Source organism: Gluconobacter sp. NFX36, assembly GCF_049887835.1.
Classification (GTDB): Bacteria; Pseudomonadota; Alphaproteobacteria; order Acetobacterales; family Acetobacteraceae; genus Gluconobacter; species Gluconobacter japonicus_A.
The window spans coordinates 170798-226267 of the sequence record NZ_JAGEKJ010000002.1; the positions used below are offsets into that span (position 1 = coordinate 170798).

General features: G+C 58.0%; 55 protein-coding genes and 2 tRNA genes (1 of these 57 running past the window's edge). 34 read left to right on the top strand and 23 right to left on the bottom strand.

Annotated features, from left to right (window positions below):
- A protein-coding gene (locus tag J4P41_RS02615; protein ID WP_426066011.1) for a hypothetical protein crosses the window boundary here: on the top strand, positions 1 to 785 show its 3' portion. The gene continues 475 nt to the left of window position 1, outside the view; only the last 785 of its 1260 coding nucleotides appear in the window; its start codon lies off the left edge, out of view; it ends in the stop codon at positions 783 to 785.
- A gap of 3 nt (positions 786 to 788) precedes the next feature.
- On the opposite strand, the gene purN is transcribed toward J4P41_RS02615, so the two are convergent.
- Together purN and purM are read right to left on the bottom strand one after the other, a co-directional pair.
- Complete coding sequence (gene purN, locus J4P41_RS02620; protein ID WP_426066012.1) at positions 789 to 1379, bottom strand: phosphoribosylglycinamide formyltransferase; 591 nt, start codon at positions 1377 to 1379, stop codon at positions 789 to 791.
- A complete protein-coding gene (gene purM / locus J4P41_RS02625) occupies positions 1376 to 2437 on the bottom strand; it encodes a phosphoribosylformylglycinamidine cyclo-ligase (RefSeq protein ID WP_426066013.1) in 1062 nt (353 codons plus the stop codon). Before purM ends, purN begins: the two co-directional genes overlap by 4 nt.
- A gap of 100 nt (positions 2438 to 2537) precedes the next feature.
- On the opposite strand from purM, the gene J4P41_RS02630 reads away from it, so the two are divergent.
- The 6 genes from J4P41_RS02630 to J4P41_RS02655 all read left to right on the top strand — a co-directional run bounded on the left by J4P41_RS02630 (position 2538) and on the right by J4P41_RS02655 (position 9805).
- Positions 2538 to 3263 carry an HdaA/DnaA family protein gene (locus J4P41_RS02630; protein WP_426066014.1) on the top strand — a complete coding sequence of 242 codons (726 nt, stop codon included), beginning with the start codon at positions 2538 to 2540 and terminating at the stop codon, positions 3261 to 3263.
- Positions 3264 to 3411: 148 nt separating this feature from the next.
- Positions 3412 to 5640 carry an RNA degradosome polyphosphate kinase gene (locus J4P41_RS02635; protein ID WP_426066127.1) on the top strand — a complete coding sequence of 743 codons (2229 nt, stop codon included), beginning with the start codon at positions 3412 to 3414 and terminating at the stop codon, positions 5638 to 5640.
- A 5-nt stretch (positions 5641 to 5645) separates the two neighbouring features.
- Entirely contained in the window at positions 5646 to 7124 is a 1479-nt protein-coding gene (locus J4P41_RS02640; RefSeq protein ID WP_023945328.1) for a Ppx/GppA family phosphatase, read from the top strand.
- An 8-nt stretch (positions 7125 to 7132) separates the two neighbouring features.
- A complete protein-coding gene (locus J4P41_RS02645; protein WP_426066015.1) occupies positions 7133 to 7900 on the top strand; it encodes a CDP-diacylglycerol diphosphatase in 768 nt (255 codons plus the stop codon).
- A 79-nt stretch (positions 7901 to 7979) separates the two neighbouring features.
- Entirely contained in the window at positions 7980 to 9122 is a 1143-nt protein-coding gene (locus J4P41_RS02650; protein WP_426066016.1) for an MFS transporter, read from the top strand.
- Positions 9119 to 9805 (top strand): HAD family acid phosphatase, encoded by a 687-nt coding sequence (locus J4P41_RS02655; RefSeq protein WP_426066017.1) that lies wholly within the window; start codon positions 9119 to 9121, stop codon positions 9803 to 9805. The genes J4P41_RS02650 and J4P41_RS02655 overlap by 4 nt, the downstream gene beginning before the upstream one ends.
- A 65-nt stretch (positions 9806 to 9870) precedes the next feature.
- Here J4P41_RS02655 and J4P41_RS02660 read toward each other — a convergent pair whose 3' ends face one another.
- Both J4P41_RS02660 and lysA read right to left on the bottom strand, forming a co-directional pair.
- Positions 9871 to 12552, bottom strand: coding sequence for a DUF4175 domain-containing protein (locus tag J4P41_RS02660; RefSeq protein ID WP_426066018.1), 2682 nt, complete (start codon positions 12550 to 12552; stop codon positions 9871 to 9873).
- The gene (gene lysA / locus J4P41_RS02665) at positions 12545 to 13876 is read right to left on the bottom strand and encodes a diaminopimelate decarboxylase (protein ID WP_426066128.1); all 1332 of its coding nucleotides are present in this window, start codon (positions 13874 to 13876) and stop codon (positions 12545 to 12547) included. The genes J4P41_RS02660 and lysA overlap by 8 nt, the downstream gene beginning before the upstream one ends.
- Positions 13877 to 13944: 68 nt before the next feature.
- Between lysA and J4P41_RS02670 the strand changes: the two genes are divergently transcribed.
- From J4P41_RS02670 to J4P41_RS02680, 3 genes are all read left to right on the top strand, one after another.
- A complete protein-coding gene (locus J4P41_RS02670; protein WP_426066129.1) occupies positions 13945 to 14337 on the top strand; it encodes a cytidine deaminase in 393 nt (130 codons plus the stop codon).
- A complete protein-coding gene (locus J4P41_RS02675; RefSeq protein ID WP_426066019.1) occupies positions 14334 to 15047 on the top strand; it encodes a trypsin-like serine peptidase in 714 nt (237 codons plus the stop codon). Before J4P41_RS02670 ends, J4P41_RS02675 begins: the two co-directional genes overlap by 4 nt.
- 168 nt (positions 15048 to 15215) lie before the next feature.
- Positions 15216 to 15599, top strand: a complete 384-nt coding sequence (locus J4P41_RS02680) for a response regulator (RefSeq protein ID WP_023945337.1) — start codon at positions 15216 to 15218, stop codon at positions 15597 to 15599.
- A 15-nt stretch (positions 15600 to 15614) separates the two neighbouring features.
- Here the strand turns inward: J4P41_RS02680 and J4P41_RS02685 are convergent.
- From J4P41_RS02685 to J4P41_RS02695, 3 genes are all read right to left on the bottom strand, one after another.
- A tRNA-Arg gene (locus tag J4P41_RS02685) sits at positions 15615 to 15691 on the bottom strand.
- Positions 15692 to 15729: 38 nt separating this feature from the next.
- A tRNA-Arg gene (locus J4P41_RS02690) sits at positions 15730 to 15806 on the bottom strand.
- A gap of 62 nt (positions 15807 to 15868) precedes the next feature.
- A complete protein-coding gene (locus J4P41_RS02695; RefSeq protein WP_010502357.1) occupies positions 15869 to 16243 on the bottom strand; it encodes a hypothetical protein in 375 nt (124 codons plus the stop codon).
- A 75-nt stretch (positions 16244 to 16318) separates the two neighbouring features.
- Between J4P41_RS02695 and guaA the strand changes: the two genes are divergently transcribed.
- Positions 16319 to 17941, top strand: coding sequence for a glutamine-hydrolyzing GMP synthase (gene guaA, locus J4P41_RS02700; protein WP_426066020.1), 1623 nt, complete (start codon positions 16319 to 16321; stop codon positions 17939 to 17941).
- Between the two features lie 59 nt (positions 17942 to 18000).
- Here guaA and J4P41_RS02705 read toward each other — a convergent pair whose 3' ends face one another.
- Both J4P41_RS02705 and J4P41_RS02710 read right to left on the bottom strand, forming a co-directional pair.
- Positions 18001 to 18450, bottom strand: coding sequence for a CHRD domain-containing protein (locus J4P41_RS02705; protein WP_061931686.1), 450 nt, complete (start codon positions 18448 to 18450; stop codon positions 18001 to 18003).
- Positions 18451 to 18491: 41 nt separating this feature from the next.
- Complete coding sequence (locus tag J4P41_RS02710; protein WP_010502360.1) at positions 18492 to 19064, bottom strand: HNH endonuclease; 573 nt, start codon at positions 19062 to 19064, stop codon at positions 18492 to 18494.
- Between the two features lie 144 nt (positions 19065 to 19208).
- Between J4P41_RS02710 and gluQRS the strand changes: the two genes are divergently transcribed.
- Positions 19209 to 20042 carry a tRNA glutamyl-Q(34) synthetase GluQRS gene (gluQRS, locus tag J4P41_RS02715; protein WP_426066021.1) on the top strand — a complete coding sequence of 278 codons (834 nt, stop codon included), beginning with the start codon at positions 19209 to 19211 and terminating at the stop codon, positions 20040 to 20042.
- A gap of 330 nt (positions 20043 to 20372) precedes the next feature.
- On the opposite strand, the gene J4P41_RS02720 is transcribed toward gluQRS, so the two are convergent.
- Entirely contained in the window at positions 20373 to 20510 is a 138-nt protein-coding gene (locus J4P41_RS02720; RefSeq protein WP_023945348.1) for a hypothetical protein, read from the bottom strand.
- Positions 20507 to 21952: an argininosuccinate lyase gene (argH, locus tag J4P41_RS02725; RefSeq protein WP_426066022.1), complete on the bottom strand. Its 1446-nt coding sequence runs from the start codon at positions 21950 to 21952 to the stop codon at positions 20507 to 20509. The genes J4P41_RS02720 and argH overlap by 4 nt, the downstream gene beginning before the upstream one ends.
- 425 nt (positions 21953 to 22377) lie before the next feature.
- Between argH and J4P41_RS02730 the strand changes: the two genes are divergently transcribed.
- Genes J4P41_RS02730 through J4P41_RS02780 form a run of 11 tightly spaced genes read left to right on the top strand, consistent with a single transcriptional unit; the run spans position 22378 to position 32081 of the window.
- Complete coding sequence (locus tag J4P41_RS02730; RefSeq protein WP_426066023.1) at positions 22378 to 22947, top strand: TlpA disulfide reductase family protein; 570 nt, start codon at positions 22378 to 22380, stop codon at positions 22945 to 22947.
- 35 nt (positions 22948 to 22982) lie between these two features.
- On the top strand, positions 22983 to 23618 hold the full coding sequence (locus tag J4P41_RS02735) for a TlpA disulfide reductase family protein (RefSeq protein ID WP_426066024.1): 636 nt from the start codon (positions 22983 to 22985) through the stop codon (positions 23616 to 23618).
- Positions 23619 to 23635: 17 nt separating this feature from the next.
- Positions 23636 to 24400, top strand: coding sequence for an N-formylglutamate amidohydrolase (locus J4P41_RS02740; RefSeq protein WP_426066025.1), 765 nt, complete (start codon positions 23636 to 23638; stop codon positions 24398 to 24400).
- Positions 24397 to 25227 (top strand): shikimate dehydrogenase, encoded by an 831-nt coding sequence (locus J4P41_RS02745; RefSeq protein WP_426066026.1) that lies wholly within the window; start codon positions 24397 to 24399, stop codon positions 25225 to 25227. The genes J4P41_RS02740 and J4P41_RS02745 overlap by 4 nt, the downstream gene beginning before the upstream one ends.
- A 3-nt stretch (positions 25228 to 25230) precedes the next feature.
- Complete coding sequence (gene coaE / locus J4P41_RS02750) at positions 25231 to 25836, top strand: dephospho-CoA kinase (RefSeq protein ID WP_426066027.1); 606 nt, start codon at positions 25231 to 25233, stop codon at positions 25834 to 25836.
- Positions 25833 to 26519 (top strand): DNA polymerase III subunit epsilon, encoded by a 687-nt coding sequence (gene dnaQ, locus J4P41_RS02755; protein ID WP_023945361.1) that lies wholly within the window; start codon positions 25833 to 25835, stop codon positions 26517 to 26519. Before coaE ends, dnaQ begins: the two co-directional genes overlap by 4 nt.
- Positions 26519 to 27427, top strand: a complete 909-nt coding sequence (locus J4P41_RS02760; RefSeq protein WP_415564559.1) for a glycosyltransferase family 9 protein — start codon at positions 26519 to 26521, stop codon at positions 27425 to 27427. The genes dnaQ and J4P41_RS02760 overlap by 1 nt, the downstream gene beginning before the upstream one ends.
- A gap of 37 nt (positions 27428 to 27464) precedes the next feature.
- Positions 27465 to 28541, top strand: a complete 1077-nt coding sequence (locus tag J4P41_RS02765) for a glycosyltransferase (RefSeq protein WP_415564552.1) — start codon at positions 27465 to 27467, stop codon at positions 28539 to 28541.
- Entirely contained in the window at positions 28541 to 30301 is a 1761-nt protein-coding gene (gene asnB, locus J4P41_RS02770; RefSeq protein WP_426066028.1) for an asparagine synthase (glutamine-hydrolyzing), read from the top strand. Before J4P41_RS02765 ends, asnB begins: the two co-directional genes overlap by 1 nt.
- A 34-nt stretch (positions 30302 to 30335) precedes the next feature.
- Positions 30336 to 31655, top strand: a complete 1320-nt coding sequence (locus J4P41_RS02775; protein ID WP_426066029.1) for a dihydroorotase — start codon at positions 30336 to 30338, stop codon at positions 31653 to 31655.
- 45 nt (positions 31656 to 31700) lie between these two features.
- Positions 31701 to 32081: a hypothetical protein gene (locus J4P41_RS02780; protein WP_062016490.1), complete on the top strand. Its 381-nt coding sequence runs from the start codon at positions 31701 to 31703 to the stop codon at positions 32079 to 32081.
- A gap of 6 nt (positions 32082 to 32087) precedes the next feature.
- Here the strand turns inward: J4P41_RS02780 and J4P41_RS02785 are convergent, their stop codons facing one another.
- The gene (locus J4P41_RS02785) at positions 32088 to 32390 is read right to left on the bottom strand and encodes a hypothetical protein (protein WP_010502387.1); all 303 of its coding nucleotides are present in this window, start codon (positions 32388 to 32390) and stop codon (positions 32088 to 32090) included.
- A 154-nt stretch (positions 32391 to 32544) separates the two neighbouring features.
- Here J4P41_RS02785 and J4P41_RS02790 point away from each other — a divergent pair, with 154 nt between their 5' ends.
- The 5 genes from J4P41_RS02790 (at position 32545) to J4P41_RS02810 (ending at position 39003) form a co-directional block, all read left to right on the top strand.
- Positions 32545 to 33225 carry a tetratricopeptide repeat protein gene (locus tag J4P41_RS02790; RefSeq protein ID WP_282857813.1) on the top strand — a complete coding sequence of 227 codons (681 nt, stop codon included), beginning with the start codon at positions 32545 to 32547 and terminating at the stop codon, positions 33223 to 33225.
- Positions 33225 to 34619 (top strand): PQQ-binding-like beta-propeller repeat protein, encoded by a 1395-nt coding sequence (locus J4P41_RS02795; protein WP_426066030.1) that lies wholly within the window; start codon positions 33225 to 33227, stop codon positions 34617 to 34619. Before J4P41_RS02790 ends, J4P41_RS02795 begins: the two co-directional genes overlap by 1 nt.
- Before the next feature lie 4 nt (positions 34620 to 34623).
- Complete coding sequence (der, locus tag J4P41_RS02800; RefSeq protein ID WP_034881641.1) at positions 34624 to 36015, top strand: ribosome biogenesis GTPase Der; 1392 nt, start codon at positions 34624 to 34626, stop codon at positions 36013 to 36015.
- Between the two features lie 181 nt (positions 36016 to 36196).
- Positions 36197 to 37609, top strand: coding sequence for a sugar porter family MFS transporter (locus tag J4P41_RS02805; protein ID WP_426066031.1), 1413 nt, complete (start codon positions 36197 to 36199; stop codon positions 37607 to 37609).
- A gap of 5 nt (positions 37610 to 37614) precedes the next feature.
- The gene (locus tag J4P41_RS02810) at positions 37615 to 39003 is read left to right on the top strand and encodes an MFS transporter (protein WP_426066130.1); all 1389 of its coding nucleotides are present in this window, start codon (positions 37615 to 37617) and stop codon (positions 39001 to 39003) included.
- Here J4P41_RS02810 and J4P41_RS02815 read toward each other — a convergent pair.
- Both J4P41_RS02815 and ubiA read right to left on the bottom strand, forming a co-directional pair.
- Positions 38972 to 39640, bottom strand: coding sequence for a class I SAM-dependent methyltransferase (locus J4P41_RS02815; RefSeq protein ID WP_426066032.1), 669 nt, complete (start codon positions 39638 to 39640; stop codon positions 38972 to 38974). The two genes, J4P41_RS02810 and J4P41_RS02815, sit on opposite strands and share 32 nt — an antisense overlap.
- A gap of 5 nt (positions 39641 to 39645) precedes the next feature.
- Entirely contained in the window at positions 39646 to 40557 is a 912-nt protein-coding gene (gene ubiA, locus J4P41_RS02820) for a 4-hydroxybenzoate octaprenyltransferase (RefSeq protein ID WP_426066033.1), read from the bottom strand.
- A gap of 36 nt (positions 40558 to 40593) precedes the next feature.
- Here ubiA and J4P41_RS02825 point away from each other — a divergent pair, with 36 nt between their 5' ends.
- From J4P41_RS02825 to J4P41_RS02835, 3 genes are all read left to right on the top strand, one after another.
- Complete coding sequence (locus tag J4P41_RS02825) at positions 40594 to 41334, top strand: 16S rRNA (uracil(1498)-N(3))-methyltransferase (protein WP_426066034.1); 741 nt, start codon at positions 40594 to 40596, stop codon at positions 41332 to 41334.
- A gap of 75 nt (positions 41335 to 41409) precedes the next feature.
- The gene (locus J4P41_RS02830) at positions 41410 to 42786 is read left to right on the top strand and encodes a glutamate--cysteine ligase (RefSeq protein WP_426066035.1); all 1377 of its coding nucleotides are present in this window, start codon (positions 41410 to 41412) and stop codon (positions 42784 to 42786) included.
- 93 nt (positions 42787 to 42879) lie between these two features.
- On the top strand, positions 42880 to 43512 hold the full coding sequence (locus J4P41_RS02835) for a LolA family protein (RefSeq protein ID WP_426066036.1): 633 nt from the start codon (positions 42880 to 42882) through the stop codon (positions 43510 to 43512).
- Positions 43513 to 43516: 4 nt separating this feature from the next.
- Here the strand turns inward: J4P41_RS02835 and rsmI are convergent, their stop codons facing one another.
- Positions 43517 to 44350, bottom strand: a complete 834-nt coding sequence (rsmI, locus tag J4P41_RS02840; RefSeq protein ID WP_426066131.1) for a 16S rRNA (cytidine(1402)-2'-O)-methyltransferase — start codon at positions 44348 to 44350, stop codon at positions 43517 to 43519.
- A 149-nt stretch (positions 44351 to 44499) separates the two neighbouring features.
- Here rsmI and J4P41_RS02845 point away from each other — a divergent pair, with 149 nt between their 5' ends.
- A complete protein-coding gene (locus tag J4P41_RS02845) occupies positions 44500 to 45792 on the top strand; it encodes a penicillin-binding protein activator (RefSeq protein WP_426066037.1) in 1293 nt (430 codons plus the stop codon).
- A 127-nt stretch (positions 45793 to 45919) separates the two neighbouring features.
- Here J4P41_RS02845 and J4P41_RS02850 read toward each other — a convergent pair whose 3' ends face one another.
- The 7 genes from J4P41_RS02850 to pdxH all read right to left on the bottom strand — a co-directional run bounded on the left by J4P41_RS02850 (position 45920) and on the right by pdxH (position 52604).
- Positions 45920 to 46303: a hypothetical protein gene (locus tag J4P41_RS02850; protein ID WP_010502410.1), complete on the bottom strand. Its 384-nt coding sequence runs from the start codon at positions 46301 to 46303 to the stop codon at positions 45920 to 45922.
- A 164-nt stretch (positions 46304 to 46467) separates the two neighbouring features.
- Complete coding sequence (locus tag J4P41_RS02855) at positions 46468 to 47382, bottom strand: lysophospholipid acyltransferase family protein (RefSeq protein ID WP_426066038.1); 915 nt, start codon at positions 47380 to 47382, stop codon at positions 46468 to 46470.
- Positions 47379 to 48362: a tetraacyldisaccharide 4'-kinase gene (gene lpxK / locus J4P41_RS02860; RefSeq protein ID WP_061931736.1), complete on the bottom strand. Its 984-nt coding sequence runs from the start codon at positions 48360 to 48362 to the stop codon at positions 47379 to 47381. Before lpxK ends, J4P41_RS02855 begins: the two co-directional genes overlap by 4 nt.
- On the bottom strand, positions 48359 to 50209 hold the full coding sequence (locus tag J4P41_RS02865; RefSeq protein ID WP_426066039.1) for a glycosyltransferase N-terminal domain-containing protein: 1851 nt from the start codon (positions 50207 to 50209) through the stop codon (positions 48359 to 48361). Before J4P41_RS02865 ends, lpxK begins: the two co-directional genes overlap by 4 nt.
- Before the next feature lie 71 nt (positions 50210 to 50280).
- Positions 50281 to 50991: a polysaccharide lyase family 7 protein gene (locus J4P41_RS02870; RefSeq protein ID WP_426066040.1), complete on the bottom strand. Its 711-nt coding sequence runs from the start codon at positions 50989 to 50991 to the stop codon at positions 50281 to 50283.
- A gap of 83 nt (positions 50992 to 51074) precedes the next feature.
- A complete protein-coding gene (locus tag J4P41_RS02875; protein ID WP_062016458.1) occupies positions 51075 to 51959 on the bottom strand; it encodes a universal stress protein in 885 nt (294 codons plus the stop codon).
- Positions 51960 to 52001: 42 nt separating this feature from the next.
- Positions 52002 to 52604, bottom strand: coding sequence for a pyridoxamine 5'-phosphate oxidase (pdxH, locus tag J4P41_RS02880; RefSeq protein ID WP_426066041.1), 603 nt, complete (start codon positions 52602 to 52604; stop codon positions 52002 to 52004).
- A gap of 291 nt (positions 52605 to 52895) precedes the next feature.
- Between pdxH and fabI the strand changes: the two genes are divergently transcribed.
- A complete protein-coding gene (gene fabI / locus J4P41_RS02885; RefSeq protein ID WP_015074825.1) occupies positions 52896 to 53747 on the top strand; it encodes an enoyl-ACP reductase FabI in 852 nt (283 codons plus the stop codon).
- A 1-nt stretch (position 53748) separates the two neighbouring features.
- On the top strand, positions 53749 to 54831 hold the full coding sequence (gene aroC, locus J4P41_RS02890) for a chorismate synthase (RefSeq protein ID WP_426066042.1): 1083 nt from the start codon (positions 53749 to 53751) through the stop codon (positions 54829 to 54831).
- Between the two features lie 16 nt (positions 54832 to 54847).
- Here aroC and J4P41_RS02895 read toward each other — a convergent pair whose 3' ends face one another.
- Positions 54848 to 55279 (bottom strand): OsmC family protein, encoded by a 432-nt coding sequence (locus tag J4P41_RS02895; protein ID WP_061931748.1) that lies wholly within the window; start codon positions 55277 to 55279, stop codon positions 54848 to 54850.
- Positions 55280 to 55470 lie beyond the last annotated feature (191 nt).

The following is a 55470-nucleotide window of genomic DNA, read 5'->3' on the forward strand; positions in this document are numbered from 1 at the left end:
TGTCTATGGATACAACTTCTGGAGTGATGGGCGGGTTAAGGCTATTTGTTCTGTTTCTTGCTCCGTTGTCAGGGCCGGGTTCAATTGTTTTTGTTGCTCCTTTTTGTCTTCGTCTTCTAACAGATCGCAATCGGGCGCGGCTTTTCCAGTTTATAGCAATAACTTCTGGTGCGGCGCTTCAACTGGCTTTTTTCTACCATACGGATGGTGGTCGCGGCGGAGAACATTGGTTTCAACCTGCTCTGGCTGCCGTATTTTGTCGCGAGCCATTGCTGGTCTTTGGGGGGTTAACTGCCGAGACGGCAAAAATTATTCTTCATGTACAGCAGTCATTTTCTAAAAACTCATTTGGTCTGATCTGGCCACAGCTCGCAACTATCTTTTTCTTTGGATGCCTACTCTGCATATCACTCCTATTCAAAAAGAGTAGGGTATGCTTTTGGCTTCTGCTGGCCAACGCGACTTTTACTGGGGCTGCCCTATTCGGATCTATCGGCGGCGCTGTTTCCCAGATCGATATGTATGGGGGCGAAAGATATGTTTTTGTAGGCCAATCTCTTCTGGCTCTTACTGTGCTTGCAATGTTTGTTACCTCGAGCGCGGTGATACGCCGTTTTACACCTCTTGTGGTTCTGTGGATGTTGGCAGTGGGTATGCATTCATACTGGCATCCGATGTTCAACAGAACAGGAGATGCATGGCGGCCTGAAGTGCATAAATGGGAAGCCAACCATAGTTATCCCATGAAGACATGGCCTGGTAACTGGGTTGTCAATTTGCCTTAATGATTAACCATAAGGCCGGTGAGTAATCATATGGGCCAGCGTTTCTGGATAAAGCTCATGCTCACGTTCCAGAACGCGGGCTGCTAAAGTGTCGGGAGTGTCCCCGGGAAAAACAGAAACTCGGGCCTGTCCAAGAATAGGCCCTTCATCGACGCCAGATGTTACAAGATGAACGGTGCATCCATGTTCCTTGGCTCCTGCGGTCAAGGCAGCTTCATGGGTATGTAGGCCAGGAAAGGCGGGGAGGAGGCTTGGATGAATGTTCAGCATCCGACCCTCCCACGCATTCACCAAAAATGGCGTCAGAACACGCATATACCCTGCGAGACACACAATCTCGGCACCTGAGGCATGGATGGCGGCATCAACCTTCCGTTCATGAGCCTCCCGATCTTTGCCGAATAACTTATGGTCAATCGCAATCGTCTGAAGGCCCGCTGCTCGCGCGACTTCAAGGCCCGCCGCATCTGGCCGGTTGCTGAGAACCAGCACGATGCGGGCGGGATAATCGGGCCTTTCGCAAGCTTCGATCAGGGCACGCATGTTGCTGCCACGGCCGCTGATCAGAATGGCAATCGGCGTTTTCTGCATCATGAAAAGGAAACCGGCGCTGTCAGCGCATAGTTTTCATCCGACCGAACAACTTCGCCAATCAGGAAGGCACTCTCTCCACGGGATTCCAGTTCTGTCAGAACCCGTTCTGGCTCGGGCGTGACAAGAACCATGCCAATGCCACAGTTGAAGACGCGTAGCATTTCATCGGCCGCGACGTTGCCTACCTTGGCCATCCAGCGGAACACGGATGGGACAGTCCAGGACGCGCCATCAATGCGAACACCCAGCCCTTCTGGCAGGACGCGCGGCAGGTTCCCCGGGAGGCCGCCACCCGTAATATGGGCGCAGCCATGCAGCAGACCCTTGGCGTGAAGATCCAGAACAGTACGAACATAGAGGCGTGTCGGTGTTAGCAGGCCTTCTGCGAGTGTATGTCCTTCTGCAAAAGGTGCTGGGGCATTCCAGCCCAGGCCAGAACGTCGAACGATTTCCCGAACCAGTGAGAAGCCGTTGGAATGAACACCGGAAGAAGGGAGGCCAATCAGTGCATCACCTTCGCGGATACCTGCGGGAAGGAGGCTATCGCGTTCTGCGGCTCCCACACTGAAGCCCGCCAGATCGTAATGTCCTGGAGCGTACATGCCTGGCATTTCTGCGGTTTCACCGCCGACCAGAGCACAGCCGGACTCTGCACATCCGTGTGCGATACCTTTCACGACGGTAGCAGCGTCTTCAACGGACAGTTTGCCGGTCGCGAGATAATCGAGAAAGAAGAGGGGCGTTGCACCCTGCACGACCAAATCGTTTACGCACATCGCGACAAGATCCACACCGACCTCATCATGCTTCCCGGCCTCGATCGCCACCATCAGTTTGGTGCCGACCCCATCTGTACAACTGACAAGAACCGGGTCCGTGAAACCAGCAGCTTTCAGATCAAATAAGGCCCCGAAACCACCGAGACCACCCATCGTTCCAGGACGGTTCGTTGCCTTGGCGGCTGGCTTGATGGCATCGACCAAAGCGTCGCCTGCGGCAATGTCCACGCCAGCCTGTGCATAGCTGGCGCCCTGAGGGGTATCGGGCTGATCGGTCATCGTGAAAGCTTCCCGCTGGTTGACGTGACGCCGTTCTAGAGCATCCTGCGCACGGGCGGAACGCTATTTGAGAGCGGAACGACATGGAAAAAGGGTTTTCATGACAAAACAGGACGGACAGACCGGGCCTTTGGGAGGGGATGGAGGTCTTCAGATGGCCTTTCCTCTGCGCAGACCTATGGCGTTCACAGCTGATCGTTTCATTACGAGTCCGTCCAATGCCGCTGCAAGAGCGTGGCTGTCTCGCAAAGCCTGGCCGGATGGGCGGTTATGGCTATGGGGGCCTGCCGGGACGGGGAAGACGCATCTTCTGTCCGTCTGGGCTCAGGAATATGACGCTACCGTTCTGGATGCGCGTCTGTTTTCGCATTCTTCTTCTGGTGGACGTATCCGTGTGCAGGGCAATCTTGCGATTGATAATGCCGATTCGCCGGGGGACGAGGCTACGCTGCTTCATCTTCTCAACGATGCCTTTGCGCAGGGAGATCGCGTTCTGATGGTAGGACGCTTACCCCCGTCACGCAGCCATTTCGCTCTTGCGGATCTGGCCAGTCGTCTCCGTGCCACTGCGACGACGGCGACTGGTGAGCCGGAGGATGACCTGCGAGCCACACTGCTGCTCTCGCTTCTGGCGCATCGGCAGCTTGTGGTGTCGCAATCTGTGACGGATTGGCTGTGGCGACATCTTCCGCGCACGGGAAGTGCTCTTGTCTCTGCTGTTGAACGTCTTGATGACGCGGCGCTGGCGCGGGGGACGGCTATCACACGGGCACTGGCGCGGGAAATGCTTCCCGATCTTCTGATGTCAGAGCATTCTGACGAGTGACACAAAACCGACGTTTGACACGCTTCTTCCGAGTCCCGATCCTGATGGGGATTTTGGTTCAAGCTTCCCGGAAGAGACCATCGTGACGACTGAAGACAAGAAACCAGCTCCTCGCCGCCGCACATCCCGCCAGCCGCGTGAGGGCAGCATGACTGCGGCCGTAAGTCGCGCCAGGCGGAGGCGGATGGTCGTCCCGACAGCCAAGGACTATGCGGATATGCCAACGTCTCCTGAGCGGTTTATCAATCGTGAACTGTCCTGGCTCGATTTCAACCAGCGTGTCATTGAAGAAGCGGAAAGCCCGCGAAATCCGTTGCTGGAACGGGTTCGCTTCCTGTCCATCAGTGCCAGTAACCTTGATGAATTCTATTCCGTCCGCGTAGCAGGTCTGGTCGGGCAGGTTCGGGAAGGGATGGTCGTGCGCAGCCCCGATGGGGCTACACCCGCGCAACAACTTACCGCGGTGCGGCAAAAAGCGCGCTTTCTTCTGGAAGAGCAGCAGCGGGTCTGGCGCCAGCTTGAAGCTGAACTGAAGGATGCAGGCATCTCGATCCTTCCTACGGAAGGTCTTGATGATGCCGACCTCGCGCAGCTTGCCACGATGTTTCAGGAGCGCGTCTTCCCCGTTTTGACGCCGTTGGCTGTTGATCCGTCCCACCCGTTGCCGTTCATTCCCAACATGGGTCTGGCACTGGTCATGCGGCTGAAGGACCCGACGACGGCAAAGCATGTCATGGATGGCCTGATCCTGTTGCCGGCACAGGTTCCGCGTTTCCTGCGCCTGCCGTCCAAAGTCGGATCAGAAGGAGATGCGTCTGGCGACATCCGTTTTGTGTTGCTGGAAGATCTGGTTCAGCTTTTTGCGGATCGCCTATTCCCAGGTCTCTCCATCGGGGCCGCGGGTGTTCTAAGAATCATCCGCGATACGGATGTGGAATTTGAAGACGAAGCGGAAGATCTGGTTCGTTCCTACGAGACGGCGTTGAAGCAGCGTCGTCGTGGCGTGGGAATTCATCTTGCGCTCGACCAGAAGCTGCCAGAAACGCTTGGTCGCGAGATGGGTGAAGAACTGGGCGTCGGCGATGAAGACGTCGTTGTTCTTCCCAGCTTCGTAGGCGTTGTCGATCTCAAGCAACTGATTGTCGATGATCGTCCGGATCTGGTGTTCCCGCCTTACACACCACGGTTCCCGGAACGCATTCTGGATTATGACGGGGACTGCTTCGCAGCGATCCGTGCCAAGGACATCGTGGTCCATCATCCGTTTGAGAGTTTCGACGTCGTGGTGCAGTTCCTGCGTCAGGCTGCGTTGGACCCGAATGTTCTGGCCATCAAGCAGACCCTGTATCGCACCTCCCGCGACAGCCCCATCGTTCAGGCCCTGATTGAGGCGGCTGAAGCCGGTAAGTCTGTTACGGCCATGGTCGAACTGCGCGCACGGTTTGACGAAGAAGCCAATATTCGTCTGTCCCGCGCTCTGGAAGCGGCAGGCGTGCAAGTCGTGTTCGGTTTCGCGCATTTGAAAACGCATGCGAAACTCAGCCTTGTGGTCCGCCGCGAAGGCGGAACGCTGAGGTCCTATGCTCACTTCGGAACGGGCAACTACCATCCGATCACGGCGCGGATTTACACGGATCTGTCCTTCTTCACCTGTGATCCAAAGCTGGCGTCCGACTCAGCCAAGCTGTTCAATTATATGACCGGTTACGCCACACCGGAGAAAATGGATGCCCTCGCATTCTCTCCGATCACGATCCGGCCGACGATTGAGCAACTGATCCGGGATGAAATCGCGCATGCCAAGGCGGGTCGTCCGGCTCGCATCTGGCTGAAGATGAACAGCCTCGTCGATGCGGAACTCATTGATCTGCTTTACGAGGCTTCTCAGGCTGGCGTGAAGATCGTCGGGATCATCCGTGGGATCTGCTGTCTCCGTCCGGGTGTTCCGGGGCTTTCGGAAAACATCGACATCAAATCCATCGTCGGGCGTTTTCTGGAACATGCCCGCGTGTTTGCCTTCGGAAATGGCCATCGCATGCCGTCTCATAAGGCAAAAGTTTTCATTTCTTCGGCGGACTGGATGGTGCGGAACATGGATTGGAGGGTAGAAGCAATGGTGCCCATTACCAATCCAACCGTTCATGCCCAGATTCTCGGCCAGATCATGACGATGAACATCAAGGACACCCTCCAAAGCTGGACGCTGTTGAAAGACGGCCGCTGGCATCGGGTGTCTCCGGGTGCGCATCCATTCTCTGCCCATGAATACTTCATGAACAATCCATCCCTGTCCGGCCGGGGTTCGGCCGCGCGGGAGAAAGCTCTTCCGGAGGCCCATCGTCCACGCGAGCGGCCTGACCGGATTCTGGAAGACTGAACCACATGTCATTATCTGCACAGCGTTCCGCTATCGTTGATCTCGGGTCCAATTCAGTCAGGCTCGTGGTTTTTGAAGGCGTTGCGCGCAACCCGCTCCCTATCTTCAATGAGAAAGTTACGCTCAAGCTGGGGCGCGGTCTGGATGCAACGGGACGCCTGAATGACGAAGGCGTTACGCTGGCGATGGACGTGCTGGGACGTTTTCATACGGTAGCCCGTGCCATGGGAGCAGAGCCTTTTGAGGTTCTGGCCACCGCGGCGGTGCGGGATGCGTCCAATGGTCCGGATTTCGTGTCGGCCATCCGTGCACGGATGCCGGGTGTGCCCATTCGTGTTCTGGAAGGGACTGAAGAGGCGGATTATGCCGCCCGGGGCGTATTGTGCGGACTGCCCGAAGCGAACGGTCTCGTAGCGGATATTGGTGGTGGTTCGCTCGAACTGATCCATGTCGCCGATGGTCAGTATTACGAAGCCCTGACGACTAAATTAGGTGTGATCCGTCTTCAGGATCGGGCCAAAGGTAGCATTGAAAGCGCAGCGGAGATTGCATCTGAATTGCTTCGGGAGGTTAACTGGCTCCCGGGTATGACGGGTCGTCCGCTGTATCTGGTGGGTGGGGCTTTCCGTGCCCTGGCTCGGTTGCAGATTGCCCGTACGCAGTATCCGCTCAATCTGGTTCATCTTTTCACGCTGTCCGAAGGGGAAGCGCGGGAGATGTCGGATTGGGTGATCGGTGCTTCCAAGCGTACTCTTGAAAAACTTCCGAATGCGCCTCGTAAACGTCTTGGAGATGCGCCTTTCGCCGCCGTTGTTCTGAAATGCCTGATGGAGCGCGTGCGTCCGTCCAAGGTTGTGTTCAGTGTCGATGGCCTGCGGGAAGGCTGGTACATGAAGCATGTGGCCTCGTCCGTCGCTGGCGATGACCCGATGACGGCTTTGGCTGAGGAAATGGCCGGGCGTCTTGCGCGCAGCGTTACACTGTCCAATGCCTTGACTGGATGGACAGCACCGCTGTTCCGCGACGAAACACCATGGCAGCGCCGTCTGCGCCAGCTTGCGTGTACGTTGTCGGATATCGGGTCTTACGATCATCCTGAGTATCGTGCCGAACAGACTTATCAGCGCGTGATGCATTGCCATGGGGTTGGATTTGAACATGCAGCCCGCGCCTTTATCGGACTGACTCTTGCGGTTCGTTATGAAGTGGCGATGGATGCGTCCCTGATCGAACCTTCCCGCCAGCTTCTGTCCCGTTCGGAAATTGACCGAGCGGTGAGGCTGGGTCTGGCTCTCCGTCTGGCCTATACACTCTGCGCCGGGACGACTGTGCTGCTGGAGGAATGTCGCCTGCTGGTGGAAGACCAGCAGCTTGTCCTGATTTTGGGGGCACGCAGCGTGCGCGCTGCGGGCAGTGCAGTCCGCCGACGTTTTGAAAGACTGGCAGCAGTCATGCAGTTAGAGTGTCAGGTAAGGGAAGAATGAGTTTGAGGATGAAGTTTGGCGCTGGGGCCGCTCTGGGCCTGATGGCAGCCGTTACGATCAGCGGCGGGCTGGTGGCGTGTGGAAAGGTGCCGGGGCATGACCGTAACAAGCTCTGGGAACTGGTAGGCAGTCGATGCGCCAAGGATGCAGAGCATCACCCGTGCGCAGTTTATGACCCTCAGGACGGTTATGCTTTGCTCAAGGATCTGTACGGGCACGGTCAGTATCTTCTGATCCCGACAAAGAAGGTTCCTGGGATTGAGGACGCATCGCTGCTTCAGCCGGAAACACCAAACTACTTCGCAGAAGCCTGGGCCGAACGGCAGCGTGTTCCGGCAGGATATGGTTTTCCAGTCCCGGATGAGCATTTGTCTCTCGCCATCAACTCCCGTGATGGCCGGACGCAGGACCAGCTCCACATTCATATTGATTGCCTGACGCCTTACGTTCGCGCTGAAATCGACAAGAACATGATCGGTGAAGCTTGGACGCCTGTTTCGCTCTATGGCCATCCGTATCGGGCGCGGTTGGTACAGACACTGGATCCTTCGCCTTTCCGTCTTGTGGGCGATGCAGGGGATATGGCCGATCACACGATTGTGGTGACGCCGGGCCATCACGGTGGTTTCGTTATTCTGGATGACGTCGCTCACGCTCTGGATCTGGCTTCAGGTGAGGAAGTTCAAGACCATAAGTGCAAAATCGATGACCCGAAGCACAAGTCCATGCATATGGATGGCATGGAACCCGGCATGCACATGAACGGGATGATGTAACACTTCATCTTGTTCTGATGCTCCGGGACTGGCATGGTTCGATCATCCTCGAACCACCTGTTATTTCCGGAGATTGCCCGTGAACTGGCCTTTGCTGGCTCTGGCCGTGGGCGCATTCGCCATCGGTACAACCGAGTTTACCCCGATGGGCCTTCTGCCTGTTATCGCGCAGGGCCTTCAGGTTACCGTACCGAAGGCGGGTGGCCTTGTGACGGCCTATGCCGTAGGCGTCATGGTTGGCGCCCCTTTCATTACGCTTCTTCTGGCAAGACTGCGCCGTAAATCTGCCCTGACATTGCTCATGGGGATTTATGTGGCCGGCAATCTGCTCTCTGCGGTGGCTGGAAGCTACGAACTCCTTTTTGCTTCCCGCGTACTCACCAGTCTGGCCCATGGGGCCTTCTTCGGCCTCGGAGCTGTTGAAGCGTCCGCCATTGTCGCGCCGGAGCGTCGGGCCAGTGCTGTGGCTACCATGTTCATGGGTCTGACGATTGCCAATATCATTGGCGTCCCGGCGGCGACCTGGCTTGGCATGAATTTCGGATGGCACATGGCTTTTGGGGTGACCGCTATTCTCGGGCTTCTAACAATGGTTGCCGTACAGTGGGCGCTTCCAGCGCGTGAGGCAGGGCCCGTTCCAGACGTTGCCAGTGAACTCAAGGCTCTTCTGCGTATCAATGTGCTGTTGGCTCTGACAACAACGGCGATCGGGGCAGGGGCCATGTTTGTGCTCTACACCTATATCGCGCCAATTCTTCAGCACATCACGCATGCCAGCCCGCTGGTGATTACGATTGCTCTGATGCTGACAGGTGTTGGCTTCTCAATTGGTAATGCGATTGGCGGTCGAAGTGCAGATCGCTCGCTGGATGGAAGCCTTCTGATGTTCTTCCCCATTCTGGGGGCCGTCATGCTGCTCTTTCCCTGGGCTGCTCAGACGGTGCCGGGCGCGCTGATTGCCACGCTTGTCTGGGGTGCGGCGACGTTCGCATTAATGCCCGCTCTTCAGATGCGTGTCATGCAGGCTGCTCATGATGCACCTGCTCTGGCCTCTTCGGTGAATATCGGTGCGTTCAATCTTGGAAACGCGATTGGTGCCGCTTTTGGCGGAATCGCGCTCTCCATGGGCTTGGGTTATGCGGGTGTTTCCGTTATCGGAACAGCTCTGGCTCTCGTCGGGGTCGGTCTTGTTCTCTTTTCGCGAAAGGTGGCTCCGCCATGACCCGTTCCTTTCTGCTCGCCACCGGGCTTCTTCTCAGTGCGGCTCTGACGCCACTTGCCGCTTATGCCGAGCAGCCTGCCAATGTCGGTGATGTCATTATGTCGGCCAGCGCCTATCATGACAGCGGCGACTACCAGCATGATTTTGATACGGTGATTGCTCAAGCCCGTCATTGGGTCTTCGAGCGCGCGCCCAAGGTGCACAAGCCTGCGATCGTTCTCGATATTGACGAAACGACCCTGTCCAACTGGGATGAAATCCGGGCGGATAATTTCGGCTATATCGCCAATGGCCCCTGCGATGCGCTGCCCAAAGGGCCATGTGGCGCCATTGCCTGGGAAAAGAGCGGCCGTGCGCCAGCTTTTGCCTCGACGCTGGCTTTGATTAATGAAGCCGAGAAGAACCATGTTGCGGTTTTCTTCATCACGGGCCGTCATGAAGACGAACGTGAGGCGACTGCACGCAATCTTCATCTTGCCGGAATCAAGCACTGGGACGGACTAGATCTGCGTCCCATGACCTCACATGGCTATGCTGCGCATTACAAGGCACCAGCCCGCGCGGCGATTGAAGCCAAGGGCTACACCATTATTGCCAGCATCGGAGATCAGCCTTCCGATCTTGCTGATGGCCATGCCGAGAAGGGGTTTCTGTTGCCGAACCCGTTCTATCGCGTGCCGTAAGACGGTCCTGTTTCTGATATGAAAAAGGCGCTCAGGTGAATGACCTGAGCGCCTTTTTTGTGGCCTTAGAAAGACTTCAGCAGCCGTTCCAGATAATCCAGTTCACTTTGAGGCCGGGTACGGTCTGACGCACGGCGGCGAAGTTCGCGCTCAATATCCCGAGCTCGGTCCCGGGCGTTCCGATCAGGGATGTGTGCGTCGGAATCCTTGCCGTTCTGGCCTTCGCCCAGCTTCCGGCCCAACGGATCCTGATCCTTGCGATCTTCATCCCCGTCATCATCGTCGCCTGCGTCGGGCTGGTCTCCGCCATCGCCCTGCTGCCCGGCTGCACCATGCTGCTGCTGGCCGGAACCGCCGCTTCCCATGGACGGAATGAAGCTCAGGCTTCCGCCTTTGCCCTGACCCGATCCACCTGACTTCTGGTTCTGCCGCATCTGTTTTCCGGCTTCGGAGAGATCCGCAAGAACCTTTTGCTCTGCTGTCGCAGCTTCATCATCGTGACGGTCTGCCAGAGCCTTCCGGGCATTCTGCATGTCCGCCTTGGCTTTTTCAAAGGCCGTCGCAGGCTTGCCGGTCAGATCCTTGACGCGACGACCAAGAATATCATCCACACGGGACAATGCACGCTGAAACGCATGGTCGACACGGCGCTCGGGAGACTGGGACGCAACAGTAGCCGGGTCGGTCGGAGCAGCGGGTTTAGCTGGGGTGGCCTGTTCCATATCCGGTGGAGGCTGCATGCCTAACTGACGCATCAGATCAGCCGTGGACATCTGGCTGATATCCTCATGACCGTCCTGCTGATCGGGGGGAAGGGCGGCCTTGCGAGCAGCGGACAGGCGCGCCTGTGCGTGATCCAGAAGCATCGTTTCCCGATGGACCAGATCATGCAGGGCGGCGCGCTGGGCGCGGGCTTCTTCCTGCGCCTTCATCTGGGCGGCAAGGGCTTTCAGATCTTCCGGTGTGGCCTGACGCATATGCTCGGCCATGTCTTCCATCTGCTGGAGCTTGCGGAGGGCTTCGTCACCATGCCCCTGGGAGGCATCGTTCTGAAGGCGCTGCATCTGGTCGGACCATGGATCAGCCGAACTGGTACCGGACTGAGGCATCATGATGCCGCTTTGCGCCGCCTTCTGGAACAGAAGCTGCATGCGTCGGTTCAGCGCACCCTTAAGGTCTTTTGTCCGGCGCTGAAGTTCTTCCTGTTCGGCAAGGGAATGTCCCTTTTCGCCCAGTTCCCGCATGTGATCGAGCTGTTGCTGGACGCTCTGTTGGGCCGCACGTACGGCTGCGGCGGCGTCTGCAATTTCGGGACCATCCCGTCGCAGGTCATCCAGATACAGAGCGAGTGCCCAGAGTTGCCCCGGAACCTGTTCGGCTGAACCTTCCGGTGCATCGTGCTGGAGGGATGCGATATCGAGACCCAGAGGGGCCAGAACCGGATGAACGGTTGTTGTCTGGGTCAGGAGTTTCAGTTCGTCTGCGGCCTGCTGAGGGCGTTCCTGCCCAAGCATCAGGCGACGACGCAGAGACACGATGGCGCGCGCCAGCGGGTCCGTGAACTTGCGTGCGCCAAGATGAAAACGAATGGGATCGCTCAGGCTCTCACGGCCCGAAACGCTCGTGGCATGTAGCCGTCCTTCAACTTCCATTCCTGCAAACGGGTCGGACGACAGGTCTGGTCGTGCCTCACCTTTGGCGTCCTTGGGATGGCCATCCAGAGGAATGGGAACGCGGAGCACACGGCCCTTCGAAATCCCCGGCAGTCTGATTTCAGCGTCCAAAGACGCGACGCCATAAGACTGCTTCACATGCCACGGAAGGCTGGTCCGCCAGTCATCCTTCTGTGGCGCTGGCTTTCCGTCCCATGAAACTACGGGCGGAAGGTCCGGCTCGACAGCGACGCGCCAAGACCCAAGCGTCCGGCCTCGGGAGGAGAGTGTGATGGTGCCTGTCTGCTGAAGCGTTGCCTTCTCGCTCCAGCTTTTCTCATCGAGCCGGTCATGGCTGAGAGATGTGGCTCCACGGAGAACAGGGCGTCCATTGGCACCTGTAATCGTCGCGTTCAGGATGGCGCCTTGCGGGACTGTTACCGGCTTTGCCTGCTGCGTCTGGGAGAGGAAAACGGGTGCGCCGGGTGCGTAGGATGGGCGATCAATCCATGCCTGAACCGATGGCAGGGGAACGCTGTCATCATCCACGCCGGGCACAAAGCCTGAATGCAGGCGGGAAAGGGAGTGAGGCCCGCTCAGCGCCACAGCCGCGGCAAGCGCAACCGTGACAGAGGCAAGACCCAGCTTCTCACCGGTCGTTGTCTCCGGCTTTGGAAATCCGACCTTCAAAGGGCCAAGGGATGCGACAACGCGGTGAACATGCTGCGCCCAAATGGCGGCCTGTTCCCCATTGCCTGCATAGGCCGGACGGTCAGCAAGTGTTAGAAGTGGCTGATACGCCAGATGGGAGTCACGCTCGATCCGGCGATCAACCTGCGCTTCCGTAGGCTGTGGGATGGATCGCAGCCCCTTGAAGCCGAGCCAGAGTGCCGTTCCCAGAACGAGCATTTCAAAGAGGGCATGAAGCCAGTCCGGCAAAGACTGGGGAATACGGGCCAGACTGGCCAGACCGTAGAATGCCGCAAGAAGCAGCGACCAGCGCAAAGCTGGCCAGGCGCGTTCCCACCACAGAACGCGCCTTGCGCGACGGCGAAGGGAAACGAGGCGGGCTGTTGCGGCAATCGGATCAGCCATGGGCGGGCAGGAGCCAGTCCGGAACGGTTTCTGCAGCGATCAGGTCTTCGACGGTCTGGCGCTGGCGGATAATTTCCCAGCGACCATTGTCGACCAGAACCTGAGCGGCAAATGGCCGGGAATTATAGGTCGAACTCATGACGGATCCGTAGGCTCCCGTATCCAGAAGGGCAACGAGATCCCCGCGCTTCAGGGACGCAGGCAGAATGCGATCCTTCGCGAAGATATCACTGCTTTCGCAGACAGGTCCTACCACATCCCACGGCTTAAGCGCGTCACTGAAGGCGGCCGGGGCAACGGGAAGGATACCATGCCAGGAATCATAAAGCGCCGGACGGGCCAGATCGTTCATGGCGGCATCAATCACGACGAAATCCGGATTGCCCGCCTTGGTTTCGATGACGCGGGACAGAAGAACCCCTGTCGGCGCGGAAAGCCAGCGGCCTGGCTCGATGCTGAGAGCAACATCAAGATCACCCAGCGTTTCAGCAATGACGCCAGCCAGCATTTCCGGGGGAGGGGCGACTTCATCCTTGTAGCGGATACCCAAACCACCACCGCAGTCGATGGTTTCGACTGTGTGGCCGGCGGCGCGAATTTCACGAACCATATCTGCAAGGCGGCTATAGCCTTGGCGGAAAGGTTCAGCCGTTAGCATCTGGCTTCCAAGATGCACCGCTAGACCAACAAGCTGCACATGATCGAGCGTAGCGGCTTCGGCATAGAGTTCGACGGCGCGACGATGTTCGATCCCGAACTTGTCGCCAGCGCGGCCGGTGCTGATCTTGTCATGCGTCTGCGCATCGACGTCCGGGTTTACGCGCAGGGCCGCACGGGCAACTTTGCCACAGGCACGGGCGATCTCGTTCAGGCGATGGAGCTCTTCCACGCTCTCCACATTGATCTGGCGGATTTCGCGTTCCACGGCTGCACGAAGTTCCAGATCCGATTTACCAACACCGGAAAAGACGATTTCATCGGGGGTGATGCCAGCGTGTAGTGCACGGGTCATTTCGCCGCCACTGACGATGTCCACGCCGTAGCCGCAGTCCCGCAGAATGGTCAGGGTTGCCTGATGATCCTGGGATTTCATGGCAAAGTGGAAGTGAACCGGCAGGTTGCGGGCTTCGAATGCGGCTTTGAGAGCATTGGCACGACGGCGCAGCGTACCAGCCCCCGTGATCCAGCAGGGCGTACCAGCAACAGCAGCGATGACATGCAGGGGCACGCCTTCAAAAAGAAGACCGTCGCGCGCATTGACCTCCAGAGGAGGGCGGCTTGTCAGAAGGTCATTGAAGGAGGGGGCGGAAGAAGGAGCGTTCATGATGGTTCTACCGTATCGTGGACGCATGGATGTTCCAAGCCGTTCACACAGGCGCTAATGTCGGAATTATGATGGAAGAACTGATCTCCCGGGCCCTTGATGCCCGTTCCCGTGCTTACGCGCCATATTCCCGCTTTCAGGTGGGGGCGGCTCTGCGATGTGATGGTGTCGTCTATTCGGGCTGTAATGTAGAGAATGCAGCCTATCCGTTGGGAACCTGCGCAGAAGGCGGAGCCATTTCTGCAATGGTTCTTGGTGGCGGTACACGTATTGAGGAAATTGTGATTGTTGGCGGCAGCGATCAGCCGTGTACACCGTGTGGAGGATGCCGACAGAAACTTCGTGAGTTCGGTCAGCCAGATCTGAAGGTGCATATGATTTCTACAAAAGGTGAGATTCTCTTGACCCGGACACTTGCCGAGTTGCTGCCTGACGCGTTCGGGCCGGACAATCTGGGATGAAACTCCGCTCCTGCCTGCTGGCCGGTGTTCTGGAACTTTCGGGGCTGTGTTGGGCGGCTGGCGCTTTTGCGCAAGTGTCGCCAACGCTTCCGGGGCTGGGAGACGGCGCGCGGCGGGAGTTGATAGACGTCAATCAGGCACCATGGCGGATTCTGGCGCGTGTGCAGACAGAGTTGGGCGGCCGCTGTACAGGGTTTGCCGTTGCTCCGACTGTTGTGATGACAGCGGCCCACTGCCTCTGGCTACCTGCAACGCATCATTATATTCAGCCCAAGGACATTCATGTTCTCATGGGATACGCTCGTGGTGGGTACCGACAGCATGCACAGGTCAGGCGTTTCGTCATTCCAGAAGGTTATGATCCAGCGAATGAGGCGGCAACAAGCAGCAATGACCGCGCCACGCTGCTTATGGATCATCCGGTCGCTGTTGCCTCCGATCTCCTTCCGGCTGTGGCGGTCAAAGACGGCATGAGTGCCATGCTGGTCGGGTATCCGCAGGACAGAAGTGAAGTACCGTTCGGGGATGTGGAGTGTAATATCAACGGCATCACGGTGAGCGGGCTTGTGCATCACGATTGTGAGGCGACCAAAGGTGTGAGTGGCGCGCCCCTGTTGGTCCGTATATCGGACGGTTCGTGGGGAATAGGCGGTCTGGCCGTGGGGGCGGATGTCGGTCCCGGGGGGCTTGCTGCCCCTCTTGTTCGGTAGAACTGACAGAAGAATTTTCATAATTCTGCAAACATCCTCCAGATCGGACGTTTGAAAGCCTGGGAAACACCTTTTTGGTTTTTCCAACCAATATTTGGTCCGGGAGGGCGCTTCTTTATGTATGTCATGTCAGGGAAAGGAACGACGTCAGTCGGACAGTCTCACGGCATGCATGCTGGAGGCAATTATCTGACTGAGCGGAAAAATGTTCTTGTTGTCGAGGATCAGGCCCTGCTGAGATTTCTCGCCGCGGATATGCTTGAGGATGCAGGCTACAACCCGATTCTTGCTGCCACGGGCGATGAAGCGATGGATATTCTGCTGAAGGGCGAAACCGTCGATCTGGTTTTTTCTGACGTGAATATGCCCGGACGGATCAATGGCCTTGATCTGGCAGAAACTGTCGTGCAGCGCTGGCCAAATATTGGAGTTGTTCTGACATCAGGCGCGTTTCTGAAAGGGCAGAGGATCCTTCCGGAAAAAACAGCATTTCTTCCCAAGCCATACGAATGGGAAGACGTCTATCGCGTTCTGGAAGAATTGACGCACTGATTTTCAGGAAAACTGTGGTGCACCCGAAAGGACTTGAACCTCTAACCCCCAGATTCGTAGTCTGGTGCTCTATCCAGTTGAGCTACGGGTGCTTACACAATGTAGTCTCTCGGTAAAACCGAAAGTAAGATGGTGCACCCGAAAGGACTTGAACCTCTAACCCCCAGATTCGTAGTCTGGTGCTCTATCCAGTTGAGCTACGGGTGCGTCTTGAGGCGGGGTTTTACAGGCGGTTTCTGAACCTGACAACCCCCCTCTGAAAATAATTTCTACTTTCTTGTCATGGTGATGTGAGCACGGCATGCGGCTGAACCGAAAGTGCCGCCAATCGCCTGTCCAACCGGATATCCGTTGAAAACAAGCGGGCTGGGGTGGCCGCTCGTATCTTTGCTGGCGAGTTCTGCATGATAATGATGGGTACCGGGCTGGTACGTTCCGGTCAGAACCTGCGATCCATCACCCGGTGTGAAAACAATCGTCTTACCGCGGATTTCAAACGTGGATGTCCGTTCGGTCGGGCAGGTGCCCTGATCGGTCACAAGAGCACCAACCCAACGTCCTGTGGGGTCTTTTCCCGGATCAGGAGCTGCGCAGGCGGCGAGAAATGCCAGTGTTGAGAAAGAAAAAAGAGCAATCGGGCGCATGTTGTGCCTGTCCTGTGATGCAGAATGGATGACGCAGACGACACAACACCTTATAGGAGAGCATCAAAAGGCACCATGAACACGGAACGCGAGGCCATCACATTGACCCAGCAGGACGCCAGCACCGTCGCGAAACTCGACGAAACGCTCCACGAAGACCGCATCCTCATTCTGGATTTCGGCAGCCAGGTAACGCAGCTTATCGCCCGCCGCGTGCGCGAGAGCGGTGTTTACTGCGAAATCTGGCCTTTCACGGCGACAGATGAAAAAATCCGCGAGTTCAATCCGCGCGGTATCATCCTGTCGGGCAGCCCTGCCAGCGTCCACGATGAGAACGCTCCTGCGATTCCGGAAATCGTGTTCTCCCTGAACCGTCCGGTTCTCGGGATCTGCTACGGTCAGCAGGCCATGTGCCAGAAGCTGGGCGGAAAGGTCGAAACACACGAACATCGTGAATTCGGTCGCGCTTATATCGACATCGCAGAAGACTGCGCCCTGTTCCGGGGCGTGTGGGCACGCGGCAAGCGCGAACAGGTCTGGATGAGCCATGGCGATCGCGTCACGCAGCTTCCGCCGGGCTTCCGTGCTGTAGCCTATTCTGAAGGCGCCCCTTTCGCGATTATCGCTGATGAAGGTCGCCGCCTATATGGCGTGCAGTTCCATCCGGAAGTCGTGCATACGCCGCACGGCGCTGCCCTGATCCGCAACTTCACGCACAATGTTGCGGGTTGCAGTGGAACATGGACGATGGCTGGTTTCCGTGAGTTGGAAATCGCCCGTATCCGCAAGCAGGTCGGGGATGGTCGCGTCATTTGCGGTCTGTCCGGCGGTGTGGACAGCTCCGTTGCTGCAAAGCTGATTCATGATGCCATCGGCGACCAACTGACCTGTATTTTCGTCGATCCGGGCATCCTGCGCGCCGGCGAAGCCGACGAAGTCGTCAAGACGTTCCGTGGTCGCTTTAACATTCGTCTGGTTCATCGCGACGCATCTGACCTGTTCCTTGGTGAACTGGCTGGCGTCAAGGATCCGGAAATCAAGCGTAAGACGATTGGTCGTCTGTTTATCGAAGTCTTCGAAGAAGAAGCTGCAAAGCTTGGTGGCGCGCAGTTCCTTGCACAGGGCACGCTCTATCCGGACGTGATTGAAAGCGTCAGCTTCACGGGTGGGCCGTCCGTCACCATCAAATCCCATCACAACGTCGGTGGTCTTCCCGAGCGCATGAACATGCAGCTTGTCGAGCCGCTGCGGGAACTGTTCAAGGATGAAGTCCGCGAACTGGGCCACGAACTCGGTATTCCTGAAAATATCGTTGGCCGTCATCCGTTCCCGGGACCGGGTCTGGCGATTCGTATTCCGGGAGATATCGACAGGGAAAAGCTAGACCTTCTGCGAAAGGTCGATGCGATCTACCTTGAAGAAATCCGCAATGCCGGCCTGTATGACGCCATTTGGCAGGCCTTTGCGGTCCTGCTTCCGGTGCGTACCGTTGGCGTTATGGGCGATGGCCGGACCTACGATCAGGCCTGTGCCCTGCGCGCCGTGACCAGCACGGACGGCATGACGGCCGAAGTCTATCCGTTCGACTTCGCGTTCCTGAACCGTGTCGCTGGCCGTATCGTCAACGAAGTCCGGGGTATCAACCGCGTGACTTACGACATTACGTCTAAGCCGCCGGGGACGATCGAGTGGGAATAAGGGCCAAGCCCTGACTGGAAAAGGCCTGCCTTGGAAAAGGGCAGGCCTTTTTTTATGGCTTAGTGGTTGCCGTGATGTTTGTGGCCGGTCAGCTCTGTTGTGAGCTGGGCGCGGGCTTCACCATCCGGGAATTTTTCGGTGTGCAGGTTGATGTAGCTCTTGCCTGCCAGAACGTCTTTCACCTGATCGGCCGTCAGGTTCAGCGTGCCAGTCATGCGCGTCTGGTAGGGACCATTGATTGGTGCAATGACGCCTGCATCTTCGCCTTCTGCCGCAGGCCCATGCAGATGGATTGCGGTGACGGGGCCTGTCAGGCCATTGTCTTCAAAGCGATAGGTGAGGGTGTTCTTGGTCGTGTCCAGCATGGCAGATGCTGATCCCTTGATCGGGGACGTTGCACCGTGTTCGCCCTTGAACGGGCCGAAAAGATGGATTGTTTCAGCCGAAGCCGGAAGAGCCGTGACAGACAGGCCAAGGGCGAGAGCAGCAGTCAGAAAACTTTTACGCATGGAACGTGATCCTTGCTGAGTTGGAGACACTGAACGCGGGCTTACGTCTCCAGTTCAGTGTTCCAGTATAGATAATCACGCCAGCTTTCATGGAGATAGTGGGGCGGGAAGGTCCTCCCGTTTTCCTGAAGAAGGCGGCTGCTCGGCTGATCCGGTTTCCGGTGAGGGTACATGCCGATTTCGCTGGGAAGCCGGGAACCTTTGAGGAGATTGCAGGGGCTGCAGGCTGTCACCACGTTCTGCCAGGTTGTCTTGCCACCCTTGGCGCGGGGAATGACGTGATCGAATGTCAGTTCATGTGTTGGCAATCGGTCATGGCAGTACTGACACGAAAAATTGTCCCGCAGGAACACATTAAAGCGCGTGAAAGCAGGTTTGCGGGCTGAGGGAATATAGTCCTTCAAGGCAATGACGCTGGGGAGGCGCATTGTCATGCTTGGGGAATGAACGACGCCGTCTTCATATTCAGACAGAACGGAGACCCGATCAAGAAAGACAGCCTTCACGGCTTCCTGCCATGACCATAGCGAGAGCGGAAAATACGACAGCGGACGGAAATCCGCATTCAGAACAAGAGCCGGAAAATGCTGACTACTGACAGGCACCACGCGCATCCCTTTTTGAGAGGACGGCACATGCGGGAAACTTCGGCGTAGAAAACAGTAAGACAAACGCCGATAAACATGCGTCGTCGGCTTCTTTGCAACGACTATTTCAGTAAACTCCCCAGACTGCAAGAAAACCCTGATGACAGCTTGATGACGCTTCCGCCTGTAACCCGCTTTGCTCCAAGCCCGACCGGATACCTGCATCTCGGGCATGTCGTGTCCGCTCTCCATGCGCGGCAAACGGCCGGGCCGTCGGGACGCTTTCTGGTACGGATTGAGGACATTGATACAACACGCTGCACACCTGATCTGACAGAGGCTCTTCGGCAGGATCTTCAGTGGCTTGGTTTGTGGCCAACTGAACCGGTCCGTCAGCAGTCGCAGCACATCGGTGCCTATAAGGCTGTTCTGGATCATCTCCGGCAGCGCAAGCTACTTTATCCCTGCTTTTGCACCCGATCCGAAATCGCCGCTGCGACCTCCGGTCGGCAGGCTCCCGACGGAAGCACTGTTTATCCGGGAACGTGCAGGACAGGCGCGTCAGAAAATGGACGGAGTCCGGTTTGGCGGCTCGATATGGAACGGGCCCTAAATGAAATCCACGGTGTGCCGTCCTGGTATGAAGTCGGGCAGGGACGGATTGCGGGGCGCGCTGAAGAATTTGGCGATATCGTTCTGGGGCGCAGAGACACGGGTGTGTCTTACCATCTGTGCGTGACCCATGATGACGCCCTACAAGGCGTAACCTGCGTCACAAGAGGACAGGACCTTTACGCTGCCACATCCGTTCATCGTGTGCTTCAGGCTCTGATGAAATGGCCTGAACCTGATTACAGGCACCATGCCCTCATTCTGGATGAGGAAGGAAAAAAGCTCTCCAAACGTGACGGCGCAGAGGGGGTGCGTGTCCTCCGCTCGCTGGGTTGGTCTGCACAAAATGTGCTGCAGCATCCACTGGTGGTCAAAGCGCTGGGGGATAGTTGATCGTAGCCGCTCGCCGGGAGCGGCCATAACCCTGTTATGTCTGAGATTGAAAAAGCGGCGTAGCGTTTCAAGCGGAGAGTATCCCCGCTCATGCAGGGAACACACGCTTCAGGTAGGCAAAACTCCGGCGAATTTCGGTTCATCCCCGCTTACGCGGGGAACACGAGTGGTTGAACTACAACGCCGCAGACGGATACGGTTCATCCCCGCTTACGCGGGGAACACTCTTCCTGACAACATACTGATACAGAAAGAGAATTTCCATTCCTGAAAATCTACCGATTTTTACAGGCTGTTTTTCACGCCTTCACAAATCCCTGCAAACGTCCATTATTCAGGCGGATAGCTGCGCGGATAGGTGATGTCTGAAGCCGGGCCGGGGGCGTGAGGAGCCCCTTTCTTTCCGCACGCGCTCAGGCCGGTGCCAAGTGCTACGAGGGTCAGGCCAACAAGCAGAAAACGTTTCATGCAGCGTCTCCAAGTTTTTCCAGCCAGGCCTGAGCCTGCTGACGCACGTTGGATGGAGCGGTTCCGCCCAGACTGGTGCGGGACGCCAGAGAAGATTCAACCGTTAGAACATCAAAAATGCCGGCGTTGATGCCCGGTTCTACGGCTTGCATATCTTCAAGAGACAGATCCGACAGATCACAGCCACGCTGCTCCGCCAGACCGACGAGGCGCCCAGTGACGTGATGGGCCGTCCGGAATGGAACGCGCAGTTCCCGAACCAGCCAATCCGCCAGATCGGTTGCAGTCGAGAAGCCCATACCGGCAACTTCGCGCATCCGCGTCTCATTCGGCTTCAGGTCACGGATCATACCGTCCATGGCGGCGAGGGATAGCGTCATGGCTTCCGTCGCATCAAAGACAGGTTCCTTGTCTTCCTGCGTGTCCTTGGCATAGGCCAGCGGAAGACCCTTCATGACCGTTAAGAGACCGGTGAAGTTGCCCATGATGCGGCCGATCTTCGCACGGACCAACTCAGCAGCATCCGGGTTGCGCTTCTGTGGCATGATGGATGAGCCGGTTGTGAATGCATCGGATAGCGTGACGAAGCCGAACGGAGCCGACGCCCACATGACGATTTCTTCCGCCAGACGCGAGAGGTGCATGGCCTGCAAGGAGAGCGCGGACAGGAACTCCAGTGCGAAGTCCCGGTCAGACACGGCATCAAGGGAGTTTGCTGTTGGTCGATCAAAATCCAGCGCCGCAGCAGTCATGGCGCGGTCGATCGGGAAGGACGTTCCAGCCAGAGCAGCAGACCCCAGCGGGCACTCATTCAGGCGTGCGCGGGCATGGCGCAGACGACCCCGGTCACGGGACAGCATTTCGACGTAAGCCAGAAGATGATGACCGAACGTCACAGGCTGAGCGACCTGAAGATGCGTGAAGCCAGGCATCGGCGTGGCGTGATATTCAAGTGCGCGTTTTGCAAGTGCCCGCATGAGGGACGCGGTCTGCTCCTGAAGCCCGTCAATCGCATCACGAACCCACAGGCGGAAATCTGTCGCCACCTGATCGTTGCGTGAGCGTGCTGTGTGCAGGCGCTTGCCAGCTTCACCGATCCGTTCGGACAGGCGGGCCTCGATGTTCATGTGAATGTCTTCGAGGGCCGGTGAGAATTCGAAACGTCCTTCGCCGATTTCCTGCGCGATGTCACCCAGACCCTGCCGGATTTCTGCCAGTTCGGTTTCCGTCAGCAGGCCAACCTTCTGGAGCATGGCAGCATGGGCGAGAGAGCCGCGGATATCCTGGCGCCAGAGAATTTTGTCAAAGCCAATGGAGGCGTTGATTTCGCTCATGATGGCGGCCGGTCCGGAGGCAAAACGACCACCCCATTGCGGGTTGGCAGCCGTGCCTTCAAAGCTCGAGGCAGCATCGGTTTCTTTTTCGACAGGAACGTTTTTCATGATGACCGTAACAGGGTGAAACAGAAGCAGGTCGACCGGCGAACCCTTCTTTCAGGAGGCCCAAGCCTACCTGCCGTGGCCAGCCTGCGCAATTCCGCACATGCTGAAGATCGTCCAAAACCGATTGTTCCTGATGACATGTCCCAGCATAGGCGCAGACGCAGTGGCTGTTTTCCCAAAACCCCAATCTGACCCGTATCGATCCATGGACCGTAGATCGACACGATTTCCGGGCGGCGGCTGGGTGTGAGTGAACTCAGTTTCCCCGGCACATTCTGATTGATTCTCAGGGCTGTCTGCGAGCGTTTATTGAAGAGGAAATGGACTGGGGAGCCCCGGACGCGATCACGTAGTTCAGAAAAATGATTGCGGCTCTGAAAGAGTGATGGTGTTGTGGGAATGGGAACAGAAAAGAGAGTGTTTTAATGACAATCCCGATTGGACGGCGTGGATTTATCGCGGGTGTTGGCTGTGTCAGCATTGCTGCGGCCCTGTCAGGGGCAGCGTGGGCGGAACAGCAGGAAAATCTTCGGTCTGTGAAGAGCCTGAAGGCTGGTAAGGCGCAGCTTGATCCAGTCACTCTGCAGTTATCCGGTCCGTCTGGCGCAAATACAAGCCTCGAAGCTCAGCGCGGTAAGCCATTTCTTCTGCATGTGTGGGCAACCTGGTGTGGCCCTTGCAAGCAGGAACTTCCAAAGCTGGACGCTTTCATGGCGTCCCTTGGAACGGACTGTCCGATCATCCCTGTCGCCGTTGCCAGCGCAACACCTGAAAAGGTTGCAGCCTTTCTGGATGCGGCGGGTCTGAAGCATATTCCCGCGTGGACTGTGGACAAAGCAGCCTACAAAGCATGGCTCAAGACATCCGATGTTGCCATTCCTGTGACGTATCTGATCGATGGATCAGGCCGTCTCCGGGCCTCGGCCGAGGGCGGGGTCAACTGGTCTGCCCCGAATGCTGCCCAGCAGCTTCACGATATTTTTTCCGAACTCTGAAATTTTATTCCACTGACGATATCAGGATCTAACGGATGGCTTTTTCATTAACCCGTCGTGCGGTTCTCACCGGGGCTGCAGGGCTTCTTGCGACATCCCGCGCATTCAGTGCGCCTGCCGAAGACAAGGGTATTCCTTTTGTCCCGAACTCTTTTGGTGTTCTCGCCAAACCGCGTGTTCTGCCAGCCCTGTCTGTCAAGAACGAGCAGGATCAGGACGTTCCTCTGTCACACTGGTTCGGCAAACCCTTCGTGCTGCATTTCTGGGCAACATGGTGCCCGCCCTGCATCCGTGAACTGCCGTCCGTGAATGCGACAGCCAAGGCGCTGGGTGCAGACGGGGCGCAAATCGTGACAGTGGCTGTGCGTGGAAGCACCATCCCCAAGGTCCGTGCTTTCTATGACGCCCATCAGATTGATGCGCTGCCTCTGCTTGTGGACCCGATGTCTTCCGTCATGATGGAAACGGCGGATCAGGATGCTCTGGTGGCGTCTGTCAAACAGGTTCGTCCAGGCGATCTCAAGGATCTGACACCAAGCGTCATGTCTCTGCATGGTGTGCCACGCTCCCTGCTGCTGAACGCCAGGGGAGAGGTCGTGGCCGAAGCAATCGGGAATATGGACTGGTCTGCGGAGGCGGTCCGCCATACTCTGTCCGCTCTCGCAGGTTAACAACACTTAAAGAGCCAATGTCCCTTCCTCTGCTGGGTGCCGATGATCCGGCACCATTCCTTTTATTTCCCGAAACACGACCCTCGCCATTCGTTCTGGTCAGTGACCATGCAGGCAAAGCCGTTCCCCGAACGCTTGGATTTCTGGGGGTGCAAGAGGCGGAGTGGCAGAGGCATATCGCCTGGGATATTGGCATTCTCGGGGTCGGACGGGCTTTGCATGAGAGGCTGGGCTCAACTCTGATCGAGCAGGTCTATTCCCGTCTCGTCATTGATTGTAACCGTGCGCCGGGCCATCCGACGTCCATGCCGCATGTCAGTGACGGAACGCCTGTTCCGGGCAACAGTGCCGCTCCGCTTCAGTGTCGTGCCCGACGCGAACGCGAAATCCTGCACCCCTATCATGATGCGATCGCTGAAGCATTGCTGGAGCGGGAAGGACGCCCGACGGCTCTTATTGCCCTGCACAGCTTCACGCCGGAAATGGCAGGTGTAAAGCGGCCATGGCAGATCGGAATCCTGCATCATAAAGATAGTCGTCTGGCGCAGGCGATGATCGAAATGCTTCGTGCGGAGGGAGACCTCTGTGTGGGCGACAATGAACCCTATGTCCTGACGGACAGCAACGAATACACCGTCCCTCGTCACGCAGAAGCGAACGGCCTGCCATATCTGGAAATTGAACTCCGGCAGGATCTTATCGCTGATGAGGCGGGGCAACAGGAATGGGCAGCGCGCCTTGCGCGGCTTCTGCCTCAGGTCTGGGAGAGACTGGCTGCATGATTGACGGACATACCAAACTTGCTGGCGTCATGGGCTGGCCGGTCGAGCATTCACGCTCCCCGCTGCTGCACAATCACTGGTGTCGTGTGCATGGCGTCAATGGCGCATATGTCCCGCTGCCAACGCGTCCCGAGCATTTTAATGTTGCCCTGAAAGGTCTGGCTGTTGCCGGATTCCAGGGCGTTAATGTCACCATTCCGCACAAAGAGGCGGCTATGCGCGCCTGTGACCGCCTGACGGATACGGCCAGGCGGGCGGGTGCGGTGAACACCGTTCGTTTCGAAAATGGTCAGATCATCGGGGATTGCACGGACGGAACGGGTTTCTGCGACAATGTGACGGCTCATGACGTCACATTGTCAGGCCGTGCACTGATCCTTGGTGCAGGAGGAGCGGCCCGAGCAGTTGCTGCGGCGCTGCTGGATCGTGGATGCGAGGTTATCGTGGCAAACCGCACGATGGAACGGGCCGAAGCCATGGTTGCAGCCCTGAAGGGCGGGGAAGCGGTGGAGTGGTATGACTGGCCAAATCTGCTGTCGGGATGTTCCCTGTTGGTCAACGCAACGTCCCTTGGCATGAACGGCAAAGCGGATATCGACTGGAAACCGCTACTGCGTCAGGCTGGGGCCAATCTGTGCGTGACGGATATTGTTTATACCCCACGCGATACCCCACTGTTGATAGCCGCCCAGAAAGAAGGTCTGCGCACGGTTGATGGGTTGGGAATGCTTATCCATCAGGCACGGGCCGGTTTTCGTTCCTGGTTCGGTGTTGACCCGGAAGCGGATGAGGCGACGTTCAATCTTTTGGCTGCCAGCCTGCGCTGACTCATGAAAATCATTGGCCTCACGGGCGGGATGGCAGCGGGGAAGAGTACGGTTGCTGCCCTGTTCCGCCGGGCTGGTGTGCCGGTTTTTGACGCCGATGCGACCGTGCGTGCGCTACAGGCGCCGGGAGGGAAGGCTATCCCCGAAATTGCGCGCCTTTTTCCCGGTACCGTCACGGATGGGCAGCTTGATCGCCATGCCCTGCGTCAGGTGGTTGTTGGCGATAAGCTGGCGCTGAAACGGTTGCAATCCGTTATGCACCCGCTGGTTCGTGCTGAACGGGCGCGGTTCCTGCGGCAATGCCGGGCCCGCAAAGAGCCGTTCTGCGTTCTGGATATTCCGCTTTTGATGGAAATTGGGGAGGACCAAAACTGCGATGTCGTGGTTGTGGTGCAGGCCCCCATGACGACGCGTCTGAGCCGCATCCGACAGCGTGGACGCGGGCAAGCCCGAATGACAGAGGAGCAGGCCCGGTCCCTGCTTGCCCGGCAGATGCCAGACCATGAACGCAGACGCCGGGCGCACATCGTGATACGAACCGGCCTTTCCCGCGGATCTGCTGCCCGGCAGGTTCGCGTTCTTCTGCACCGTCTGCGCGAGGCTCCATGAAACGCTCGATCCTGTTCGATACGGAAACCACAGGCTTTGACCCCGAGCAGGGCGATCGCATCATTGAAATTGCCGCCATCGAACTGATCGATGATCTGCCGACCACCAATCATTACCATGTCATGGTGCATCCGGAGCGCGACATTCCGGCTGAAGCGACAAAGGTGCATGGTTTTCGGATCGAGGATCTGGAGGGCGCGCCGAAATTTGCCGAAATCGCTGATGGATTTCTGGAATTCATCGCGGATTCTCCGATGATTGCCCATAACGCGCGCTTCGACTTCAAATTCGTGAATGCCGAACTTGAGAAGTGTGGCCGCCCCCCGTTGGATTATGCCAGTCGGGCGGTCGATACCGTGGAAATGGCGCGCAAGAAGTATCCGGGTATGCCCGCCAGCCTTGATGCGCTGTGCCGTCGCTTCAATATCGATCTGTCCCAGCGTGGAACCCATAACGCGCTGTTGGACTGTAAACTTCTGGCCGAAGTGTATGTCGAACTGATGGGTGGGCGCCAGCGCGGGCTTGGGCTGGCTGGTCCATCGCGGAACAAGAATCTCGCAGGGGCAGAAGACTTTCTGGCCAATCGTACACCCCGGAAAATGGCACCCCCCACTGCGGAAGAACTGGCCGCTCATGCGGCTTTCGTAGACGGCCTCAAGGAGCCGGTGTGGCGTCGCGACTGATGAAAATCCTGTTCATTACGTCCAACCGGCTGGGCGATGCCGTTATTTCGACAGGGGTTCTGGGAGCATTGCAGGCGCGTTATCCTGCCGCGCTTTTCACAGTTGTCTGCGGCCCGGTCGCGGCGGGGTTGTTCGAGCCTGATCTCCGGTGTGAGCGCGTCATCACACTGGAAAAGCGCCGGCATGATCGCCACTGGCTGGATCTCTGGCAGCAATGTGTGAGAACCCGATGGTTTATGGTGGTTGATCTTCGTGGCTCGCTGCTGAGTCTTACGTTGCGAACGCGCCGTCGATTGATTGTACGGGGTGGGCGTCGGGACGGGCGCAAGGTCGAGCAGCTTGGTCAGGCACTGGGACGCCGGCAGACGCCTATGCCGCGTGTCTGTGTGTCCGACCATCAGGAGGCAATGGCGCGTACGCTTCTCCCGAGCGGACAATGGCTCGCTCTGGGGCCAACTGCAAACTGGGATGGCAAGATCTGGCCGCCGGAACGGTTTGTTGCTCTGGCTGAAGGTCTGCGTGCGCAGGGACTACGGCCAGTAGTTTTTTATGGGCCGGGAGAGGCGGAAAAAGAACGCGCATTGCCAGTTCTGGAGGCTCTGCCGGATGCGCTCGATCTCGGTGGAAATCGGGAACTTGGCGAAGTTGCAGCCCTGCTGCGGCGGTGTGCGCTCTTTATTGGAAATGACTCTGGGCTCATGCATCTCGCAGCGGCAGCGGGAACACCCACGCTTGGCCTGTTCGGGCCGTCCCGCATGTCAGAATATGCGCCATCTGGAAAAAATGCCTTTGCTCTTGCGGCTCCGGGACCAGAGGGAGAGGCGCCTCTGACGGGACTTCCCGCTTCGAAGGTCCTTGAGATTGCGCGAGCGATTCTGGACGGAAAAGCTGAAGCCTTCCAAACCTGACCTTGAAGCGCCGCGCTGCATGGCCGATAGAGAGGTCATGAGCGTTCCTTCCCAGCCGTCGCCTGTGGCACCGTCTTCTTCTTCGGGGCGAAAAGCCAGAGTGGCGCATGTTATGGCCGGGTCTGCGCGAGGGGGCGCGGAACTGTTCTTCGAGCGCCTCTCCATAGCCCAGACGGCGGATCAGCGCCCCGTTCGAGCGTTGATCCGGCAGGATGCCGGGCGTGAAGCACGCCTGCAGGCCGCGAATGTGGAGACGCAGACGTTCCGTTTTGGCGGCATGCTGGATGTGGGCACAAAGCCGCGTCTTCAGAAAAGTTTACGCGAGTTCCAGCCGGATGTGGTCGTCGCCTGGATGAGCCGTGCGGCCCGGAAACTGCCGTCTGGCCCATGGCGGACGGCGGGGCGTCTTGGCGGATATTATGATCTGTCTAACTACCGGCGTTGCGAGCATCTGATCGGCAATACGCGCGGTCTGGCAGACTGGATGAAAATGCAGGGCTGGCCCGCAGACCGTGTGCATTACGTCCCGAATTTTGCGACGGATTTTTCGACTGTTCCTGCGGTCCGCCCGGAATTTTTGCCACCAGAAGCGCCTTTTGTACTGGCTCTTGGGCGGCTGCATGAAAACAAAGCTTTTGACGTTCTGATCCGGGCCATGACGCGTCTTCCGGGCGTGCATCTTGTGATTGGGGGGGAGGGGCCGGAACGCTCCGCACTTGAAGGTCTTATTCGCAAAGAGGGGCTTTCGGACCGTGTTCATCTGCCGGGATGGGTGGCGGAAAGTGGCCCATGGCTGAGAGCCTGTGACGTCATGGTTTGTCCCTCCCGAATCGAGCCGCTTGGAAATGTGGTGATCGAGGGGCTGTCTGCCGGTGTTCCGGTCGTCGGAAGTGCCATTCAGGGGCCGCAGGAAATTCTTGCGGGAACAGAAGATGGTCTTCTTACTCCTGTTGAAGACGCCGAAGCTTTTGCCAGTCAGATTGGAGCCATTCTGGAGGATGCAGCGCTGGCAGGACGTTTGCGACAGAACGGGCGTGCCCGGTTCGAGCGCGAGTTTGCCGAGAGCGTTGTCATGGCCAAGTGGTCCGAGTTTCTGGACGGAGGATTGTCCTGATGTGCGGGATTGCTGGACTGTCCTGCCTTCCGGGCCATACGCCGGATCAAGCGGCGCTGGAGCGTATGTCTGCGGCTATTTTCCATCGCGGGCCAGACGGTGAGGGACGTCTCGATTTCGCAGGAGCAGCACTCAGGCACCGGCGACTGTCTATCGTCGATATTGCAGGGGGGACGCAGCCTTTTCGCGTAGGGCATGCAGCTCTGATCGCTAATGGCGAGATCTATAATGATCCCGATATTCGTGCGGGCTTTCCAGCCAATTATTTCAAGACTGGTAGTGATTGCGAGCCACCGCTCTCTCTCTGGCTGAGGGACGGCACCGGCTATACGCATGATCTTCGCGGCATGTACGCGATTGCAGCGGTGGAAAATGAGCAGGGCCAGCATGAAATGGTGCTGTCCCGCGATCCATTCGGGATCAAGCCGCTCTACATCGCGGAATATGAAGGTGGCATAGCGTTTGCCTCTGAGGCACAGGCGCTTCTGGCCGGAGGTTTCGGTATTCGTCGCGCACGCGGGAAAGCACGGGATGAACTGCTGCAACTCCAGTTTACGACGGGTCAGAAAACGATCTTTCCGGGTATTCGACGGCTGCTTCCGGGCGAGACCCTGCGCATTGTGGACGGTCGTATCGTGGAGTCCCGCCGCAGGCATGTTCTCAAGGAAACCACGACGTCAGTTCCGGCCGATCTGACGGACGATCAGGCTCTCCGTCGATTGGATGCTGCACTACTGGATAGCGTTCACGCCCATCTGCGTGCTGATGTACCCCTCGGGTTGTTCCTGTCAGGCGGAATAGACAGTTCCACGATTCTTGCGGCTGCCCATAAGCTGGGCCTGCCGCACCCCAAAACCTGGACTGCCCGTTTTGATAGTGGAAAGGCGGATGAAGCCAGTGATGCAGCGGCTCTGGCAGCCTCGGTCGGGGCCGATCATCATGTCTTGACCGTGACGGAAGCCATGGTCTGGCAGCACCTTCCTGCCATCGTGGCGTGCATGGACGACCCGGCTGCGGATTACGCCATCATTCCAACGTGGTTCCTCGCGCAGGAGGCTCGTAAAGAGGTTACAGTGATCTTGAGCGGAGAAGGCGGGGATGAGCTGTTCGCCGGATATGGCCGTTATCGCCGTGCACTGAAACCCTGGTGGCGGGGCGGAAGAGCTCCCTGGCGTTCAGGGACGTTCGGCCGTTGCTTTCCGGGGCGTGGACGGCAATGGCGGTCAGGACTGGCAGCTATGGAATTTTCGCAGAGCCTGACGGGACTTCCTGCTGTGCAGGCCCTCGATATTGCCGAATGGTTGCCGAACGATCTTCTGCTCAAGCTGGATCGTTGCCTGATGGCGCATTCTGCTGAAGGCCGCACACCTTTGCTGGATCCCGTCGTTGCTGAGGCTGTCTGGTCCTTGCCTGATCGGTTCAAGGTCCGTGATGGGTATGGCAAGTGGCTTCTGCGGCGCTGGCTTCAGGAGGCTTTGCCCCAGGCTCGCCCGTTTGCACCCAAACAGGGCTTCACCGTTCCTGTCGGTCCCTGGATTGAGGGGCAGTCAAAACGACTGGCTCCGCTCGTGGCGCAGCAGGCCTGCATTCAGGCCATTATGCCCGCCCATCGGGTCGAGCGCCTTTTCTCCACAGCAACGCAGCGCGGACATGCCCGACAAGCCTGGACGCTGCTGTTCTATGCGCTGTGGCACCGTCATCATATCGAAAACGTCCCGGTGGATGGGGATGTTTTCGAAACGCTCTCCCGCGTCAACTGAACGCGGCTTTCACCAGACTCAATGAGGACAGACCATGCATTACGATCTGATTATCCGGAATGGCCGCTGTGTATTTCCATGGGGTGAGGCCGAGGCTGATCTGGGTGTTCGGGATGGTCGCATTGCTTCCCTGTCCGTTTCAAAAGACGATGATGCCGACCGTGTGATTGATGCGACCGGGCTGCATGTTCTGCCCGGTCTGATCGACAGCCATGTCCATCTGCGCGATCCGGGAAATGCAGCTGTCGAAACACTGGAAACCGGAACACGCGCGGCGGCTCTTGGTGGTGTGACGACTGTGTTCGACATGCCCAATACGTCCCCCAGCGTCACGGATAAGGCGATGCTGGACTGGAAGCGCGAGCACATCAGCAAGGTCGCCCATGTGGACGTCGGTATGTATATCGGTGCGACCCGTGAGAACACGCCGGACCTTGCGATGCTGGAGCAGCAGCCGGGTGTCTGTGCAATCAAGGTCTTTGCGGGATCTTCAACCGGCAATCTGATGATTGAAGACGATGCCGGTATCGAAGCTGTCATGCGCTCTGGTCATCGTCGCGTTTGCTTCCATTCTGAAGATGAATACCGTCTTCAGGAGCGCAAGCCCATGTTTCATGAAGGGCAGCCCTACGCCACACATAGCATCTGGCGGGATGTGGAATGCGCATTCCTCGGTACCCGCCGGATTATGGCGATCGCCCGCAAGACAGGTCGCCCGGCCCATATTCTCCATACCTCCACGGCCGAAGAGCTGGAGTATCTGGCTGGTTTCCGGGATGTTTCAACCGTTGAAGTTCTGGTTAACCACCTCACGCAGGTCGGCCCGGACTGCTACGAAAAGCTGGGCGGTCTCGCCGTCATGAATCCGCCTCTGCGCGATCAGTATCATTACGAAGCAAGCTGGAAAGCCATTCAGGATGGTCGTGTGGATGTCGTCTCGTCCGATCATGCGCCGCATCCGCTTGAGGCCAAGAAGCGTCCGTGGCCGAATTGCCCCGCCGGTCTGACGGGGGTTCAGACGATCGTGCCGGTTATGCTCGATCATGTGAATGCTGGCCGTCTGAGCTTGTCTCGCCTTGTCGATCTGATGGCTGCTGGTCCGGCGCGCGTTTACGGACTTCAGACAAAGGGTCGGATGGCTGTTGGTTTCGACGCGGATTTCACGCTGGTGGACATGAAGGCGCAGCGCGAAATCACAAATGACTGGATCGCGTCTCCGGCCGGCTGGACGCCTTTCGACGGCACGCAGGTGACGGGTTGGCCAATGGCAACCATCGTACGCGGAACAGTCGTCATGCAGGACGATGAAGTGATTGGAAACGCAACGGGACGTTTTGCCAAATTTGCGCCTTGATCGAGGCGTAGGGCGCGCGACGCTTCGACCAAGAAAGGGAGCTTTATGATTCGTCCCGTTGCTGCGCTGTGCGGCCTGTCTCTTCTGTCCGTGCTTGCTGCTGGAACAGCCACGGCTGCCGACTCCGGTTGGAGTGCACCAAAATGTGGTGCCGAGCCGACGGCACCCACGGTCAAGGCCGGGACGGTCGCCCAGTACAACGAGAGCGTGGACCGCGTGACCGCTTACGAAAAAGACGCTCGGGCCTATAACGCCTGCGTGTCAGGGCAGGCCAATCGCGAAGAGACCGCTATCAGTCAGGAAGCCAGCGCCAGGATTTCGCATATCCATACGGCGAGTGCGGCTGTGCAGTCCCGCATTGCAGGGTCATTCCAGAAGCTGTCCACGGAACTGACGGCTGCTGGCCGTAAGCTCGGGCACCACTAAAAAACGTTACTGCCCCATACGTGTCTGATTTTGCAGAGGGGTAAGGCTCGTCGGGCCTTCATAGGTCTGGCGGGCCACATTGGGCATCAGGTCCGGCCTGGCCCAGCAATCCGTCCCTTCAAAGCTGGTCGTGCAGTAAGGCTGGGGCGGGGGCGGCCCAACCGGACGGGAGCAGAAACTCTCGTCGTCATAGAGATAGGCTGTGTTGCAGTCCTTGCCGGTGAGGGCAGAGGCAATGCGGTCCGGGGCACATCCGCCGAGAGCGCAAAGCATCAGGGCCGAGGGCAGCAGCAGGGCTGGTTTCTTCATGCCGGAGAGGATCATCTGGCAGGGGTTAAAGAAGCCCTAAAACGGCGATGAGTTTCTTTCGGTAACAGCTTCTCAAGCGAAGCGTTTGCCGCAAACGTGCGGCACCTGTATGGTTCCGCCAGAACTTTACAAAACCGATCCAACAGGGGACCAGGTGGCGGACGATTTCATCACAGAGGTGAACGAGGAAATTCGGCTTCAGCGCTTACGGGCAGCTGCACGTCGATGGGGTGCTGTCGTGGCAGGTGTCGTCGTCGTAGGCGCGATCGGCGGTGGCGTCTGGGAATGGCAGACTCATGCCCGCAAAGCGGCGCAGGGTGCGGCTTCCGCCCGATATTTCACGGCACTCGAAACGCTGGCTGATCCCAAGCATGACAAGTCTGTCACGCAGCAGGCTGAAGCAACTTTTCAGGATCTGGCCGATCATGGTCCGGCGGGAGTTCGCTCCTATGCCGCACTGCGTCTGGCTGATCTGAAGATGCAGGATCACGATACGGCCTCTGCGCTGAAAGCCTGGAACAGCGTTGCGTCCGATTCTGCTGCCGAACCTGCACTGAAGGATCTGGCGCGGTACATGGTCCTGAATGCCCAGACCAACACGGCAGATCCGAAGACGCTGCGTCCCGGCTATGAAGGTCTTGCCCAGAATGGTGGGGCCTGGGGGGCGTTGGCGCAGGAAGGTCTTGTTGGGTTGGATCTGCGTTCTGGCGCAACTGCCGAACAGCAGAAAGAAGCCCAGCGTTTGCTGACGCAGATCAGCGGGAATGCTGATGCGCCTGAAGGGGTTCGTGCCCGTGCACAGGCTCTTCTTGAAACCTTTGGAGACGCTGGTTGATGCGCCGCCCTGACCGATCTTCCCCGACCGTGAACCGTCGTTTCCTGTTACAGGTCGCCTGTTCCGGTGCTGCCCTGACCGCACTGGGCGGATGCAGTCTGTTCAATGATGATGAAAAGCCAATGCTGGCTGGCCATCGTGTTGACGTTCTGTCCACCGGGGCTGGCCTGACCGTTGATCCCGAAGATCATACACCGATCAGCCTCTCAGCCCCGCAGGCTGTAACGGAATGGCTCCAGCCGGATCGCACGCCGGATCATGTTTCGGTTAATGCGATTGGTAGTGGCCTTGATCTCAAATGGAGCCGTTCGATCGGCGCCGAGGTTAATCCGACGAGCTTCCTGTCTATGGTTGCCATCATGCCCAACAGTCGTGGTGCGATTCAGTCGCCGCCAGTGATTGGCAATGGTCGTATCTTCACGACGGACGCACAGGGTGTCGTGAAGGCATGGACCTGGCCGGGTATGAAGCAACTCTGGTCACACCAGCCAGCACCAGTAAAGTCCCGCTCCACCAATATTGGTGGTGGCGTCGCACTGGAAGGCGACACGCTTTACATCGTTGACGGTGTGGCGCAGGCGCTGGCAGTCGATGCTGCAACCGGCAAGGTAAAATGGACTGTCGATCTCGGAACGCCGGGCCGCTCTGCGCCAACCATCGCGGACGGTCTGGTCGTTTTCGGGACGATTGACGAGCGTCTGTTTGCGCTGGAAGCTACGACAGGTCGTCAGGTCTGGACGTATCAGGCCACTGGTGCGGATACGGTTGTCTTTGGTCAGGCCGCTCCCGCCATCGTAGATGGTGTGGTGCTTGCAGGCTTTGGCAGCGGTGATCTCGTTGCCCTGCGTGCGACATCCGGCGAAATGGTCTGGAGTGACAGTCTTGGCGGTGCCAATGGTATGGGCGCCATGCTGGATTTCTCCTGTATCCGTGGTGCACCAGTCATCGTTAAGGGAACGGCCTACGCCATCTCCATGTCCCGCGTTCTCGTGGCTGTCGACATGCGGTCTGGTCGCCGTCTCTGGGAGCGTGAAGTCAGTGGCCAGACACCCCTGACAATCTGTGGCGACTGGATGTTTGTCCTGTCCACGGATCAGCAGCTTGCCTGTCTGGACCGCTTGTCTGGTCATGTGCGCTGGATTACACAGCTTCGTCGCTTCCGCCGTCAGGAAGTCCAGAAGGATGCCGTCCAGTGGGTCGGTCCTCTTCTGGTAAACGGCAAGCTGATCTGTTTCTCCACCCTGCCACAGGAAGGCATGGTGGTTGTTGATGCCGTAACTGGCAAAATTGAATCGACCCGTAAAACCACGGCGCCATGCCAGGTTCAGCCAATCGTCTGTGACGGTCTGGTGCTGACACTGTCCCAGGATGCTGTTCTGCGGGCCTATGGCTGAACGAATGACCTCTGAGAACCTGCCCATCGTTGTTATCGCTGGGCGCCCGAATGTCGGGAAATCCACTCTTTTCAACCGGCTCGTCGGGCGCCGTCAGGCGCTCGTCTCGGATGAGCCTGGTGTAACGCGCGACCGCAAGGAGGGCGAGGCCCTCATGCGCGGTCGCCGTATCCGCATCATCGATACGGCCGGTCTTGAAGAAGCGGCGCCGGATACGCTGTTCGGGCGTATGCGGGCCTCTTCCGAATCCGCTGTTTCCATGGCGGATCTGGTTCTGTTCTGCATTGATGCCCGTGCAGGCATCACGCCCACGGATGCCCATTTCGCCAACTGGCTGCGTCGTCAGAACCGCCCGGTCATGCTGATTGCCAACAAGGCAGAAGGCAAAGCCGGAACTGATGCAGCTTTGGAAGCCTATTCGCTGGGTCTGGGTACGCCACTGGCTCTTTCGGCCGAGCATGGCGAAGGCATCAGCGATCTCATGGGTGAGATCGTGGACCGCCTGCCACACGCGCCGCGCCAGGTTCGCCATCGTCGTCGTGACGAAGAGCCTGAAGAGGGCGAAGAGCAGGAAGAACGTCCGGCTGGACCGCTGCATCTTGCGATTGTCGGCCGCCCAAATGCAGGTAAATCAACGCTTCTGAATTGCCTTCTGGGCGAAGAGCGCATGATTACTGGCCCAGAGGCTGGCCTGACCCGTGACTCCATTTCGGTCGAACTGTTCGATGAGGTTGGACCGATCCGCCTTGTTGATACGGCCGGAATGCGGAAACGCGCACGCGTCGAGCAGCCTCTGGAGCGCATGTCTGTCTCTGCGTCCATTGAGGCGCTGAAAATGGCGGAAGTGGTTGTCCTGACCCTTGATGCCACACTCGGCGTTCATGAGCAGGATCTTCAGATTGCCCGTCTGATCGAAAAAGAAGGGCGTGCCTGTGTTCTCGCTTTGAACAAATGGGACGCTGTTGAAGATCGCGTTGCGACCCGGAAGGCTATTTCTGACCGGATCGAGACATCCCTGGCGCAGGTTCGTGGTATCCCTGTGGTGACGTTCTCTGCACTGACAGGGGCAGGGGTTCATCGTCTGCTTCCCGCGGTGCGTAAGGCTTACGAAGTCTGGAACTCGCGTGTCACGACGGGCGAACTCAATCGCTGGTTCGAGGAAATGTTGGACCGGCATCAGCCGCCACTGGTGGATGGTCGTCGTCTCAAGCTGCGCTACATGACGCAGGTCAAGGCACGTCCGCCAACCTTCCTGCTGTTTGGGACCCGCGCTGAAATGCTGCCGGATGCTTACAAGCGCTATCTGGTCAATGGCCTTCGCGAGACGTTCCATATGCCGGGTGTGCCAATCCGTATCCAGTTGCGTGGCACGAAAAACCCTTACGCAGATAAGTGATGCTCTTTTCTGTTCCGGTATGCATCGTACGCATACCGGAACAGAAAATCTAAAGTGGACTATAAAACTCCCTCTTTTCGTATATCTATCCCTCTCCAAACGTTGGTGTTGGTTTGTGTTCGGTCCTAGAAAGACCGTCAGGTATGAGCCAGACCTGAGTTAAGGATGAGGAACAGGAATTATGGTCGGGATTGCTGCGGTCCGCAGTGAGGACGTTTCAGGGGAGCCTCAACGCAGCACGGCACGCGCTACGGCACTGGGGATTATGGCGGCGCTTGCTGGCCTGATGTTCGGTCTCGATACTGGTGTGGTTGCGGGCGCTTTGCCCTTTATCGCTACAGATTTCCATGCCAGTGATGCCCTGCAAGGGTGGATTGTATCGTCCATGATGGCAGGAGCCGCATTTGGTTCTCTGGTTGCTGGGCGTATCTCCACGCGATACGGGCGTACCGGGGCTATGCTTGGCGCCGCAATTTTATTTCTTCTCGGGACGCTGCTGTGCGCCTTGGCACCGTCTGCTTTGATCCTGATTATCGGGCGCGTCTTTCTGGGACTGGCCGTAGGTCTCGCAGCGTTTGCTGCGCCGCTCTATATTTCTGAAATCACTGTCGAATCCGCTCGCGGGTCCATGATTTCCTTTTACCAGTTGATGGTCACGCTCGGCATTTTCCTCGCCTTCGTTTCTGACAGTCTTCTGGCGAGCGGTCAGCACTGGCGCTGGATGCTCGGAATCATGGCGGTTCCTGCAACGCTGTTTCTGGGCATTGTGTTGATCCTCCCGCACAGCCCGCGCTGGTTGATGATGCAAGGGCGCAAGGACCATGCGCGCCGTGTTCTCAACAGCCTGCGTTCCGACGAAGAAGTGGCAGAAGCTGAACTGGCCGACATTCAGGCGCGTTTGCACAAAAGCAGCGATGCCGGGTTTGGCCTGTTTCGTAGCAATCCCAATTTCCGTCGCTCTGTCTATTTGGGCATGCTTCTTCAGGTCATGCAGCAGCTGACCGGGATCAATGCCCTGCTGTATTATGCGCCGCGCGTTTTTCAGGCGGCCCATTTTGGTGTCAACGCGTCCATCTGGGCTACGACACTTGTCGGTCTGACGAACATGATCCTAACGGGTGTGGCGATTGCCTGCGTGGACAAATGGGGCCGTCGTCCGCTTCTCATCCTGAGCTGCGTCATTGCGGGATTGGCGTTGCTGGGTGTGGGCATCCTGTTGGCGGTCGGCGCTTCGAGCTTTGAGGCTCAGATTGCTCTGTGCGGATTTGTTCTATTGTTCGTGGCTGGATTCGCAATCGGTGAGGGGCCGCTTGTCTGGACCCTGTGCTCCGAAGTTCAGCCCACGCGCGGACGTGATTTCGGAATTGGATGCTCTACTGTCACAAACTGGGGGGCAAACTGGGCGATTTCCAAGACTTTCCCGATGGTCATGGTCGCTATGGGCGCTGCATCAACATTTATTATGTTTGCCGCTTTCAATGGACTTTTCATGCTTGTCACGCTCATGATGGTTCCGGAAACGAAAGGTGTCTCTCTTGAGACGATTGAGACCAATCTTTTTGCCGGTAAAAAATTGAGGGATCTGGGGCGTTAATCGTGATGAAAGTCGCTGCCGCTGGCGAGAAAGATCTCGACTGCGACCACCAACGACACGCTGGGCTTTACGGAGCCCAGCGTGTCAAAGCCATGTCAGCCGTTCTGCTTGGACTGCTGCTTTCCGTTCTGGATTACGCCATTGCGAACGTGGCGCTTCCTTCCATCGCCCATGATCTGAATGCCCCGTCTTCGCGGGCGATCTGGGTGGTGAATGCCTATCAGTTGGCCAACCTGTCCTGTCTCTTGCCTCTGGCGTCTTTCGGGTCGCGGGTAGGCTTTGCCCGTATGAGCCAGATTGGCATTTTCCTGTTTCTCATCACGTCTGTCGGCTGCGCCCTGTCCCAGAACCTGCTGGAACTGACGCTGGCCCGGGCCCTCCAGGGGGTTGGGGGGGCGTGCATCATGAGCGTGAATATCGCGCTCGTACGGTTCATTTATCCTCATGCAGAGCTTGGTAAGGGCATTGCCCTGAATGGTCTGTTTGTGGGTATTGGAGTGGCTCTAGGGCCAACGATTGGTTCGATTGTTCTTTCGGTCGCGACCTGGCCATGGATTTTCTGGATCAATCTGCCTCTGGCCTTGGCGGCTCTCGCCATGGCGCATTTTGCTCTGCCACAAACGCCCCGAAGCGAAACGCAGGCTGATATTCCCGGCTCCATCCTGACCGTGGCTTCTTTCGCGTTACTTGGCATCGGCCTAGATGGTCTGATGCATGGCGACTTTTTACCGGGATCGTTGCTGACCGGCGCGGGCCTGATCTGCTGGTGGCTTCTGCTCCGTTATCAGAAGGGGCGTCGAGAGCCGATTGTTCCTGTGGATCTTCTGGCACGGCGGCCATTTCTGTTGGCCTGTCTGGTGGGATTTCTCGGCTTTGTGGCCTCAAACCTCTATATTGTCGCCATGCCTTTCACCTTGGCGTCAGCCTTTCATCGTGGCGATTCCACGATCGGGCTTCTGATTGCGCCGTGGGCGGTTGGCGTGGCTGTAATGTCATTTGTGGTCGGGAAAATGGCTGACCGCTTTCCTGCCTCTGTGCTGTCTTCCTTGGGGTTGCTGCTGACAGCTTTTGGCTTTCTGCTGCTCTGGCTGTTGCCGCTGGATGCGAGCAATGCTGCGATTGCGTGGCGAACCCTGCTGGCCGGGTGTGGTTTTGGTCTGTTCCAACCTCCCAATAACCGGGCCATCATGGTGTCGGCCCCTGCTGGTCGGGAAGGTGGGGCCAGTGGCATGCTCTCAGTCGCACGTCTTGGAGGGCAGACGACGGGCGCCTTGCTCGTGGCTGCCCTTTTCACAATCTTCTCCCACCCAGCCTTTATCTGCCTCGGCGGCGCGATGATCGCCGCGTTGACAGGATCCGCTCTTAGCCTTGGGCGGAAATACCTCGCAGACTGAAGAGTGTTGTTGTGCGCTGGTCGGTACTTTCCAGCTCTTGAGTGGTCTGGACGTTCTGTTGAACCAGAATGTCCAGATCCAGTTTTGGTGCGTAATGGCGTCCGGGATCGCAGAGCCAGACTTCGCAGTGCTGGGCACATTCCAGCAGCCATGGCATGATGCGTGCTGCCATGGCTTCGTTGTAACAGACGTCTCCGATGACCAAGAGATCGCAGTCAGGCTTTGAGCCTACCAGATCTCCAGCAAGAAGCGTCACCGTGACACTATTCAGTGTGGCGTTCAGGGAAGTGGCTTCCAGAGCCATTTGATCGATATCGTTGGCTTCTACAGCAGATGCCCCGACCATTACTGCAGCAATGGCGGCTAGACCGCATCCGCATGCGACGTCCAGAACACGCTTGCCGTGAACCCGCTCAGGGTTGTCCAGAATATAGCGTGCGATAAGCTGGCTGCCCGGCCACGCAAAGGCCCAGAAGGGCGGCTCAATGCCATGCGCTTCAAGAAACGCCTCGCTGGCCTGCCAAATGGGGGTGATATCTGTTGCCAGATGCAGGGCGATTTCCGGAACAAGTCCGGCACTTTCGACTGCCGTGTTGTCGCGGATGAATGCCGCGGGGTCCTGCAGTCTGACGGGCATGGTGTTCAAAGTCTTCCGCAGATGAAGGCAAGAGCCACAAGGAAACCGATCGGGACGTTTTGTTTGAACTGGCGCAGGCAGTTCGGTGCGTCGTAGGGGTTAAGCGTACGGGCCTGCTGAAGAAGAAGCAGACCTGCCACTGCAAAGAACACCCAGAAGCCAAGGTGCAGATGGGCGTGAATGGCGACCAGCCCCAGAGCCAGCAGCATCAGGCTATAGCAGGTGGCGATAAAGGGTTTCGCACGCTTTTCCATAAGGCGGGACGTGGAGCGCACACCGATGCGTGCATCATCATCCATGTCCTGAAAGCCATAGATGGTATCAAAGCCAAGCTGCCAGAGAATGACGGCGCCATAGAGCAGAGCTCCGTTCCCATCCAGGCGGCCACCAGCCGCAGCGTAGCCCATGGGGGCCCCGAAACCAAACGTGAAGCCCATGACAAGCTGAGGCCACCATGTGACTCGTTTTGCTGCTGGGTAGAGGCCGACAAGGACCAGTGCAAAAGGTGCCAAAATCCAGCAGGCGACCGGGAGGCACAGCAGAACGCACAGACCGCAGAACAGCAGGGCAGCAAGTAGTTTGAGCCCCTGTTTCAGAGAAAGTGCGCCACTGGCTAGGGGGCGGCCAGCTGTTCGGGCAACCTTGGCATCAATATCGCGGTCCCAGATGTCGTTCACGACACATCCGGCAGACCGCATGACAAGGGAGCCGAACGCGAAGAGTGCCGTGTAGAGGACGCGAAGCTCAAGCGGTGCCTCTGGCGCAAGGAAAAGCCCCCACACGCCGGGAAGCAGCAAAAGGCATGTAGGCCACGGGCGATCCAGTCGGGCCAGAAGGGCATAGGACCGCCAAGGTTCGGGCAGGCGGCCGATTTGGCCGGCCAGATGGATGTCGGTATGGGGGCTCGTCTTACTCATTGAAATCCCTGATGCGTGGCGGAGGCGCTTCCGTCAATGGCTGGAGCGCGCTATCGGAAAAGGATGAGCCGATCTGATCCCCGTCTTTATCTTGAAGTTCCGGATGTCGCCTTCACGGAAGGGCTGGAACTTCCGCTTCCTGCTGGTCAGGCCCATTATCTGGGCAATGTTATGCGACATGCTGTTGGAGACGCTGTTCGTGTTTTCAATGCGACGGACGGGGAGTGGGCTGCGACGATCCAGACCCTTCGCAAAGACCGTGGGACAATTGTCCTTGGGGCAATGGAGCGTCCTCCGCAGCCAACGGACGGTGTGGAGCTTCTGTTCGCGCCGTTGAAGCGGGACGCGACAGAGCTTGTGATCCGCATGGGTACGGAACTGGGCGTGACCGCCTTTCGACCCGTCATTACGGAACGAACCAATACCCATCGTCTGAATCTGGACCGTCTTGCCCTGATTGCGTCCGAGGCTGCTGAACAATGTGAGCGGCTGGATATTCCGATGATTCATCCGCCTGAACCGTTGAAAACCGTTCTCTCTACCTGGCCAGATGACAAGCCGCTTTTTGCGGCGCTGGAGCGTCGGCCTGGTGAAGACGGTCCGTTGAAAGCAGCGGCGCTGCTGATTGGACCGGAAGGCGGATTTTCTGACACCGAGGTTCTGTTGCTTCAACGTCATCCTGCTGTCCATGCTCTGACGCTGGGGCCGCTTGTGCTGCGGGCCGAGACTGCTGTTTGTGCTGGCCTGTCCCGTCTGGCGCTCAGACGTGGCGCGTGAGGGTGACAGGATCGTCTGACCTGCTACAAGTTCAATCAATATCGAACAACGATTTTAAACCGAGGCAAAACCGCCATGTCCAATCCCGGCACGTCCAATAGCGCAACGATCGAGAATCGGGCGCAGCTCGTCGAGGTTCTGGAGCGTGGCTCCAAGCCGCAGTCTGAGTGGAAGATTGGCACCGAGCATGAAAAGTTCGGGTTTGTGCTACCGGGACAGGATGACGGGCGTGAGCCGCTATCGGCTCCTCCCTACGAACCTAAGGGTATTGGTGCTCTTCTTCAGAAGCTGGAAGGACCGGACTGGGCGCCGATTCATGATGGAGAGGCGCTGATTGGTCTGGCTGGTCAGAACAGCCAGAAAGGTCGCTCGATTTCCCTGGAGCCTGCGGGGCAGTTTGAACTCTCGGGTGCGCCAGTTGTCTCGCTTCAAGAAACGCAGACTGAAATGCAGGAGCATTTTGACCTGATTCGTGGGCCGGCTTCCGAGCTTGGAATTGGCTTCCTTCCGTTTGGGTTCCAGCCGCTCTGGGGCCGGGATGCCATGCCGTGGATGCCCAAAAGCCGCTACGCCATCATGCGGAATTACATGCCGAAGGTCGGGAGCCTCGGTCTGGACATGATGACGCGGACCTGCACCGTGCAGGTTAATCTGGATTTTGGCAGCGAAGCGGATATGGCCCGCAAGATGCGTGTGTCTCTGGCGCTTCAGCCTCTGGCAACGGCGTTGTTTGCCAATTCGCCTTTCGTGGAAGGCAAGGCCAACGGGTTCATGTCCAACCGTGCCCGCATCTGGACGGACACTGATAATCAGCGTGCGGGTCAGCCTTCCTTGTTCTTCGCAGAAGATTTCAGCTTCGAAAAGTATGTCGACTGGGCGCTGGACGTTCCGATGTATTTCGTCGCCCGCGATGGAAAGAATATCGACGTGAGTGGTTGTTCCTTCCGTCGTTGGTTGAATGGCGAGGCGCAGCCCGGTCTGGAAGGTCTGACCCCGACCATCGGCGATTTTGAAGACCACCTTACGACTGCGTTCCCGGATGTGCGGCTCAAGCAGTTCCTGGAAATGCGTGGCGCGGATGCTGGTAAGCCGGAGATGATGGTGGCGCAGTCCGCACTCTGGGTTGGTCTTCTGTATGATCCGGCCACGCTGGAAGCGGCTGAAAAGCTGGTTCTGGAACAGCCTTGGGAGGTTTATCAGCAGCTTCGTGCCGATGTGCCCGCAAAGGGAATGCAGGCTGAATTCCCGGGTGGTCTGAAAGCTCTGGCCAAGCGGGTTCTGACACTGGCAGAGCAGGGACTTCGGGCGCGTGTTCGTAATGAGGCTCACTTCCTCGATCCGCTGCATCTGATTGCAGAAGGTGGCCCGAATCAGGCCGAATACTGGCTGGCCCTTTATGAGGGCGCATGGGGCGGCAGCGTGAAGCCGCTGTTCCGCGAAGCTTCGATCTGAAGCTGAACATTCCGGTTTTTATCGGGGGGCACTATGAATCGGGAAAGCGGGTGCTTTTTTGCAACCCGTTCCCCGATCGGTAGTTCCAGAGGGATGATGAACCGTCTTTTCTTTCGCGCGGCTGTGGCCAGCGCTTTCATGTCCGTTGCTGCTCTCCCGTTTCCTGCTCTGGCGCAGGCTGTTCCGGCGCAGCTTCGTCCTGTGGATCAGGGATGGATTGCCCGTATTCAGGATACGCTGGGTCAGATTACGGTCCTTCAGGCCCGCTTTCAGCAGATTGCTCCCGATGGCAAAACCGTTGGTGGCACGGCGACGCTGGATCGTCCGGGGCGGATGCGTTTCGATTATGACAGCCCAAGCCCGCTTCTACTGGTCGCGAATGACGGGAAGGTCGTGTTTCAGGATCGTAGCGTCGGACAGGTCACGGTCATTCCGCTGGACCGCACCCCCCTGGGCCTTCTGCTTCGCCCTGACCTGAAACTGTCTGGGGACGTGACTGTTACGGGATTCGAGCGCAAAAGCGATCAGATCCATCTGCAGGTTGAGAAAACCGATAACCCGGGTGAGGGGAACCTGACCCTCGTGTTTTCGGAGGCGCCTTTGGCTCTTCTGGGATGGGAAGTTGTAGATGCGCAGGGGCGAACGACCCGCATTGCTCTGTCGGATGTAAAGACGGGTGGAAGCGTGTCCCAGTCTTTGTTCACGCTTCCAAAATCCGAAGAGTGAGGAATTAGCTCTTCATCTCTTTTGAGAGTTCCAGCGCACGGGCATAAACCGTGCGCTTCGGCAGTTTCACGATCCCGGCGACAAGCGTTGCAGCATCCTTGACTGAATGGCTCTCCAACGCCTGTCGCAGATGCGTATCCAGATCATCCGCGCCACTGTCATCTTCTGCTGATGGACCAATCAGAAGCGTGATTTCTCCGCGCGGTGCTGTGGTTTGGAAATGAGCCAGCACTTCTGTGAGCGTTCCGCGCACCATTTCCTCAAAACGCTTTGTCAGTTCGCGACCAACGGCGGCCTCGCGATCTGGCCCGAACACCTCAACCAGATCTTCCAGTGTTTCAACCAGACGATGCGGTGCTTCATACCAGATCAGTGTAGAGCGTATGCCAGCCTGTTCGGCCGCGCGGAGCGTTGCAAAGCCGGTCTTGCGAGCTTCGCTGCGCGGTGCCGGAAAGCCCAGAAACATGAAGGGTAGGGGGGGCAGGCCAGACAGGGTCAGAGCAGTGATGACCGCGTTCGGGCCAGGAATGGCCGTAACGGGAATACCAGCGGCAATGGCTGCGCGCACCAGACGGTAGCCCGGGTCTGAGACCAGTGGGGTGCCCGCGTCTGACACGACGGCGTATCGTGCCCCTGCAGAAAGTTTTTCAATGAGAAACGGGGTGCGATCCTGTTCGTTGTGATCGTGCAGCGTTCTGGTGGGCGTGGAGATGTTGCGGGACATCAGCAATTTTGCCGTAACCCGCGTATCTTCACATAAAATCGCCTCAACGCTCTGTAAGGTCTCTATCGCGCGTTCGCTGATATCGGCCAGGTTGCCGATTGGCGTCGCAACCAATATCAGTTGTCCCCCCACTTTCGGGCCATGCTCCGATGGCGGGGCGGCCGTTAATATTTCAGCCGTATCGCTCAAGGGAGTTTCAGCGGAACATGACTTTTCGGACATCTGCATCCTCGGTGACGAACTCAAGGCCCTATTCTGGACCGATGAGCCGTCTGCGCAAGGGTGTAAGCACTGGCCTCGCCGCTGGAACCTTCCTGACGCTGACTGCCTGCTCGGGCGGAGGCTCCTCGCTGATCCCCGGTGTGGGCGGTATTCCTGGCTCTAGCCAGGCGCCGGGCGCGCATGACGTGGGCCTGATTCTGCCGCTGACGGGGCGCTACGGAGCGATTGGTGGTCGTATGCGAGACGCCGCCAAGCTTGCTCTTTCTGCCCAAGGGTCGCCGGCGCTGGATATTCATGACAGCAACGCCGCAGGGGGCGCTGCGCAGGCCGCTCATGATGCGCTTTCCCGTGGTGATGCGATGATTTTGGGGCCGTTGACCGCTACGGAAACGGCCGCTGTTGCGCCACTGGCTGTGGAAGCAGGGAAGCCTGTCCTGGCGTTCACGAGCGATTCGACACAGGCGCGTCCGGGCGTCTGGGTCATGGGTCTGACGCCGGAGCAGCAGGTTCGCCGCATGGTGGACGCAGCACGGGCGACGGGTCGCAAAACATTTGCTGCTTTCCTGCCTGACAATGCGCTTGGTCACGCCATGGCAGAGGGTCTTCAGCGTGCCTGTCGCGATGACGGTCTGAACGAGCCGAAGATCGTTTTCCACGCAATGGATGCCCAGAGTATTGATGATGGCCTGAAGAGTTTGTCGGATATCGCGAACCGTCAGCCTCCTGCTCCTGCGCTGACAATGCCACCCGGTCCGTCTGCTGTTGACCCGACCGCAGAAGCTGCTCCCGATTCGGCTACTGCTGCGCCTCCGGCTCAGGCAGTACCTTCGCAGCCTGTTGCAGCCCCTCCTGTTCCGCCGCCGCCGTTTGACGCGCTGGTTCTGGCCGACACCGGTATGGAACTGGGGCATATCATTACGGCTCTGCGCGATGATCACATTGACGCCAGTCAGGTTCAGATCATGGGGCCGGCGCTCTGGAAGGCGTTTGATGGCAAGCTGAGTGCGCTGCATGGTGCCTGGTACGCTGCGCCAGACGCCAAGGATCGCAACGGATATGTCGGGCAATATAAGGCCGTCTACAAGCAGACACCGTCCCCAGTCACGGACTTTGCCTATGATGCGGCCGCTCTGGCTGGAAGCCTGATGAAGCAGGGTGGCCCTACGACGGCAGCCTTGACACGGCCGGATGGTTATATGGGAGTAGATGGTCTGTTCCGGTTGCGTCCGGATGGGCATGTGACGCGCGCGCTGGCGATCTACCAGATCCAGCGTGGCGGGGGCGCCCGGATTATTGTTCCGGCATCGCGGGATATCGCGGCCCGACCGAGCTAAGAAAGCATCTGATTTCTTAAAGGAAGAAACACGCGTCTGCGGCGACCAGCGCGTGTTTTTTTATGCCTGCTTTTGGCCAAGACGCCGGGAACAGCAGAAAGAGGCCGTTTGATGCCTCAAAGCGCTGTCAGGCGGCGTATGTTTCTGCCAGCGGCAGGACGGGGCGAATGGTGTGCAGAGCCAGTTCGAAGCTGGCGTAGCTGCCGAGTTCGTGATTTCGCAGATGGTCGATCAGAACCCAGCGCATGCCTTGTGGACGCAGCATGTAGGCAGGGTCGGGATTCTCACGGACCCAGACAAGAACATGCTCGATCGGGGTCGTTCCATCAAAATTGGTAACGCCAGAGTCGACCGGAGTGATCTCTGCATCGAACAGACCCATCCGCATACCAGCTTCGAGCCACCGGGACAGATATTCACGGTGGCGGGGAAGCACACCCTGTCTCAGGGTAATGACATTCCCACCCATGGAAACGGGGGAAAGGTCAAGAAGGGGAGTTGCCTGCGCCATCAGGTAAGTCCTCATCAAAGCGGGGCAGAAGAGCCCTGTGATTGCGATAAGGTCAGGCTAAAATCCAAACGGGGCCTTTCACAATCTTAAATGACGTCAAAACCCGGTCTGGCGACATAAACTTTCCCGACTGTGGCAAATCTGCCATGCGAAAAACGCATATCTCAACATCTTGTTGTCATATTCCGATACAGGTCTTTGTTCCAGCGGCGGTGAAGCCAGAGCCAGGATCCTGGCTTCTCCTCAATCCATTCCTGAAGCCGGTCGTTGAGGCGCTGTGTCAGTGACAGAATGTCGGCCTGCCGGTTTTCTGTTGGCTGAAAGTCAATCGGTTCGTCCACAACAAGCACGAGTCTCGCCGGACCATCGCGGCGGACATGACCCGTCACGATCAGGGCGTTATGACGCAGCGCAAACACTGCCGTAGCCGAAGCTGTCATGGCTGGACGGCCAAAGAGCTGAGCTTCGATGCCATCGTTCATTTTCTGGTCGCCCAGCACGCCGAGATGGCCATCTTTTGAGAGATGCCTGAGGGCTGCACGTGCTCCTTTGGAGCCTTTTGGAAACATGGGGACGTCGGCCCCCATGGCCTCCCGGCGCAGGGCATGGATGATGGAATCCACAGTGGGATTGCTTGCCGCACGGTAGAAAGACGCGAATGGCATGCCAAAGCGGGCTACGACCGGAGGCATCAGTTCCCAGTTCCCAATATGGCCGGAAAAGAAAATGATCGGTCGTCCCGTGGCTTTGGCAGCTTCGAGATGTTCCGCCCCTTCAACCTGCCATCCCGGACCAGAGGGCGTGTTCTGTTTCAGGCGTCCAACATGGGGAAACTCCGAAACGGTCCGCCCCAGATTGTCCCAGCAGTCCCGAACGGTTTTGCGGCGTTCGTCGCGGGTCATCTGCGGCATGGCCATCTGCAGGTTTTGGTCCGCTACTTTGGAAACTGGCAAAAGTGGACCGATTGTTCGCGCTACCGATCCACCGAGGGTAGAGGCCACGGAAGGTGGCAGAATGCGGAGCCCGCCCAGCAGGATGCGCACGATCAGGGCTTCTGCCCGGTATGAAAGAGAGGTCATGACAGGGGAAAAAGCAGATCCAGAATATGGTCGGGTGCCTTGGGGTCTGCCCAGAGCAGCTCGACATTGACGACCGTGACCTGCGCCCGAAAGGCAGGAGGAAGTTTGACCGCATCCTTGGCTGTGGTCACCAGAGTGGTGCCGGATTCCCGGCGCAGCGTTTCAAGGCGCTGAATATCATTGTTGGAATAGGTGTGATGGTCCGGGAAGGGCAGGGAGCGTACGGGAGTTACGCCGGCATCCTGCAACATGGAAAAGAACTTTTCCGGCCGGCCAATGCCCGCGAAGGCCACCACGCGACGCCCCTGAAGACCCCGGATTTCTGGTCCGGGAACAAGTCGGGCCTGCGTTTTGAACAGGAATGGCGGAAGGGTCAGCAGAAGATTGTGACGGTCGTCGCCAATGATGACCACGACCTGTGCCCGCTTCAACCCGTCCATGACCGGTTCACGCAATGGGCCAGCCGGCATCACCTGTGCGTTTCCAAAGCCGACTGTGCCGTCCACAACCAGAATTGAAACATCCTTCTGCAGACTCGCATTCTGGAAGCCATCGTCCATCACGATGCAGTCGGCCCCCTGACCAATGGCCAGGCGTGCAGTCTGGCCCCGATCGGGCCCAATCCATGTCGGTGCGGCACGGGCGAGCAAGAGGGGCTCATCGCCCACATCCCTGGCGCTGGCCCGGCCGGGATTGACTTCCAGTGGCCCACGTTCGCGTCCGCCATGACCACGGCTGAGAATATGAGGATGATGTCCACGCTCAATAAGGCGCTGGACCAGATCGAGGGTCAGAGGAGTCTTTCCTGTTCCGCCGACTGTTATGTTGCCGCAGCACAGGACAGGAACAGGGGCCTGAAACCCGGATTTTTTGAGACGACGGCGTGTCAGGCGCGTCGCAATGGTTCCGAACGGACGCAGCAGAAACGCGGCAGGTCCTATCCGGGGAACGGACCAGAATCGCGGAGCCTGCAGCTTCATCGTTCAAGTGTCTCCAGAATGCGAGGGCTCAGCTTCGACACTACGGAGCGCTGAAGTTCCCCCGTCGAAGCTGTGGCATGCGCTGTGGTCATCCACTCTGCCAGAGTAGCGACATCCCTGACGATGTGAAGATAATCCTGAAGCAGGATCATGGCTTCACGCCAGTTGGTCATCAACGGGCCAGTCGCGGTTGGGATCCCCAGCCGCAAAGGCTCGAACGGATTATGTCCGCCGCCTTTGCCAGCCAGAGAATTGCCGATGAAGCAACTGTCTGCCAGTCGGTAGAACAGCCCTAGTTCTCCGAGCGTATCCGCAATCCAGACGGAGGTTGTGGCGTCTGGGTCCTGACCTTGAGACCGCCGACGGTTTAGCCCGAACTGTTGTGCCAGTTCTTCGCCTCGGGAAGGATGACGGGGGATGAGAATGGTCAGCAGATCAGGTGTCTTCTGCCGCGCGATTGCTGCGGCTTCCAGAACCAGGTCTTCTTCGCCTGGGTGCGTGGAGGCCGCCACAAACACCGGACGATCACCGATGAGGGCTTTCAGGCGCTTCAGTTCCTGCTCGTCGCAAAACAGAGGGGCGGCATCCTGTTTAAGATCTCCGTCTTCATAAACCGGATTGGCACCAAGACTGCGAAAATGTGTAGCATCTTCTGCCCCGCGAGCCGCGACCCAACTCAGGCGTGAAAACATCCGGCGCGCCAAAGGTCCTGCCTTGGCCCAGCGATGTGCGGAACGATCCGACAATCGGCCATTGACGACCATTGTGGGAATATTCTGGCGGCAACAGGCTGTAATGATCCCGGGCCAGAGTTCGCTCTCCACAAAAACGGCGCCATTGGGCTTCCAGCGTTTGAGGAAGCGACCAAACCAGCGCGGCACATCATGAGGAATGAAACGATGGAGAACACGTTTGCCAAACTCCGGATGTGCGGTGACGATTTCCGCCCCGGTGACTGTGGCCGTTGTGAACAGAATTTTCAGGTCGGGCTGTCGTTCAAGCAGATCGTCCATCAGCGGACGGGCACAAAGCGTCTCTCCAACGCTGGCGGCATGGATCCAGAGAAGTTTCCCATTTGGTCGCACACCACCACCCAGACCCATGCGTTCCCGCAATCTGTTCGGTAACTCACGCCCCCGGTGGACGCGAAGACGAAGCATGATGGTTAGGGACGGGGCCAGAAGTGTTCCGATGATGGCCCAGAGCCGATCCATGACGGAAAAATTCTGTCGTCGCACAGTGTCTTCAGCCTGTTGAGAAACCGTTTCCAGCGCTTTCTTCAAGGTTTCTGCATCGGGTTGGAAAAGTGGTGCCCCGGCAACCAGTGATCCTCTGCCAAAAGGCAGCGGAAACAGCATTCTGTCCCATGAGGGCAGATGGATGCCGTTACAGGCAAGACCAATGGGGATAACAGCGCATTTTGCCAGACGGGAGAGCGCCACTGCGCCAGGCTGGACATCTTCGGCAGGGCCGCGGGGACCATCAGGCGTAATGGCGACGAAAGCACCATCCTTTAGTTCCCGGAGCGCGGTGCGCATGACAGCGGCGCCCCCTTTGTCTTTGCCTTTTCTGGAAGACGATCCGTGGATGCCAATAATTCCCCATGGACGGACGGCGTCAGCAATCAGCAGGCCATCGGCATTCCGGGAGATGAGAACTCTGAGTTTCAAGCGAGGTTCATGAGCGGTTGCCCAGAACCAGAGCGCCGGAGCCAGGGTCAGGGAACGGTGCCAGAAAGCGACCACCAATCCCTGATCTGGCTGTAGCAGAAGATCCCTGGAGTCCTTTGAGCCGCTGACCTGCCAGCGTGTGGAACGCAGGCTGGCACCCAGCCAGATACGGATCATGCGCGCAGGCGATATCATGGGCAGTCGGGTAGCATGGTCCGGGCTGGCTCGCAAAACTCTGTGACAGATTGTCAGGCTGCCTGATGGTGAACCTGAAGTCCCGTGAACGTTACGCGGGCTGCGTCCGAGTGGCTCGGCCTATGGAAACCCTGTTCGCCTGCGATGGCTTCAAACCACAGGGCCTGTGTGGTTGCGGCAGAGGGAAGCGAGAAATGGCTCGTTGTCCCGTTAACGGAGATCAACAGCAAACCATTAGGTGTTGTGTGGATGGAATAGCGGACGGTTTGTTGCGGATAGACGGTGCCAGCGACCACTTTCTGGGTGGATGTTCCGTTGTTGACAATGGCCAAGACCCTGTCGCCTTCGACTCTGAGTTCGGCAATGGCCCCCTGCTGGGACGTCAGACGCCCAATGGTGATACGGCCGTTCTTTGGGATGCGGTCGATGTGCAGGGCGGCTTCCAGATCGGAAGAAGTCTGCTGGAAGTACCAGGCTGAATTTTCGCGCAGGAGGGTCTCGGGGGCAATTGTGCCCCGGACTGGCGGCTGAAGACCATCAGTATGAAGTGTTATGCTGCCTGTTTGCGGGTTGCGGCTATAAAACGGGCTGCTGTAGCCCGAGATCAGCGTGGCGGAAGGAACAAGATGCAGGCTTAGTTGGCCCGACGGTTCCTGAAGAGTGAATGAGGAGATATCCGCTGAAAGGCGGCTATCCATGGCCTGAGCAGATGCGCCTGTAACAGCGGCAAGACAGAAAAGCGGAGCGGCTAGGCGGGAAAGCATGGAACGTCCTTTCCGGAGGGCTGTGTGAAACGTCAGATGACGACTTCAACGCAGAACACCCGGAAAGGACGCATGATCTGATGTCAGCGACTCATGAGAACAGTCAGTTTCATGTTCTCAAGAATATGTCGTGTCACCCCGCCAAGGATCATCTGGCGCAGGCGTGAGTGAGAGTAAGCGCCCATGCTGAGCATGTCTGCGCCAAAATCTTCAGCGCCTTTGAGCAGGCCCGCACCGACGTCCTTGTTGATGGGATCGCAGGCCTGCGTTGTAGCGGAAATGCCGTGCATCCGCAGATAACGGACTACATCGTCGCCAGTCGGACCGCGGCGCTGATATTCCTGACAGGTCAGAACCTGTACTGCTTCTGCCGTGTGCGCCCATGGCAGGATACAACGCAGGGCGAGGGACGCCTCAGGCGTACCATTCCATGCAATGGCAATGCGGCGGCCAACGGTCTTGGGAACGATCGGCGGCGCAATGACAAGCGGGCGGCCGCTATCAAAGAGAATGGCGTGCAGCGTCTCGGATGCCCGGGGGTCTGTAGCGGAAATGAGATTCGGCACGAGCGTCATATCCGCCAGACGTGAACGCCATGTCAGGGCGTCATGCTCCGTTCCGTCCAGGACTTCGAGGCTGGCGCTGACGCCTTCTCCAAGAGTCATGCCAATTTTGGAGGCTTCGACGCGGCGGATGCCGTTCTGATGCACGAAAGTATCGAAGCTGTGGCGAATCTTGATGGCACGACGATGGGCTTCTGTAGCTGCCGCGTCGATCATTTCCGTGACCATGCCGGCAGAAATGCCTTCGCCAGCCAGTGTCGCCACTTCGGTCGGATCTGATCCGACAACGACAGCAGAAAGATGCGCGTTGAAACGATGTGCAAAGTCCAGAGCGACCGACATGACAGAGTCAAGGTCGTCGGCCCCGGTGAGGGGGAGAAGGATATTCTTGATTTCGATAAGCATAACGTAAGGCTCCCCACCTATGGAAAAGGATGTTCTGTCTCTTTACGGATAAAGACGCGTGACGTTCCATCCGGATCCATCACGAGTCCATAATGCACGGTCATGGAGGCGGAAAGGGCGGTCCTGCCAGAACTCGATGGCGTCTGGACTGACGCGGAAACCGGTCCAGTTGCTCGGGCGCGGAATCGGACCATCGCCATATTTTTCTTCCGCTGCCTTCAGGCGCTCTTCAAAAGTGCTGCGGTCATCCAAGGGGCGGGACTGGTCAGAGGCAATGGCCCCAAGGCGGGACATGGGCGAGCGGCTGGCGAAATACGCATCCGCCTCTTCTTCACTGACCTGCGTAACCGGTCCTTCGATCCGGATCTGCCGACGCAGGGATTTCCAGTGGAACAGCAGGGCGACATGAGGGTTGGTCAGCAGATCGCGACCCTTGTGGCTCTCTAAATTTGTGTAAAAAACAAAACCTTGTTCATCCATGCCCTTAAGCAAAAGCATACGCACAGAGGGAAGACCGTCGGGTGTCGAGGTTGCAACAGCCATGGCGTTGGGATCATTGGGCTCGGACGCTTCCGCGTCTGACATCCATGTCGCGAATAGTGCGAACGGATCGGCAGTCAGATCGATAAGGGGCTGAGAGGGCATGGAAGTCTCCTGAAGCAGCGGGGACGGACCCGAAAGGGCAGGACAAGAACCATAGCGGTTCCGCCCGGTTCCCGGAACAGAGCCGATCAATCGACGGTCCCGAATATAGTGTCGCCTACATTATATAGAGGACGAAAGAAGAGATGCCTTGACCTGTCTCATGGGCTGGAAATCCACACTGCGGCTGAAAACTGCCGTCGAAGAGGCATTGAGTGTCGTGTTACTCTTGTTTGCTGGCATCTCTTGTGCGACCACGGCGCTAATACGCCAATGCGATTCAGGAAACCTCCAATGTCTGAAACAGAAGACAACATCCCGGCTCCCGTGACCGGGACCCTCATGAAGGGTAAGCGCGGTGTCATTATGGGCGTTGCGAACAAGCACTCCATCGCCTGGGCGATTGCCAGCGCGTGTGCTGCTCAGGGGGCCGAACTGGCTTTTACCTACCAAGGTGAGGCTCTTGGCAAGCGCGTTCGTCCGCTGGCAGAGAGCGTTGGCTCTGACCTGGTTCTGCCCTGTGACGTCAGCGATGATGCTGCAATCGACGCCACGTTCGATGAGATCGAAAAGGTATGGGGCAAGATTGATTTCGTGCTTCACGCCATCGCTTTTGCTGACAAGCAGTACCTGCGTGGCCGTTACATCGACACGCCGCGTGATGCCTTCCTGCAGGCCATGGATATCTCCTGCTATTCTTTCGTGTCCGTCGCCCGTCGTGCGTCTGCCATGATGAATGCCGGCGGCTCGTTCCTGAGCATGACCTATCTCGGTGCCGAGCGCGTCATGCCGCATTACAACGTTATGGGTGTTGCCAAGGCCGCTCTTGAAGCCTCCGTGCGTTACATGGCGGCTGACCTTGGTCGTGACGATATCCGTGTGAACGGTATCTCCGCAGGCCCGATCATGACGCTGGCGGCCAATGGTATCAGTGACTTCCGCTATATCCTGCGCTGGAACCAGCTCAACGCCCCGATGGAGCGTAACGTGACCCTGAAGGATGTTGGCGGTTCGGGCATGTACCTGCTCTCCGATCTTTCCAGCGGCGTGACGGGCGAAATCCATCATGTGGATTGCGGCTATCACACGGTTGGCATGAAGAACCCGGCCGCTCCGGATATCGCAGCTGTCAGTTCCGGGGACTGACATGTCAGACAACAGCTTCGGGCAACTTTTTCGTGTTACCACCTGGGGTGAGAGCCACGGGCCAGCCATTGGCTGTGTCGTGGATGGCTGCCCGCCCCGCCTGAAGCTGTCCGAAGCGGATATCCAGCCCTGGCTTGACCGTCGTCGGCCGGGGCAGTCCCGCTTTACGACCCAGCGGCGGGAACCTGATCAGGTCCGGATCCTGTCGGGGGTTTTTGAAGGCCAGACGACTGGCACGCCCATTTCGCTCATGATCGAGAACACGGATCAGCGGTCGAAAGACTATGGTGAGATTGCCCAGAGCTATCGCCCGGGCCATGCCGATATTGCTTACGATCTGAAATATGGCATCCGCGATTACCGCGGGGGCGGTCGCTCGTCCGCTCGTGAAACGGCCATGCGTGTCGCGGCCGGTGCCGTGGCCCGTGTGCTGCTGAAAACTCTGGTCGGGGAGAGCGTGAAGATTCGCGCGGCCCTGACAGGGATCGGCGGTCAGACGATTGATCCGACCCGGTGGGACTGGGACGAAGTGGAGCGAAACCCGCTCTGGTGCCCGGATGCTGCAAGCGTTGGTCCATGGGAAGAGCTGCTCGACTCCATTCGCAAGGATGGATCATCCATCGGGGCGACTGTTGAGGTTGTTGCTGAAGGCCTGCTGCCGGGTCTTGGTGCGCCAGTCTATGGCAAACTGGATGCAGACCTTGCCGGTGCTCTGATGGGCATCAACGGTGTAAAGGGCGTTGAGATCGGTGATGGTTTTGCCGTCGCTGCTCTTCGTGGTGAGCAGAACGCGGACCCGATCGCGCCGGGGCCGCAGTTCGCGTCAAACCATGCGGGTGGCATCCTTGGAGGTATCTCCACAGGGCAACCGATCGTGGCCCGCTTTGCCATCAAGCCAACCAGTTCGATCCTGACGCCGGTGCCCAGCATTAATAGTGCAGGGGATTCGGTGGAGGTTCGCACCAAGGGACGGCACGATCCATGTATCGGTATTCGTGCCGTGCCTGTGGCGGAAGCCATGATGGCCTGTGTTCTGGCAGACCATCTGCTGCGCAATAATGCGCAGTGCGGCTGGAATAACTGATCCCAACCTCTCAGTTTTAGCTGGCGAGCTTGGCGTCCAGGGTGATCTCTGTATTGAGAACCTTGGACATCGGGCAGCCGATCTTCGCCTTGTTGGCAGCATCAAGGAAGTCAGATTCCGTCGCGTTCGGCACCACGCCGCGAAGCGTCAGATGGGCCTTCGTAACGGCAAAGCCATCACCAACCTTATCCAGGGAAATTGTCGACTCCGTATCGAGAGAGTCGGCCGTAAAGCCTGCCTCACCGAGAATCAGAGATAGCGCCATTGTGAAGCAGCTCGCATGGGCCGCGCCGAGCAGTTCTTCCGGGTTCGTGCCTGGCTTGTCTTCGAATCGCGTGTTGAAACCATAAGGCTGATCCTGAAGGGCGCCGCTCTGCGTCGAGATGGTGCCTTTGCCTTCCTTGATGGTGCCGCTCCAGTGAGCCGAAGCTTTCTTGTTGATGGTCATGAGACGCTCTCCGCGTGTTGGGGTCGGGGTCTCCAACGTGAGGAGCCGGTCTTCGGTTGCCGTTAAAATCGTTTCCCTCTGTGGTTGTGATGTCACGGTCCGAAAACTGCTTGGGGATGAATGGGAACTCATGGCAGTTTTCTGCGATTGCCCCAATATATAGGGGTGTGGATCATTTTTGCCCCTAGATA

Excerpts from the sequence above, each read along its gene's own strand:
- J4P41_RS02865 (WP_426066039.1), bottom strand. The coding sequence starts at position 50,209 with ATGATCCGTATCTGGCTGGGTGCCAGCCTGCGTTCCACACGCTGGCAG.
- fabI (WP_015074825.1), top strand. The coding sequence starts at position 52,896 with ATGTCTGAAACAGAAGACAACATCCCGGCTCCCGTGACCGGGACCCTC.
- J4P41_RS02830 (WP_426066035.1), top strand. The coding sequence starts at position 41,410 with ATGTCCAATCCCGGCACGTCCAATAGCGCAACGATCGAGAATCGGGCG.
- J4P41_RS02705 (WP_061931686.1), bottom strand. The coding sequence starts at position 18,450 with ATGCGTAAAAGTTTTCTGACTGCTGCTCTCGCCCTTGGCCTGTCTGTC.
- argH (WP_426066022.1), bottom strand. The coding sequence starts at position 21,952 with ATGAAAAACGTTCCTGTCGAAAAAGAAACCGATGCTGCCTCGAGCTTT.
- purN (WP_426066012.1), bottom strand. The coding sequence starts at position 1,379 with ATGATGCAGAAAACGCCGATTGCCATTCTGATCAGCGGCCGTGGCAGC.
- J4P41_RS02655 (WP_426066017.1), top strand. The coding sequence starts at position 9,119 with ATGACCCGTTCCTTTCTGCTCGCCACCGGGCTTCTTCTCAGTGCGGCT.
- J4P41_RS02825 (WP_426066034.1), top strand. The coding sequence starts at position 40,594 with ATGGCTGGAGCGCGCTATCGGAAAAGGATGAGCCGATCTGATCCCCGT.
- J4P41_RS02850 (WP_010502410.1), bottom strand. The coding sequence starts at position 46,303 with ATGGCGCAGGCAACTCCCCTTCTTGACCTTTCCCCCGTTTCCATGGGT.
- J4P41_RS02845 (WP_426066037.1), top strand. The coding sequence starts at position 44,500 with ATGAGCCGTCTGCGCAAGGGTGTAAGCACTGGCCTCGCCGCTGGAACC.
- J4P41_RS02675 (WP_426066019.1), top strand. The coding sequence starts at position 14,334 with ATGAAACTCCGCTCCTGCCTGCTGGCCGGTGTTCTGGAACTTTCGGGG.
- guaA (WP_426066020.1), top strand. The coding sequence starts at position 16,319 with ATGAACACGGAACGCGAGGCCATCACATTGACCCAGCAGGACGCCAGC.
- ubiA (WP_426066033.1), bottom strand. The coding sequence starts at position 40,557 with ATGAGTAAGACGAGCCCCCATACCGACATCCATCTGGCCGGCCAAATC.
- lysA (WP_426066128.1), bottom strand. The coding sequence starts at position 13,876 with ATGAACGCTCCTTCTTCCGCCCCCTCCTTCAATGACCTTCTGACAAGC.
- J4P41_RS02720 (WP_023945348.1), bottom strand. The coding sequence starts at position 20,510 with ATGAAACGTTTTCTGCTTGTTGGCCTGACCCTCGTAGCACTTGGCACC.
- J4P41_RS02710 (WP_010502360.1), bottom strand. The coding sequence starts at position 19,064 with ATGCGCGTGGTGCCTGTCAGTAGTCAGCATTTTCCGGCTCTTGTTCTG.
- dnaQ (WP_023945361.1), top strand. The coding sequence starts at position 25,833 with ATGAAACGCTCGATCCTGTTCGATACGGAAACCACAGGCTTTGACCCC.
- J4P41_RS02660 (WP_426066018.1), bottom strand. The coding sequence starts at position 12,552 with ATGGCTGATCCGATTGCCGCAACAGCCCGCCTCGTTTCCCTTCGCCGT.
- J4P41_RS02760 (WP_415564559.1), top strand. The coding sequence starts at position 26,519 with ATGAAAATCCTGTTCATTACGTCCAACCGGCTGGGCGATGCCGTTATT.
- J4P41_RS02695 (WP_010502357.1), bottom strand. The coding sequence starts at position 16,243 with ATGCGCCCGATTGCTCTTTTTTCTTTCTCAACACTGGCATTTCTCGCC.
- J4P41_RS02895 (WP_061931748.1), bottom strand. The coding sequence starts at position 55,279 with ATGACCATCAACAAGAAAGCTTCGGCTCACTGGAGCGGCACCATCAAG.
- J4P41_RS02805 (WP_426066031.1), top strand. The coding sequence starts at position 36,197 with ATGGTCGGGATTGCTGCGGTCCGCAGTGAGGACGTTTCAGGGGAGCCT.
- J4P41_RS02630 (WP_426066014.1), top strand. The coding sequence starts at position 2,538 with ATGACAAAACAGGACGGACAGACCGGGCCTTTGGGAGGGGATGGAGGT.
- J4P41_RS02740 (WP_426066025.1), top strand. The coding sequence starts at position 23,636 with ATGTCCCTTCCTCTGCTGGGTGCCGATGATCCGGCACCATTCCTTTTA.
- pdxH (WP_426066041.1), bottom strand. The coding sequence starts at position 52,604 with ATGCCCTCTCAGCCCCTTATCGATCTGACTGCCGATCCGTTCGCACTA.
- purM (WP_426066013.1), bottom strand. The coding sequence starts at position 2,437 with ATGACCGATCAGCCCGATACCCCTCAGGGCGCCAGCTATGCACAGGCT.
- J4P41_RS02765 (WP_415564552.1), top strand. The coding sequence starts at position 27,465 with ATGAGCGTTCCTTCCCAGCCGTCGCCTGTGGCACCGTCTTCTTCTTCG.
- der (WP_034881641.1), top strand. The coding sequence starts at position 34,624 with ATGACCTCTGAGAACCTGCCCATCGTTGTTATCGCTGGGCGCCCGAAT.
- J4P41_RS02870 (WP_426066040.1), bottom strand. The coding sequence starts at position 50,991 with ATGCTTTCCCGCCTAGCCGCTCCGCTTTTCTGTCTTGCCGCTGTTACA.
- J4P41_RS02745 (WP_426066026.1), top strand. The coding sequence starts at position 24,397 with ATGATTGACGGACATACCAAACTTGCTGGCGTCATGGGCTGGCCGGTC.
- J4P41_RS02730 (WP_426066023.1), top strand. The coding sequence starts at position 22,378 with ATGACAATCCCGATTGGACGGCGTGGATTTATCGCGGGTGTTGGCTGT.
- J4P41_RS02670 (WP_426066129.1), top strand. The coding sequence starts at position 13,945 with ATGATGGAAGAACTGATCTCCCGGGCCCTTGATGCCCGTTCCCGTGCT.
- J4P41_RS02795 (WP_426066030.1), top strand. The coding sequence starts at position 33,225 with ATGCGCCGCCCTGACCGATCTTCCCCGACCGTGAACCGTCGTTTCCTG.
- J4P41_RS02855 (WP_426066038.1), bottom strand. The coding sequence starts at position 47,382 with ATGACCTCTCTTTCATACCGGGCAGAAGCCCTGATCGTGCGCATCCTG.
- J4P41_RS02835 (WP_426066036.1), top strand. The coding sequence starts at position 42,880 with ATGATGAACCGTCTTTTCTTTCGCGCGGCTGTGGCCAGCGCTTTCATG.
- J4P41_RS02640 (WP_023945328.1), top strand. The coding sequence starts at position 5,646 with ATGTCATTATCTGCACAGCGTTCCGCTATCGTTGATCTCGGGTCCAAT.
- J4P41_RS02680 (WP_023945337.1), top strand. The coding sequence starts at position 15,216 with ATGCATGCTGGAGGCAATTATCTGACTGAGCGGAAAAATGTTCTTGTT.
- J4P41_RS02785 (WP_010502387.1), bottom strand. The coding sequence starts at position 32,390 with ATGAAGAAACCAGCCCTGCTGCTGCCCTCGGCCCTGATGCTTTGCGCT.
- J4P41_RS02735 (WP_426066024.1), top strand. The coding sequence starts at position 22,983 with ATGGCTTTTTCATTAACCCGTCGTGCGGTTCTCACCGGGGCTGCAGGG.
- aroC (WP_426066042.1), top strand. The coding sequence starts at position 53,749 with ATGTCAGACAACAGCTTCGGGCAACTTTTTCGTGTTACCACCTGGGGT.
- asnB (WP_426066028.1), top strand. The coding sequence starts at position 28,541 with ATGTGCGGGATTGCTGGACTGTCCTGCCTTCCGGGCCATACGCCGGAT.
- J4P41_RS02645 (WP_426066015.1), top strand. The coding sequence starts at position 7,133 with ATGAAGTTTGGCGCTGGGGCCGCTCTGGGCCTGATGGCAGCCGTTACG.
- J4P41_RS02810 (WP_426066130.1), top strand. The coding sequence starts at position 37,615 with ATGAAAGTCGCTGCCGCTGGCGAGAAAGATCTCGACTGCGACCACCAA.
- coaE (WP_426066027.1), top strand. The coding sequence starts at position 25,231 with ATGAAAATCATTGGCCTCACGGGCGGGATGGCAGCGGGGAAGAGTACG.
- J4P41_RS02780 (WP_062016490.1), top strand. The coding sequence starts at position 31,701 with ATGATTCGTCCCGTTGCTGCGCTGTGCGGCCTGTCTCTTCTGTCCGTG.
- gluQRS (WP_426066021.1), top strand. The coding sequence starts at position 19,209 with ATGACGCTTCCGCCTGTAACCCGCTTTGCTCCAAGCCCGACCGGATAC.
- J4P41_RS02635 (WP_426066127.1), top strand. The coding sequence starts at position 3,412 with ATGACTGCGGCCGTAAGTCGCGCCAGGCGGAGGCGGATGGTCGTCCCG.
- lpxK (WP_061931736.1), bottom strand. The coding sequence starts at position 48,362 with ATGAAGCTGCAGGCTCCGCGATTCTGGTCCGTTCCCCGGATAGGACCT.
- J4P41_RS02815 (WP_426066032.1), bottom strand. The coding sequence starts at position 39,640 with ATGCCCGTCAGACTGCAGGACCCCGCGGCATTCATCCGCGACAACACG.
- J4P41_RS02875 (WP_062016458.1), bottom strand. The coding sequence starts at position 51,959 with ATGCTTATCGAAATCAAGAATATCCTTCTCCCCCTCACCGGGGCCGAC.
- J4P41_RS02775 (WP_426066029.1), top strand. The coding sequence starts at position 30,336 with ATGCATTACGATCTGATTATCCGGAATGGCCGCTGTGTATTTCCATGG.